Here is a 57,671-nt window from a genome sequence, read left to right on the forward strand (position 1 = left end):
CTAGCTTCTAGCTTCTAGCTTCTAGCTTCTAGCTTCTAGCTTCTAGCTTCTAGCTTCTAGCTTCTAGCTTCTAGCTTCTAGCTTAACTTAAGCAAGAGCGCCAAGTTCAAGCAGTACTTCTTCAGCCCATACAATCCATGCTTCACGGATAAGTAGGTTGCGACGAAGAGTAAGACGCTCAAGGCGCGCTTGCTTGTCTAGTGTTGATGGCGTTGCGTAGTAAGCCGCTTCGATTTCACGGTAGTGAGAAACCAGTTTGCGAGACTCTTCTACTAGCTCAGCAAGTTGTACACGGTAAGCGTCAGAAGGTTGTACAGCACAAGCCATTAGCTTAGCTGAGAACTCGTCACGAACGGTTGGGTGTGCAGTTGGTTGTTCAAACCATTCACCTAGCGCGCCACGGCCAGCATCAGTGATAGAGTAAACTTTACGATCAGGTTTGCCTTCTTGAGGCTCAAGCACGCAAGTTACCTGGTCGTTCTGAGCCATTTTATTTAGCTCGCGGTAAACTTGTTGGTGGCTAGCTTTCCAGAAGTAACCAATGCTTGCGGAGAATTCTTTTGTGATATCGTAACCAGTAGCATCGCGTGTACTTAAAACGGTTAGAATTACGTGTGGTAATGACATGTCTGAAATCCAAATGGTAAACAGTAAACAAATACTTAAACAACAAGTGTGCTTCTAATGGCACGTTATATTGGTTATGTCTAAGTAGCACCAACTCATCGGTTGGTTATGTCACCTTACAAAGCCGTTTATCACCTAGGTTGACCAGTTTATTGGTCAAGATGCTGCAGATTATTTTTTTGGAGTGTTTCCGCAGCGGAGCAGTAGTATATCTAAATAATAAGCATAAAGTAGAATACATGGACAAAATAACCCAAAAAACTGACAAAAAACTCAGTATTGCTTATTTTATGAAATAAAAAGGTCGCACTAGGCGACCTTTTGTCTATTGTATAGTAGGAATCACTAATTAACCAGTGTTTCGCATGCCTGCTGCAATTCCTGCAATCGTCACCATTAGCGCTTCTTCAAGCTCTGCTGGTGGTGTTTCACACTTACGAGTACGGTAAAGCAGCTCAGCTTGAAGCATGTTTAGTGGCTCAACGTAGATGTTACGTAGGCGGATTGACTCAAGTCCCCAAGGGTCGCTCTGCATTAGGTTCTCGTTGTTCTCAACATTCAGCACTGCTTTGATGTCTTTTTGCAACTGTTCACGCAGCAATTCACCTAACGGTAATAGCTCTTCGTCAACAAGACGTTGGTCGTAGTACTTAGCGATTTCCATGTTGCACTTCGAGTACACCATTTCCAACATGCCCAGACGAGTCGAGAAGAACGGCCACTCGCGACACATCTCTTCCAGTAGGGCTTGATGGCCTTGGTCTACTGAGTATTGAATCGCTTCACCAGCGCCTAGCCATGCAGGCAGTACCAAACGGTTTTGGCTCCAAGAGAAGATCCATGGAATCGCACGTAGGCTTTCTACGCCGCCGTTCGGGTTACGCTTAGCAGGGCGAGAACCAAGAGGCAGTTTGCCTAGCTCCAGTTCAGGTGTCGCTTGACGGAAGTAAGGTACGAATTTCTCTTCGCCACGAACCACGTTGCGGTAAGCCTCACAAGAGACTTGAGACAGCACTTCCATTAGGTCGCGCCACTCTTGTTTTGGCTCTGGTGGTGGTAGAAGGTTCGCTTCTAGAATCGCACTTGCGTAAAGGTTGAAGCTGTTTACCGCAACGTCTGGCAAGCCAAGCTTAAAGCGGATCATTTCGCCTTGCTCAGTTACACGTAAGCCGCCTTTCAAGCTCTTAGGTGGCTGAGAAAGTAGGGCTGCGTGCGCCGGAGCACCACCACGACCAACCGTACCGCCACGACCGTGGAATAGAGTCAGTTCAATGCCTTCTTCGTCGCAAACTTTAACCAGCTTGTCCATCGCATCGTATTGAGCCCAACCTGCAGACATTACGCCAGCATCTTTTGCTGAGTCAGAGTATCCGATCATTACCATTTGATGGTTTTGGATAAAGCCACGGTACAAGTCGATGCTCATTAGCTGCTTCATTACCGCTTCTGAGTTGTTCAAGTCGTCTAGCGTTTCGAACAGCGGACATACGTCCATGCGGTACGGGCAACCACATTCTTGCAGCAGCAAGTGAACAGCCAGTACATCCGATGCAGTACGAGCCATAGAAATTACGTAAGCACCGAAGGCTTCACGCGGTTGAGCAGCAATGACCTTACAGGTGTCCAAAACCTCTTTAACCTGTTCAGATGGCTCCCAATCACGAGGAAGTAGTGGGCGTTTTGAGCTTAATTCATTGGTTAAGAAAGCAATCTTGTCTTGCTCGCTCCACTGGTCGTAGTCGCCAATGCCTAGGTAGCGAGTCAGTTCAGACAGCACATCTGAGTGACGTGTACTTTCTTGACGAACATCGAGACGCACTAGGTGTACACCGAATGCTTTTAGGCGACGCAAGGTATCAAGTAGAGAACCGTCTGCGATTACGCCCATGCCACATTCGTGCAGTGATTGGTAACACGCGTACAGCGGTGTCCAAAGTTGGTCGATGTTCTGTAGTGTTTCTTTCTTCGGTACTTCAGCATCATGCAGTTTTGCATCAAGCACTTCTAACGTGTTGTTCAGCAGAGTACGTAGGCTCTTTAGGATTGCACGGTAAGCTTCGTGCTCATCACCCGCTAGTTCACGAACGGCATCATTACACTTAGTCATCGACAGTTCGGTAATCAGCTCGTTTACGTCACCTAGGTAAAGGTCAGCGGCTTTCCAGCGAGATAGGCGCAGCACTTCTTTGGTGATGGTGTGCGTTACGAATGGGTTACCATCGCGGTCGCCGCCCATCCAAGATGAGAAGTGTACCGGGCGCGCATCAATTGGCAGGCCTTCACCAAGGTAGCCTTTTAGTCGGCCGTCCATTTCACGTAGGAAATCTGGTACAGCTTCCCACAGTGAGTTTTCAACAACCGCAAAGCCCCATTTTGCTTCATCAAGTGGCGTAGGGCGTTGCTGACGAATCACATCTGAGTGCCAACCTTGAGCGATAAGTTGCTCTAGGCGACGTTCTGTTTTCACGCGCTCTTTGTGTGATAGGTCGCTTAATTCTAATTTAGACAGACACTCGTTGATCTTAACTAGCTTGTTGATCATGGTGCGACGAGTGATTTCTGTTGGGTGTGCAGTCAGAACGAGTTCAATGTTCAGATCGCGAACGGCTTGAGCCGCATCTAGCTTGCTGATGTCATTCTGGTTTAATTTGGAAAATAGAGATTGCAGCACGTCTGGTTCGCAAACATGCTCCTCACAGTGGCGAGAGATGGTGTGGTATTGCTCTGCCATGTTGGTGAGGTTGAGAAATTGGTTAAATGCACGAGCAACAGGAGTGAGTTGTTCGTTCGGCAGGTTTTTGATTTCTTCAACTAGGCTGTCACGGTCAGCTTTGTTGCCTGCGCGGGCGGATTTGGAAAGTTTACGGATAGTCTCCACTTTCTCTAAGATAACGTCACCATGTGCATCTTGGATTGTGTTACCTAGCAAGCGTCCCAGCATGCTTACGTTACTCTTGAGAGCGGCGTATTTCTCGTTCATTGTCATCCTGCCTCGTAAAAAAATTACATCCATTGTTCCTTGTTAAGTACACAATCTAGCGAAAAGTGCTGTATCTAGTCAAATAAAGCATTCTAAGTTTGCAATTATTAGTTTTCGAAATGCGGGAGAAGTAAATTTTCCAATAGTTCGGAATTAAAGTGAAATTTAATTACAAGATCAGGCTGTGTCAGGGATGGCAGAATAAAAGCCACCTTTTCGGGTGGCTTTTATACGAAAATATTGGAAGAAAAGTAATAACTAGAAACAATATTTACGGATCGATTTACTCAGAACATCAATCGTTGGATCGATAAAATCGAAGCTTAGGAACTCATCTGGTTGGTGAGCTTGGTCGATTGAGCCCGGACCCAGAACTAAGGTTGGGCAAAGTTCTTGAAGGAAAGGTGCCTCAGTACAGTAGTTCACGGTTTGTGATTCAATCTCACAAACGGATTCCATGCCACCGATAAATGGATGGTCGTGTTGGCACTCGTAACCAGGGATAGGTTCGTGCAGTGGCGTAATCTCGATTCTGCCCGGCCATTTTGCTTCCACTTCCTTAAGTGCGCTGCGCAGCATGTTATCCAAGCCATCTAGGCTAATACCTGGCAAAGGACGCACATCATAGTGCAGCTCACAGCAACCACAGATACGGTTGGCACTGTCGCCACCGTGAATATGGCCAAGGTTTAGCGTTGGGCTTGGAATTGCGAAACCCGGGTGGTGATACTCTTTGACTAGCTTGTCACGCAGTTGCATTAAAGCGAACAACACTTCATGCATGATCTCGATGGCGTTGACACCTAATGCAGGATCAGAAGAGTGACCTGATTTACCCGTTACTCGCACAGCGTTAGCAACATGGCCTTTATGACCACGAATCGGAACAAGGCTGGTTGGCTCACCAATGATGCAGTAATCCGGTTTAAACGGTGCATTTTCAGTGAAATGACGCGCCCCTAACATGGTGGTCTCTTCGTCACAGGTTGCCAATACGTATAGCGGCTTGGTCTGTTTGCTCCAATCCATCTTCTTTGCCGCTTCATAAACGAAAGCGAAAAAGCCTTTCATATCGGCCGTGCCTAACCCATAGAAGCGATTGTTGTGTTCTGTTAGTGCGTGAGGGTCGAAGTTCCAACGTCCTTCATCGAATGGCACTGTGTCGCTGTGTCCTGCGAGTAGCAAGCCACCTTCGCCCGATCCCATCTTAGCGACCATATTATGCTTGCCGGGTTCGACCTCCACGACTTCAACGCTAAAGCCTACGTCTTTAAACCATTGAGCCATTTTTTCGATCACTTTTTCGTTGCCATGATCCCAGCTTGGATCGGTCGAGCTAATAGAGTCTGTGGAAATTAGGCCTTTGTAGACCTCAAGAAAACTCGGTAATTGCATAATAACTTCACTTCTACTATTGACAGGAAAACCATAAGTCGGTAAAACACATATTAAATCATATTTAATGCATAAGAAATCAAATAAAGCTAAAAATTAAGTATGAATAGTCAAATTTGAAATGTAACTTACCTCAGGAATGGATGTGTTGAGATGTTGAAAACCACGATCATTGGCGCAAGCGGCTACACAGGAGCAGAACTGGCTCTAATGATAAATAGACACCCTGAGCTCACGCTATCAGGTTTATATGTCTCAGCCAATAGTGTAGACGCAGGTAAACCTATTGCAGCACTGCACGGTAAGTTAGCTGGCTTGATTGATATGCCAGTACAACCTTTAACAAATCCGGAAGAAGTGGCTAAACAGTCTGATGTGATTTTCTTAGCAACGGCACACGAAGTCAGTCACGACCTAGCGCCAATCTTTCTAGAGAACGATTGCCAAGTCTTCGACCTATCGGGTGCATTCAGAGTTAAAGGCGAAAACTTCTACCAAGACTTTTACGGTTTTGAACATCAACACGAACAATGGCTAGACAAAGCGGCTTACGGTTTAGCGGAATGGAACGAACAAGAAATTAAAGAAGCTCAGCTTGTCGCTGTCGCGGGTTGTTACCCAACGGCATCACAACTGGCGATTAAACCTTTGGTTGAGGCCAAGTTACTTGATGAAAACCAATGGCCAGTGATTAACGCGACTAGCGGTGTTACTGGTGCAGGCCGCAAGGCGACGATGGTTAACAGCTTCTGCGAAGTGAGCCTGCAAGCTTATGGCGTATTCAATCACCGTCATCAACCTGAAATGGCCGCACATTTAGGATGCGATGTAATTTTCACTCCGCACCTCGGCAACTTTAAGCGCGGTATTTTAGCGACCATCACCATGAAGTTAGCTGAAGGCGTGACAGAACAGCAGATACAAGATGCCTTCGAGCAAGCTTACCAAGGTAAACCTGCAGTGAGACTACTCGAAGAGACATTGCCAAGAATTCAAGATGTAGAACAGACGCCTTTCTGCGACTTAGGTTGGAAGGTTCAAGGTCAACACATCATCGTTGTTTCAGCGATTGATAACTTATTAAAGGGTGCATCTAGCCAAGCGATGCAGTGTTTAAATTTACGTTATGGTTTTGCGCCATTAACTGCGTTAGTGTAAGGGAATCTAGATATGAGCCTTAATAATCAACCATTAATCATAAAGTTAGGTGGCGCTGCGCTATCTTGTGGTGAAACACTTAGCAAGTTATTTGGTGCTATCTCTGCTTACCAACAACAGGCACAACGACCAATCGTGATTGTTCACGGTGGCGGTTACCTTGTTGATGATTTGATGAATAAGTTGAACCTCGAAACCGTTAAGAAAGAAGGGCTACGTGTTACTCCTTATGATCAGATCCCAGTGATCGCTGGTGCACTAGCGGGCACGGCCAATAAACTACTTCAAGGTCAGGCAATTAAAGACGGAATCAATGCCGTTGGTTTGAGCCTTGCTGACGGTGGTTTATGCAAAGTCAGCGAGCTGAACCCCGAACTGGGCGCGGTAGGAAAAGCGGAGCCGGGCGACTCAACCGTTCTGCAAGCGATTCTTAATGCGGGCGCACTGCCAATCATCAGCTCAATTGGTCTAACTGAACAAGGCCAACTGATGAACGTCAATGCCGACCAAGCTGCGGTTGCCGTTGCTGGCGCACTTGATGCTGAACTGGTTCTTCTTTCTGATGTAAGTGGTGTGTTGGATGGCAAAGGCCACCTCATTCCAAGCCTTAACCAACAACAAGCCGATGACCTTATTGCCGGCAAAGTGATTACCGACGGCATGATCGTTAAGGTTCAAGCTGCACTAGAAGCCGCTAACGACCTTGGACGACCAATCGAAGTTGCCACTTGGCGATACCCAGAAAAGCTAACACAACTGTTTTCAGGTAAAAGCATAGGAACACAGTTTTTACCTCAGTAGGTCTCACAACGAGTCACTACTTAAAGAATTTAGACAAATTAAATAAACATATAATTATGAAGTCATTTCCAACGCTGACCGCCATGTGCAGTATGGAAACTAGGAGAAAGAAAATGAGCAAAGTTAACGTAAAGAAAGTTGTAGTAGCCTACTCTGGCGGTCTAGACACATCAGTAATCATTCCATGGTTGAAAGAGAACTATGACTGTGAAGTGGTTGCGTTTGTTGCGGATGTTGGTCAAGGCGACGAAGAGTTGATTGGTATCGAAGAGAAAGCAAAAGCTTCTGGTGCATCTGAGTGTTACATCGCAGACCTTAAAGAAGAGATGGTTGCTGACTACATCTACCCAACGCTGAAAACGGGCGCTTACTACGAAGGTAAATACCTACTAGGTACGTCGATGGCGCGTCCAATCATCGCGAAAGCACAGGTTGAAGTCGCACGTAAAGTAGGTGCAGACGCACTGTGTCACGGCTGTACTGGTAAAGGTAATGACCAAGTTCGTTTTGAAGGCGCATTTGCTGCACTAGCACCTGATCTACACGTAATCGCACCATGGCGTGAATGGGATCTAGTGAGTCGTGAAGAGTGTCTAGATTACCTAGCTGAGCGTAACATCCCTTGTACGGCTTCTCTTACTAAGATTTACTCGCGTGATGCAAACGCATGGCACATCTCAACAGAAGGCGGCGTTCTAGAAAACACATGGAATGCACCTAACGAAGACTGCTGGGCTTGGACTGTAGACCCTGAGCAAGCGCCAAACGAATCTGAAACAGTGACGCTTAAAGTTGAAAAAGGCGAAGTGGTTGCGGTTGATGGTGAAACAATGACGCCATACAACGCATTGGTTTACCTAAACGAGAAGGGTGCTAAGCACGGTGTTGGTCGTATCGATATCGTAGAGAACCGTCTTGTTGGCATGAAGTCACGTGGTTGTTACGAAACTCCGGGTGGCACAATCATGATGGAAGCACTGCGTGCAGTAGAGCAACTGGTTCTTGATAAAGCGGCATTCGAATTCCGTGAAGAGCTAGGTGTTAAGGCTTCTCACCTTGTATACGATGGTCGTTGGTTCACTCCGCTATGTAAGTCAATTCTTGCTGCGACAGAAGAGTTAGCACAAGACGTGAATGGTGAAGTGGTTATCAAACTTTACAAAGGCCATGCAACGGTGACTCAGAAGCGTTCTGACAACAGCCTGTACTCAGAAGAGTTTGCAACCTTTGGTGAAGATGAAGTTTACGACCAAAGTCATGCTGAAGGCTTCATTCGTCTTTACTCGCTATCAAGCCGTATCCGTGCTCTGAATAGCCAAAAGTAATCCTAACAATGAGTTAGTGAACTAGCCTTTAGCGAAAGGTTGAAGGTCAGTAAACAGACATTATTATGCAAAGCCCATTCACTATTGATTAGTGAGTGGGCTTTTTACTTTCTATTTGCCTAATAAATCAGCTTCGGTTTTTCCTATCGGATGGCATATAATTCGCGCTCCACGCTAAAAATAATCAATGGATTGAACTGTTGGTGAATAAATATGTGAAAATAATGAATTAATACTTTATTTTCATTTTGAATTGCCGTAAGTTTAAACCATCAGAAAAATACTGAATCTTAATCAGAATTATCATTTGCAAAAACAGTGAGCACTGTGCAATTAGGAGATACACAATGGCATTATGGGGCGGTAGATTTACCCAAGCAGCAGACACCCGGTTCAAAGATTTTAACGATTCTCTTCGTTTTGATTACCGATTGGCTGAGCAAGACATTGTGGGCTCAATTGCCTGGTCTAAAGCTCTACTGTCGGTCAACGTATTAACAGAAGAAGAGCAACAGAAGCTTGAGTTAGCGCTGAATGAGCTAAAACTTGAGGTGATGGAAGATCCTGAACAGATTCTACGTTCTGATGCAGAAGATATTCACAGCTGGGTTGAGCAGCAACTTATCGGCAAAGTCGGTGACTTGGGCAAAAAACTTCACACTGGCCGTTCTCGTAACGACCAAGTGGCGACCGACCTGAAACTATGGTGTCGTCAGCAAGGTAACCAACTGCTACTGGCATTGGATCGCCTACAAAGCCAAATGGTGAACGTTGCTTCTCAGCATCAAGAAACCGTGCTGCCTGGCTACACTCACTTACAACGTGCTCAGCCGGTAACTTTTGCTCACTGGTGCTTGGCTTACGTTGAAATGCTTGAGCGTGACTATTCACGTTTGAATGATGCGATTAAGCGTCTAGATACATGTCCGCTGGGTTCTGGTGCCCTTGCAGGAACTGCTTACCCGATGGACCGTGAAGAGTTAGCTCACAACTTAGGTTTCCGTCGTGCAACGCGCAACTCTCTAGATTCAGTTTCTGACCGTGATCATGTGATGGAGCTGATGTCGATCGCTTCTATTTCAATGCTTCACCTTTCACGTCTTGCAGAAGATATGATTTTCTACAACTCAGGTGAATCGAATTTCATCGAGTTAGCGGATACCGTGACGTCAGGTTCATCTCTGATGCCACAGAAGAAAAACCCTGATGCGCTCGAACTTATCCGTGGCAAAACTGGCCGTGTTTATGGTTCATTAGCCGCAATGATGATGACAGTGAAAGCCCTGCCTTTGGCGTACAACAAAGATATGCAAGAAGATAAAGAAGGTCTGTTCGATGCTTTAGACACTTGGAATGATTGTATGGAAATGGCTGCTCTTTGTTTTGACGGCATTAAAGTGAACGGCGAACGTACACTTGAAGCAGCGAAACAAGGCTACGCGAACTCAACTGAACTGGCTGATTACCTAGTAGCGAAAGGGATTCCTTTCCGTGAAGCTCACCATATTGTTGGTGTGACGGTAGTGGCGGCGATTGCTAAAGGCTGTGCATTAGAAGAATTAACCATCGCAGAGATGAAAGAATTCTCTGAGGTAATTGAAGAGGATGTGTATGACATCCTGACCATTGAATCGTGTCTTGAAAAACGTAGCGCGCTAGGCGGTGTATCTCCACAACAAGTGGCTTACGCGGTTGACCAAGCTGAGAAACGTTTATCACAGCGTGACACTTCCATCGTCAAGGTTCGTCCTGCTCGTCTGACTGATATTGAAGCGTTGGAAGGCATGGTCGCTTACTGGGCGAATATGGGTGAAAACTTACCTCGTTCTCGTAATGAACTGGTGCGTGATATTGGCTCGTTTGCGGTCGCAGAGCATCATGGTGAGGTGACAGGTTGTGCATCACTCTATGTGTATGACTCGGGCTTAGCAGAAATACGTTCACTGGGCGTTGAAGCTGGCTGGCAAGGTCAAGGGCAGGGTACCGCAATTGTGCAGCACTTGGTTGAGAAAGCGCGACAAATGGCCATTAAGAAGGTGTTTGTGCTGACTCGTACTCCAGAGTTCTTCATGAAGCATGATTTCTTACCAACATCTAAATCTCTGCTGCCTGAGAAGGTACTGAAAGATTGTGACCAGTGTCCTCGTCAACATGCATGTGATGAAGTGGCGTTGGAAGTGAACTTGGTAGAGCAGATTATTGCTAAGGTTAATGTTGCATAAGGTATTGATTTTATAGTCCCTAAAAAAAAGATCAAAAATATGATCTTTTTTGGGAACAAACTAAGAAAAGCCCGGTCTATTAAAGTACCACTGCTTTTTCTTAGAATTTTCTAAGAAAGCCCTAGAATCGATTGGTTCTGGGGCTTTTTTCTATCTGCTGTTTGGGAAATGATGATGGCTTGCTAAGATGGGTCATTTAATTGGGCATCTAGCCTTTATCACTTATCTAGCAACGTCTCTCTGTTAACGCTTTTTGTTCCTTAAAGGCAGCACGACAAACTTCATTATCCAATGCAACGACAACAAGCCACTGAATGCGAAAGCGGCCATCATCAAAGCGATGGCATTGATGGTTTTTGGGTCTTCTCTGAAAAACAGCCACCACACCCCCCAACTCAAAATCGACAACACCATCAGCTGATTCATGCAACGCTGGCAGCGACCGAGTTTGTTACGGATTTTTTCACTTTTATTGCAATGAATGCATGTCATCTTGGGTTTAATTCGCGTTATGCTTGTTGCCCTGATAATAACACGTCACAAGATATTGGATCACGGTGACACAGAGAGAGAAAGTCGATGATTGAGCGCCAAGAAACCAAACAACGCATGAGCCGTATTGTGAAACACAACGGCACTATCTACCTATGTGGCCAAGTGTGTGCTGATGCAACCAAAGACATCACTGAGCAAACACAGACGATGCTGGATAAAGTGGAAGCTCTACTTGAGCAAGCAGGCAGCGACAAGGAGCACATGCTGTCAGCAACGATTTACTTGAAAGACATGAAAGACTTCCAAGAAATGAACGCAGTTTGGGATGCATGGGTTCCTGAAGGTCACGCTCCAGCTCGCGCATGTGTGACTGGCGACATGGCTCGTGAAGCGCTACTTGTTGAGATCTCTGTGATTGCTGCTGAGAAGTAATCGCTAAGTATTTAGCGACCGGTAATTGCTTCAAGAGATTCCAGATACCTCGTCCCTCGGTTCTGGAATGACTAGCTAAAGCTTGGTTTAGTTGATGCGTTGTTCTTATTGGGCTTCGGATTTGCTCTGTATTCAAAGTAGCGTAATTCCCGAAAGCGATGAAGGAGCGTAGTCTGGAATCCCCGTTTGTGTGCTGAGATTCCAGATACTTCGTCCCTCAGTTCTGGAATGACGAGTTAAAGCTTGGATTAGTTTATGCGTTGTTCTTATTGGGCTTCGGATTTGCTCAGTATTAAAAGCAGCGTCATTCCCGAAAGCGACGAAGGAGCGTAATCGGGAATCTGTTATTTGCTCGTTGCAAAAAACAAAAAGGAAAGCCAATGGCTTTCCTTTTTTAGTATCTAGCGTTTGCTAACTGCCTAACGATAGCCTGAGATTAACAGCCCGGACCACAATCCAGACAGTGTTTCACCATCTCTGGGCCTAGGTGCAGTTTCGCATTTAGGTCACGTAGTGCAGTTCGTACACCTTCTTCAATTACTGGATGGTAGAACGGCATGTCTAGCATTTCAGAAACCGTCATCTTGTTCTGGTGTGCCCATGCTAACAAGTGAGCCAAGTGCTCTGCGTTTGGTCCCATCATTTCAGCACCAAGGAAGCGGCCTGTACCTTGTTCGCCGTAAACGTGCAGAATACCTTTGTTGCGTAGCATCACTCGTGAACGACCTTGGTTCTCGAAAGACACTTCACCCGTTGCGAAACAGCCACATGTGCCTAAGCGGGTGGTGATCTCTTTGTAGGTTTCACCAACCATCGCGATTTGCGGGTCAGAGAATACTGCCGAGATTTTAGAGCGGCGTAAGCCTGCACGAATCTCTGGGAAGCGACCTGCATTGTCACCCGCAATACGAGCTTGGTCTGCTGCTTCATGCAGTAGAGGCAGTTGGTTACTCGCATCACCAGCGATAAATACTGATGGTAGCGATGTTTGTAGCGTGTAGTGGTCTGCGATTGGCACACCACGTTCATCAAGTTCTAGAGAGGTATTCTCTAAGCCAAGCTTGTCAGTGTTAGGGCGACGACCTGTTGCTGCCAGTACGTATTCAACGATGTTAGTTTCTAGCTCACCTTGTTTATTGATGAACTTGATTTCGACGCGAGCCTCACCCGATTCAGTGGTAATGCGCTTCATGCTTTCGATTTTCACGTCGGCATCGAGATAGAACTCTTCATTGAAGGCTTTATCTGCGTAAGCCATGATCTCAGGGTCAGTTACTGGGCCAACTTGACCACCCAAACCGAACAGTTTTGTCTTCACACCTAAGCGGTGTAGCGACTGACCAAGCTCTAGACCAATTACACCAGGGCCAAATACGGCAACTGATTCTGGTAAATCATCCCAGCTGAACACGTCATCGTTGATGATTAGGCGGTCGCCAAGTTCATTCCAAACAGCAGGGTATGCAGGGCGAGAGCCGGTTGCGATAACAATACGCTTAGCAGTCACAACCGTGTGGTCATCAACTTGAAGTGTGTTGTCGTCTAAGAATTTTGCGTAGCCAGAGATTTTATCTTGCTCTGGGATTTCATCGACGCCCTCTAAAACAAAACCAACAAAACGGTCACGTTCAAACTTCACTCGGTCCATTACTTCACGACCGTTAATTACGATATCGCCTTGTGGGTGAACGCCAAAAGCCGGAGCTTTCTCGATTTGGTGTACGCTTTCCGCAGCTGCAATAAGCAGTTTAGATGGCATACAACCAACACGAGCACAGGTTGTACCGTAAGGGCCGCCTTCAATCATCACGACACTGTCAGTGTGTGCTTTTGCAGCGCGGTATGATCCTAGACCTGCCGTACCGCCCCCGATAACTGCTACATCTACATTGACTTGTTTCATAATAATTTTCTCGCAATGGCTAAATTTAGTGTGAACGAACCCCTCCAACTCATGCGATGTTTTTAGTGAGTCAGGATAGTGGGTCAGTTTTGTGGTTCTGTTTTATTAGGTTTAGCTTGTGACTGTGGTTAATGCGAGCCACAAGCTTGATTCAACCCGATAGGGTTAGCTAACCCACAAGTGAGTGGGTTAGCCTTTTGGCAGTGATTAGCCTAGGAAAGCTTCTAGTTCTTCGCTACCACCGATGTGTTTACCACCGATGAATACTTGAGGAACCGTTGTGCGACCAGAGATTGCACGTAGGCTTACTGTTGTAGCGTCTTTACCTAATACTACTTCTTCGTAGTTTAGACCTTTGTCGATTAGGTTCTGTTTCGCTTTCATACAGAAAGGACAGCCTGGCTTAGTGAATACTGTGATTGACTCTTGCTCTTTGTGCTCTGGAGCAATGTAGTTCAGCATAGTGTCTGCATCAGAAACCTTGAACGGGTCGCCTGGTACGTCTTCTTCGATGAACATTTTTTCTACCACGCCGTTCTTAACCAGCATGCTGTAGCGCCATGAGCGTTTGCCGAAGCCGATGTCGTTTTTCTCAACTAGCATACCCATGCCGTCTGTGAAATCACCGTTACCATCTGGGATGAATGTGATGTTTTCTGCTTCTTGGTCTGCTTTCCATGCGTTCATTACGAACGTATCGTTTACAGAAACACAAAGGATGTCATCAACACCGTTCTCTTTGAACACAGAATGTAGTTCGTTGTAACGAGGAAGGTGGCTTGACGAACAAGTTGGAGTAAACGCGCCTGGTAGGCTGAATACGATAACTGTTTTGTCTTTGAATAGCTCTTCAGTCGTTACGTTAACCCATGCATCACCTTGGCGAGTCGGGAATGTTACTTGAGGGATTGATTGACCTTCTTTAGATGCAAACATATTGATTTCCTTAAATGATATTTTAATTTTGTTCTATTAGAGCTTAACGTTTTTCGTTGCTCTGTTTCGTTTTGTTGAGCCCATTATTAGATAAATTCTTTGATAGCTCTAATCGTTTGATGTTATGGTTTTGATAGGTAAATTCTATCAAGAGCATTTTTCTTTTAAATGTTGCTATGAAAACCCTTGTTCTTATTAAACCTGAGGTAAGAGACTGATCATGAACATTCGTGACTTTGAATACTTGGTGGCGCTCGCAGAGCACAAACACTTCCGAAAAGCGGCAGAAGCGTGCTTTGTCAGTCAGCCAACACTAAGCGGTCAAATACGCAAACTAGAAGATGAAATCGGACTTCAGTTAACCGAGCGTAGTCCAAGGAAGGTCATATTTACAGAATCAGGGTTACAACTTGTTGAACAAGCCAAGCGTATTCTCAACGAAGTGAAAACTTTTAAGGATATGGCGAGTGGACACGGTGAAGCGATGACCGGACCAATGCATATTGGTTTCATTCCAACCGTGGGTCCTTACATCCTGCCTAAGATTGTTCCTCACCTGAAAGAGAGCTTTCCAGAACTAGAGCTGTACCTGCATGAGGCGCAAACTCATCAATTAGTGAGTCAATTGGAAGATGGCAAGCTTGACTGCTTGGTACTGGCTGCGGTTGATGAAACGGCGGTGTTCAAAGAGATTGATGTGTATGACGAGCCATTAAGTGTCGCGGTTCCGTGTGACCATGAGTGGGCTCAGCAGGACACGGTAGATATGCTTCAACTCAATGGACAGACAGTCTTAGCACTTGGTGACGGTCACTGTTTAAGAGACCAAGCCCTAGGGTTCTGTTTTGCTGCGGGAGCAAAAGATGATGAGCGCTTTAAGGCGACCAGCTTAGAGACGCTGCGTAACATGGTCGCGGCAGGCGCGGGGATTACCTTGCTGCCTCAATTATCAGTACCAAAAGAAAAGCAGAAAGATGGTGTGTGCTACGTGCCTGCGGTCAACCCAACGCCTTCACGTCGTATCGTGGTTGCGTACCGTCCGGGCTCTCCATTGAAAGGGCGCTTTGAGCAACTGGCGGAGACGATTCGCACTCAGTTGGAAAAGGTCGTTTAGCTTCATCTCTGCATAGCAGACACAAAAAAGGGTTGATATGAATTCATATCAACCCTTTTTATTTTTCATGTTACTAGGTTCAAAAAACTACCTAGAACAGTTCTTCTACCGTTTCACCTGAAGAGGTGGAGTAGATATCATCATTGAAACGCTCAGTGATGTACTCAGTTGGCTCTGTACCTTTCTCGAAGTACTCAAACATTGATGAGCTATCGTACTTGTTGGTCAGTAAGCCGGTATCACGGTCAATACGAACGCGAACGATATTTTCTGGAATCTCTTTGCGTTGCGCTGGAACACCTGCCAATGCCGTACCCATGAAGTCTACCCATGCTGGTTCTGCTGTCTTAGCACCGGCTTCCGCACCAGTAATCTGGTTCTTACCAAGGTTAGAGTTCGCTTTAGTACGACCTAGGTTACGGTTGTGGTTATCAAAGCCAACCCATACCGTTGCAACCATGCCTGGGCCGTAGCCGCTGTACCAAGTATCTTTCGAGTCGTTAGTTGTACCTGTTTTGCCGCCAATATCACGACGTTTCAGTGGTTGAGCTCGCCAACCTGTGCCGTTCCAACCTGTACCAGCACTCCAATCACCGCCGCCCCAGATGTTGCTGTACATCATTTCACGAACTAGGAATGCGTTCTGCTCAGAGATAACTTGAGGAGCGTATTGAACTTTCGCATCCACATCTTGCTCGGCAAACTCATCCGCCATTGGATCGGTGGTGATGGTTTGTTTGCAATCTTCTTTACAGACAACTTTTGGTGTTGCTTCAAACTCAGTCTCGCCAAATGGAGTCTCAACGCGGCTGATGTAGAAAGGTTCAACGTAGTAACCACCGTTAGCGAATACTGAGTAACCTTGCGCTACTTTCATTGGCGTTAAGCTACCAGCACCTAGCGCAATAGTTTCAGAACGAGGCACTTCATCGATATCAAAACCAAAGCGAGTTAGGTAGTTACGAGTGTCATCTAAGCCTACTTCACGCAGTACACGTACCGCCATTACGTTTTTCGATTGAGCTAAGCCAATACGTAGACGAGTAGGGCCGACGTAAGTTGGTGGCGAGTTCTTTGGTCGCCATGCCGTACCTTGACTCTTATCCCATTGGTTGATTGGCGCATCGTTGATAAGAGAAGCCAGTGTTAAACCTTTCTCAATAGCTGCTGAGTAAATGAAAGGCTTGATACCAGAACCCACTTGACGAATAGATTGCGTCGCACGGTTGAATTTGTTGTGTACGAAGTTAAAGCCACCGACCATCGACAACACAGCGCCGTTGTTCGGATTCATTGCTACGAATGCAGTGTTGGCATTCGGCACTTGGCTTAGGCGCCAAACTACCGGAGTATCAGATTCTGCAGTTGCTGACTCTTCTGTTGCTTCCTCAGAGACTTCGTCACCTGTGATCGCTTCATGACGAACCCAAACTTGTTCGCCAACCGCAAGAATCTCTTTTGCTTGAGATGGAGCAGGGCCTTGACGGTCGTCTGTTAGGAACTTACGAGCCCAGTTCATACCTTGCCATTCGATCGTGCCTTCGCCTTGATTCTTCACCCATACTTGAGCGCTTTTCGAATCAACAGCAGTCACTACTGCAGGAACTAGGTCACCGTAGGTTGGTTGAGATTTAAGGTGTTTCACGATCTTGTCGTGGTCCCAAGCCGATTGAGCGGTTTGCCATAAGACTTTTTCAGCACCGCGGTAGCCGTGACGCTCATCGTAGCCAAGCAGGTTCTTAATCGCGGCTTGGTTTGCCGCTTTTTGCAGCTTCGAATCAACGGTTGTGTAGACTTTCATACCAGAGGTGTAAGCGTCTTCACCGTAGCGTTCAACCATCCAAGCACGTGCCACTTCTGCCACGTATGGTGCGCTCAGTTCGATCTCTGCACCGTGGTACTTTGATACAAGCTGTTCATTGCTTGCTTCATCAAACTCGGCTTGAGTGATGTATTTCTCGTCGAGCATACGACGTAATACAACGTTACGACGGTTGGTCGCGCGTTCAATAGAGTAGATAGGGTTCATGGTTGAAGGTGCTTTTGGCATACCTGCTAGGGTCGCTAGTTCACTCAGGGTTAGATCCGGAAGATCTTTACCAAAGTAAACGCGTGCAGCAGCGCCGAAACCATACGAACGGTGACCAAGGAAGATCTTGTTGACGTAAAGCTCCATGATCTCTTCTTTGCTAAGCAGTTGCTCAATATGGATCGCAATGAAGATCTCTTTAATCTTACGCATGATCTTTTTCTCATTAGATAAGAAGAAGTTACGCGCAAGCTGCTGAGTAATGGTACTCGCACCTTGTTTTGCCGAACCTGACATCGCTACTACGATAGCTGCACGAGTAATGCCGATTGGGTCAATACCAGGGTGTTCGTAGAAACGGCTATCCTCGGTAGCAATCAAAGCCTCAACTAAGTGGCGAGGTATCTCGTCATAAGTCACTGGAATACGACGTTTTTCACCAAATTGGGAGATCAACTTACCGTCTTGGCTGAAGACCTGCATTGGAGTTTGGAGTTCTACGTCGCGCAAAGTGGCAACATCAGGCAACTCTGGTTTTACGTAGTAATAAAACCCAAAAATTGTACTGACTCCAAGAATCATGCAAATCAATGTAAATATGAATAATCGCTTTATGAACTTCACCGGATAATCCCTGATTAGTTAAGGCTGATAAGCAGCAAACCCTTGTACTCTAGGCTAAAAACTTAGCTTTCGTTTATTAACGCTTATTTAACTAATAATCACAACCCCTAGATAATCAACGAAATGCTTGGCACTTCAGGAGCTAGGTCACATGGGTTCATCATTAATTACAGGTATAGATATAAATCATCACAGCATCAAAGCCGTGGTACTAAAACCCGTGGGGGAGTTGTATGCCCTAGTGGGATACAAAGAGCTGCCGATTTCGGACGACATTTTTACAGCTAACCATACTTTGGAGTATCAGAAAACTGTTAAGAAACTTAAAGAACTTAGGAAAGGACTGCCTTTTGGCTGTCGCAACGTCGCCATTTCGGTACCTGATAACACAGTGATCAGCAAAGTACTGCAAATAGAGAGTGAGTTAGAAGACCGAGAAAAAGAGTTTTCTATCTATCAAACCTTCGCCCATCAATCTCCCTTTCCTATCGAGGAGCTGAGTTTAGATTTTGTAAAGCTGGAAGACAAACGATTTGGTAAAGGTTCGACAAGCAGTTATCAGGTATACGCTACTCGTAAGAAAGTGGTGGATAGCCGAGCGGATGCATTAACTAAGGCTGGTTTTAAACCTGTGTTGGTGGATACACAGGCGCATGGGCTACTTAATATCTGGCAATTGGCCTCGCGTCTCTATCCCGATAAGAAAAACTGGTTGCTAGTGGATGTTGGAATCGACCAAACCTCGCTAGGGGTTATCCCACAGAATTCGTCGCCTTTCTATAAAGACATCGCCTTTGGCACTCAAGATCTTCGCAGCTCAGATGACCCGAGTGATATCGAGAGCGTGTTCGGTACGATGGAAGAGACTCATCAATTCATTGTTAACCTGATTGAGAAGCTCAAGCGTCAATTGCAGCTCTATTCTTCGGGAAATGCGCGGCAACCTATCTCAGGGATCTGGCTGATGGGCGAGGGCGCCAGCATTCCTATGGTAACCGAAGAGCTAGAACGTCATTTTCAGATGAGCTGCGAGTCATTGAACCCTTTGTCTCTGTTTGAGAATAAGGTCGCCAAGAGACGCCGACTGCCGATGGACTGGCAACACTTTGGTATCGCGGCGGGTATGGCGATGAATGGACTCAAGTGGCAGGGAGAGAAGCATGTTGCATCAAATTAACCTGCTGCCGTGGCGTGATGAGATTCGTGCTCAGCACAAGAAGCGTTTTATCCATCTGGTCATTCTTGGCGTCATCATTGCGCTTATAGGGCAATGGGCGGTTGGTCACTATTTTCACGACCAACAAGCCAAGCAGCAAGCTCGCCTCAATTACCTCAATCAGTACATTGCTGAGCTCGACCGACAAATTCAGTCGTTAAAAGTCGCAGAGCAAGAACACAAAGCCATTCTGACTCGTCTTGATGTAGTGGAGTCGCTGCAGCTTGGCCGCAATAAGACCACCGACTTTATGAACCTGATGCCGGAGCTGATTCCTGAGGGCGTATATGTCGACAAGATAAAGATGAATGGTCAGGAGATTGAAATGTCGGGCATCAGCGACAGTACTGCTCGTCTCGCCACCATGTTGGACAACCTCGAGCGTTCAGATTCTCTGAAAGGGGTCGAGATGCACTCTATCGTTCATAACCGCAAGCGCTTTAATAAAGAGTTCCAGACCTTCAAGGTCTCTTTTGTGTTTAGCCCTGTGTCTTTAGACAACACAACCGCGAGCAGAAAAGAGAAGGGGGCGCATCATGGCTAACCTTCAAAATAGGATTAGTAGGCAAAACAGGATGAGTTTGCAAGATCTCGATGTTGATGAGATCACTGAATGGCCATTGTTGCCTCAGCTTCTCGTGATTCTGGTGTTGATAGTGTTAATCCAAGGTGTTGGCACTTGGCTGTATGTGCTGCCGCTCGACGAGGAACTGCAACAGATGAAGCAACAGGAGCAGACCTTAAAAACGACATTGAGAATAAAGGCTAATAAGGTTGCAGCCTTGCCTAAGTTGAAGAGCCAGTTGGATGAGTTAACCAGCCGTTACGATTACTTGTTAGAGCAACTGCCCGTTCAAAAGGAGTTGGCGAGCATGTTGGCCTCAGTGAATGAGCTCGGCTTGGATAACTCGCTGACCTTCACGCGAATTGATTGGGGGCAAAAGCAGAACAAGGAGTTCCTCTATCGATTACCTCTCAATATTGAGCTGACAGGTGACTATCACGAGATTGGTGACTTCTCTGCTGCCATCGCCAAGCTGCCGCGCATTATTAGCTTTGATGATGTGAATTGGCAGCGAGTCAGCCAAGAAAGCAGCACGCTGCACTTTAGGGTTCGAGCTTATACCTACCAGTTTAAATCGGAGGTCAATGATGAAACCCAATAGCGCGTTTTACTCAATCGTGTTGCTGCTTGCGTTGTCAGGCTGCAAAGCTAATCAAGACTCACTGCAAGACTTTGTGGCGCAGGTTGAAGCCAAGGCGAGAAAAGACGTCGAGCAACTTGTCCCAGCAACTGAATTCACGGCGGCGACTTATCAGCGCCGATCTTTGCGTCCTCCCTTTGAACTGCCTAAAGAAGCCATTGTGCAAAACCAACCCTTTGTGAAGAAAGATTGTTGGCAACCCAGCGCCCGTTCTCGTAATGGCAAGTTAGAGAAGTACCCGCTGAGTAAGCTTCGTTTAAGAGGCGTGATGGGCAGTGGCTCAAGCGTGTTTGGCTTAGTGCAAACACCCAAAGGCAACGTGGTAAACGTCAAGAAAGGCCAGTTTATCGGCTTAAACAATGGCCGAGTTACCAAGGTGACGAGCCAATACGTTCAGATTAATGAAACTCTTCCAGATGGCTTAGGTTGTTGGCATAAGCGCAACGTTAGGCTGGCTCTGAAGTAAACCAATGTCACATGATGTGGATATGAGATGTAAATATGATTAAAGGAATAAGTGGATTAGTGAGCAAGGCTCTACAAGGTTTTGCTGTGTCTGTGATGTTGGTTGTTAGCGTGCTCAGCCATGCCGAGAGCTTACCGAACAAATTAGAGAATATTGATTTTAGGGTCAATAAGGATAAAGACGCCGTCATCATTATTGAGCTGGCGACCAGCACCGCTGTGGTGGATGTTCAACGTGCTCAGGAAGGGTTAAGTATCAAGTTAATCAATACTCAGGTTGATGATGACAAGCTCTACCTGTTGGATGTGAAGGATTTCGCTACCTTGGTTGAAGGCATTGAAGTCTACAAAGAGACACCAAGCACTCGGCTTCTAGCGACGATTAGCAATGACTATCAGTATGAATACAACCTAAAGGGGCGCTTTATTGAGGTGGTGATCAGCAAACCGATTATCGATGACGCGACCAAAGAAAAAAGCGTTCTAGAGAAAGAGGGCAAGCTGATATCGATTAACTTCCAGGATATTCCGGTACGAAATGTCCTACAGCTGATTGCCGACTACAACTACTTCAATCTCGTGGTGTCTGATTCGGTAGCCGGAAACCTGACGTTACGCTTAGATGGCGTACCTTGGCAGCAAGTTCTCGACATTATCTTGCAAGTTAAAGGCTTGGATAAGCGTGTTGATGGCAATGTTATCTTGGTCGCACCGAAAGCGGAGCTCGACCTTCGAGAGCAACAAGCGTTAGAGAAATCGCGCTTAGAAGAAGAGTTAGGGGAGCTTAAATCGGAAATCATCAAGATTAACTTTGCTAAGGCCACCGACATTGCTGACATGATTGGCGGTGAAGGTGCGGTCAGCATGTTGTCCGATCGTGGTTCAATTACCATTGATGAGCGCACCAACTCACTGCTCATTCGTGAATTGGAAGAAAATATTGCCGTGATCCGAGGCATTATTGAATCGCTAGATATTCCAGTGAAGCAGGTACAGATAGAGGCACGTATTGTCACTGTCACCGAGGGTAATCTGGATGAGCTTGGTGTGCGCTGGGGCGTTTCATCAACCAACGGAAGCTTCACCGTTGGCGGTTCAATCGAAGGCAATCACCCATCAGCGATTACGCCGTATGACGACGATAGCGGCAGCAGCGTGATTGATGACTATCTCAACGTCAATTTAGGAGCAACATCGCCGAACGCCTCGAGTATTGCGTTTCAGGTGGCTAAGCTGGGCTCAGATACCTTACTCGATCTTGAACTGTCAGCACTGCAACAAGAGTCAAAAGCTGAAATCATTTCCAGCCCACGCTTAATCACCACCAATAAAAAGCCCGCTTATATTGAGCAAGGTACTGAAATTCCTTACTTAGAGTCATCTTCAAGTGGCGCTACGTCGGTCGCATTTAAGAAAGCGGTATTGAGTCTTAAGGTGACACCGCAGATCACACCCGACAATCGCTTGGTCTTGGATTTGAGCGTGACTCAAGATAGGCCAGGGCAAGTGGTAAAAACCGGAACTGGTGAAGCGGTCGCCATTGATACGCAAAGAATAGGTACGCAAGTGCTTGTTAATAATGGTGAAACTGTCGTGCTTGGCGGGATATTTCAGCACAGCGTGAGCAGTACAGTGGATAAAGTTCCTCTGTTGGGAGACCTGCCAGTTTTGGGTGCATTGTTCCGTCGCAGCTATGAAAATGTGGGTAAAAGTGAACTACTTATTTTTGTCACACCCAAAGTTGTGATTCAGTAATGAACAATTAGATTAAAAATAAAGTTGCATTAGTGGCACCTAACCTTGATAATTTCGGGTCTTATCACGAATTATCTGTGAGGAATCGGTGCCACGGGCCTTTTAATTTCAGTACTTGTACTGACCTACCTTGTGGCGATGTCATTGAATTAACGTTGTAAATTACTGCTAAAAACATGGCTGAGAAACGCAATATTTTTCTTGTTGGCCCAATGGGCGCCGGCAAAAGTACAATTGGTAGACACCTAGCTTCCCAACTTCATATGGAGTTTCTAGACTCTGACACTGTGATCGAAGAGCGCACTGGCGCAGACATCGCATGGGTTTTTGATGTTGAGGGCGAAGAAGGTTTCCGTAAGCGCGAAGAATCTGTAATCAATGATCTGACAGAAGAACAAGGTATTGTTCTTGCGACAGGTGGTGGTTCAGTGTTGAGCAAAGAAAACCGTAACCGTCTATCTGCACGAGGCATTGTTGTATACCTAGAGACAACAATTGAAAAGCAACTTGCTCGCACTAACCGCGACAAGAAACGCCCTCTACTTCAAACAGACAACCCGCGTGATGTGCTAGAAGATCTAGCTGTATCTCGCAACGCACTATACGAAGAAGTGGCGGACTACACAGTTCGTACTGACGACCAAAGTGCAAAAGTGGTAGCCAACCAGATCGTAAAAATGCTAGAAGAACGTTAAGTTCATTTTTTCGGAGAGCAAACCCATGGAACGGATTACGGTCAATCTAGCTGAGCGTAGCTACCCTATCTCTATTGGCGCCGGGTTATTTGAAGACCCGGCGTACCTTTCTTTTTTATCAGGTAAGCAGAAAGTTGTTGTTATCAGTAATGTGACAGTAGCGCCTCTTTATGCTGATAAAATTTTATCGCTATTGGATCAAGTCGGCTGTCAGACATCTCTTCTCGAGCTGCCGGACGGTGAACAGTACAAAACCCTTGAAACGTTCAATTCAGTGATGAGCTACATGCTTGAAGGAAATTACAGCCGCGATGTGGTGGTGATTGCTTTAGGTGGTGGTGTCATCGGTGACTTGGTCGGTTTTGCTGCCTCTTGTTATCAGCGCGGTATTGATTTCATTCAAATCCCGACGACCCTTCTTTCTCAAGTGGACTCTTCTGTTGGTGGTAAAACCGCAGTAAACCATCCTCTTGGTAAGAATATGATCGGCGCTTTTTACCAACCGAAATCTGTGATCATCGATACCAACTGTTTATCAACGCTTCCAGAGCGTGAGTTTGCAGCGGGCATTGCTGAGGTGATCAAATACGGCATCATTTACGATGAAGCCTTCTTTGATTGGTTGGAGCAGAATCTAGAGAAACTTTATCAACTTGATGAAGAAGCACTGATTACCGCGATTGCTCGTTGTTGTGCAATTAAGGCTGAAGTGGTGGCTCTAGATGAAAAAGAGTCAGGAATCAGAGCGTTATTGAACCTAGGTCATACATTTGGTCATGCGATTGAAGCAGAACTAGGCTATGGTAATTGGCTACATGGTGAAGCTGTGTCGTCAGGCACTGTAATGGCAGCTAAAACAGCTCAATTACAGGGACTGATCTCTCAGCAGCAACTTGAGCGAATTATTTCTATACTCAAGAATGCGAAACTACCAATCCATACGCCAGAAAGCATGTCTTTTGAAGACTTTATGAAGCACATGATACGTGATAAAAAAGTGCTGTCTGGTCAGTTGCGTTTGGTATTACCAACAAGTATTGGTACTGCTGAAGTGGTTGCTGATGTGCCTCAAGACATCATTAAACAAGCGATCGATTTCTGCCGTACTCTTTAAATTTGGTTGTGAGGTTGCCTAGCTAAACTCTAGGCAACTGAAGCGTTTTACTGATCGATCTTATCAGTAGGGATTCCCAATGAGTTTGGCTCATGAATTAAGAGTATTAGAGTTAGAATCTCAAGTTGAGCTGCTAGAGCGCTTACAGCTTTTGACTAACTTTGGTTCAAACCTTGTGACGGTGGCTGGCAAAGCTGGCTCTGGCCGATCTTGGTTGGCTCAGCGTTATCTTGAAGCATGGTCGACAGAAAAAAATCAGTGTTTACTGCTTTGTCACCCAAGCCAAGACGATCAACAACGCCGCGAGCTTATTCTTAGCCAAATTGTTTCTGATCCCCTGTTTAATCAACATGATTCTTTATCAGATAGCCTAACAAGGTTACTGGATGGAGAGCCGTGTAATGTGGTTATCGTCGTTGATGATGCCCAACGACTTTCTGAGCTATTGGTATCCGAATTATGGATGTTGGTACTGGAAGCTCAATCAAACCCTCAATGGACGATCAATATCGTTCTCTTCTCGGAACCTGGCCACTTAGATACGTTATTAACGCGTTTGAGTTACGGTCAACAACACAAGCCTATCGATCTTGAGATCGATGACCTTTCGCAACCAGAAGCTGAACATTTCTTTGAATCACTGGTGATTCGATATGTTGATGATGAGTCTGAAACTCGCGTGCGACGTGCGTTTAATAAAGCGCAACCTCTGCCCGGTGAGTTAATGGCTTTAGGAGAATTGAAAGTGGAAAAAAGGATTATTATTCGCTCAATTATTGGCTCACCCATCAATATCGCGATTGTGGTGGCCTTGCTGTTGATTTTAATTGGTGGTGGTTATTGGTGGATGTTCAGTCAACCAACCCCTGACGATAAAGCGCAATCTCTTATCGCTCCGATTGAACAGACAGCTATCCCAACTTTTGAAGTGGAAAGTGGTACCGAGCAAGCTGGAATCGACGGAATGGACGATTCTGAAGCCGAAGCTGACATGAGTTACCAGGGTGCTGATGACGACAGCTCTTCTTTGCCACCGGTTGTGGTTGAAGAGACAGCCAGTGTTGGTGAGGCAACACAAGATCAGCAGCGTGTCGTAATCACCTCTGATGTGGTTGATGCCTTGCTTGATGATAAACCTGAAAGTGCCGATACCAGTGCGATTGATGCTGCTGTTGAAGAAAACACAGGTGCCGCGGTGAGTTCGCAGTCAGATGCAGACAAAGTGGAGTCACAACCTTCAGCCGATGAAGCAGCAGACCTAACCCAGTCCACGCCACCGACTAAGAAAATCACATTCTCATTTTCTCGCGAAGAGTTACAAGCTATCTCCCCGCGAGCTTATACCTTGCAGTTGAGTGCGATGACCTCATTGGAAGACGTACAATCTTTCATTGAAGAGTATGACCTTGAGAACAAGGTTCGTATTTACCCAACACTTCGCAACGACACCAAGTGGTTTATTATCACTTATCAAGATTACCCAACGATTCAAGTGGCGAGAGACGCGGTAAGTGCGTTATCAAAACCACTTCAACAGTTGGAACCTTGGGCAAAATCGATGAATCAAGTGCATCGAGAGATAGAACGTGCGAAATAACCCTGAGCTTAGCCTCAAAATATGTTACATTCCGCAGCCTTATTTTTGAGTTGATAGATAGAGCAGTAAATGAAAAAGCAGCGTGCCTTTCTAAAATGGGCTGGTGGTAAATATGGCCTAGTTGAAGACATCCAACGTCACCTGCCACCTGCTCGTAAATTGGTAGAACCGTTTGTCGGTGCCGGCTCAGTATTTCTGAATACTGACTTTGAACAGTACCTGCTTGCAGATATCAATCCCGATCTTATCAACCTGTACAACCTACTTAAAACCGATCCTGAAACTTATATCACGGAAGCGAAGCGCTGGTTCTGTCCTGAGAACAACCGCAAAGAAGCCTTCTTAGATATTCGCGCTGAGTTCAATGGTACAGATAACGTCATGTATCGTTCGTTGGCTTTCTTGTATATGAACCGATTTGGCTTCAATGGCCTGTGTCGTTACAACAAGAAGGGCGGTTTTAACGTTCCATTTGGTTCTTATAAAAAACCTTACTTCCCAGAAGCTGAGCTGGAGTTTTTTGCCGAGAAAGCGAAAAAGGCCACCTTCGTCTGTGAGGGATACCATGAAACCTTTAGTCGCGCGCGCAAAGGCTGTGTGGTTTACTGCGATCCTCCATACGCACCACTGTCGAACACGGCTAACTTTACCTCTTACGCAGGTAATGGCTTTAGCTTAGATGACCAAGCTGCACTGGCGGATGTTGCTGAAAAAGCAGCGATGGAACGCGGTATTCCTGTTTTGATTTCAAACCACGATACGACATTAACTCGTCGCTTATATCATGGCGCGGAGTTGAACGTGGTTAAGGTGAAACGCACCATCAGCCGCAATGGCGCTGGCCGTAATAAAGTTGATGAGCTATTGGCGCTTTTCCATAAAGAGAAAAACCAGCAGCACGCATCAGCGGAACAGTAATGGTCAGAATATCCGCCAAACTCATTAAATTGAGTGACCAACGGATACTTTCTTAAACTAATCTTTCGAACTGCTAGGATCTGCTTAGGTGCTTAGGTAGAATTGCACACCAAATAGTCTTGGGATTGAGTCTTGTATTTGTGTATGAGATGTCACCAAGGCGGTGATATTCGCAATTTACTCACTCTTAAGAGGTTTGGTATGAAAGATTTTCTAATCGCTCCATCGATTTTGTCTGCAGATTTTGCTCGTCTTGGTGAAGACGTAGAAAAAGTACTCGCAGCTGGTGCTGATGTTGTGCACTTCGATGTGATGGACAACCACTACGTACCTAACCTGACTTTTGGCGCGCCTATCTGTAAAGCTCTGCGCGACTACGGTATTACTGCTCCTATCGATGTTCACCTGATGGTTAAGCCAGTAGACAGCATCGTGCCTGAGTTTGCTAAAGCCGGCGCATCAATGATTACCTTCCACGTTGAAGCGTCAGAGCACATCGATCGCACTCTACAGCTAATCAAAGAGCACGGCTGTAAAGCGGGCGTGGTTCTTAACCCTGCAACGCCGCTTTCTTGCCTAGATTACATCATGGATAAAGTAGATATGATTCTACTGATGTCTGTGAACCCAGGCTTCGGTGGTCAATCTTTCATTCCTCACACGTTAGATAAACTGCGTGCTGTTCGTAAGCTGATTGATGAATCAGGTCGTGACATTCGCCTTGAGATTGATGGCGGCGTGAAGGTTGATAACATCCGTGAAATCGCAGAAGCGGGTGCAGATATGTTCGTTGCGGGTTCAGCTATCTTCAATCAACCGGATTACAAAGAAGTGATTGATGAGATGCGTGCAGAGCTTGCAAAAGTAAACGCAGAATCGTAATACTACAGATAGATTGAATATTAAGGGGCTAATTTGCCCCTTTTTTACGTCTTATAGCTCAACTCATAAGACGAACATAATAAATAGGAAAGTAAGATGTCATTAAGCTCAATAAAACTGATCGCCTTTGATTTGGATGGAACCTTGTTAGATAGCGTGCCTGATTTGGCCGTTGCTGCTGACCAAGCTTGTCAGGAGTTGGGCTTCCCTTCAGTGAGTGAAGAACAAGTTCGCGACTACGTAGGTAATGGTGCTGATGTTCTTATCGGACGTTCACTCAGCCGTAACCTGACGGTTGACCCAAGCCTAGAGCCAGAGCTACTGAAAAAAGCGCGCATCCTGTTTGATGATTTCTACGAGCAGGGCGGTCACAAGCTAAGTCACCTTTACCCATCGGTTAAAGAGACGTTGGCTGAGCTGGATAAGGCGGGTTTCACCATGGCGCTGGTTACCAACAAGCCTTCGAAGTTTGTACCAGACGTTCTGGCGCAACACGGTATTGATAAGTACTTTGTTGATGTCTTGGGCGGCGACTCTTTCCCAGAGAAAAAGCCGAACCCAGTCGCGTTGAACTGGTTGCTAGAAAAGCACAATGTTAAAGCGGAAGAGATGCTGATGGTTGGTGACTCAAGCAATGACATTAAAGCGGCTAAGAATGCAGGCTGTCACTCGTTTGGTCTGACTTACGGTTATAACCACGGCGAGCCTATTTCAGCATCAAACCCTGACTATGTCGCGGATAACGTCGCGCAATTACTAGATGTCGTTCTAGTTTCAGCATAAAGCGTACAAAAGTTAGCTAACCTACTAGCAAAATACTTATCAATGAGTACACTGGATGAGCCGTACAGAAGAGCTGTGCGGCTTTTCTATATTTAAGTTAAGAAGCTAAGCGTTCAATAAACTTAGCGAATAAGCAAAGGAATTAAAACCATGAGCAAGCCCATCGTATTGAGTGGTGTTCAACCATCTGGTGAACTAAGTATCGGTAACTACTTGGGTGCTCTACGTCAATGGCAACAGATGCAAGATGATTACGATTGCCAATACTGTGTTGTAGACCTTCACGCAATTACGGTTCGCCAAGATCCGAAAGCACTGCATGAAGCGACTCTAGACGCACTAGCAATCTGTCTTGCTGTCGGTGTTGATCCAAAGAAGAGCACGCTATTTGTTCAGTCACACGTACCAGAGCATGCTCAACTTGGTTGGCTTCTTAACTGTTACACGCAAATGGGTGAACTGAGCCGTATGACTCAGTTTAAAGATAAGTCTGCACGTCACTCAAACGACGTAAACGTAGGCCTATACGACTACCCAGTGTTGATGGCTGCAGACATCCTGCTTTACGGTGCTCACCAAGTGCCTGTAGGTAGCGACCAGAAACAACACTTAGAGCTAGCGCGTGATATCGCAACTCGTTTTAACAACATCTACGGTCCTGAAACGCCAATCTTCCAAGTACCAGAACCTTACATTCCAACAGTGAATGCACGTGTAATGAGCCTGCAAGATGCGACGAAGAAGATGTCTAAGTCGGACGACAACCGTAAGAACGTGATTACTCTGCTAGAAGAGCCTAAGTCGATCATCAAGAAGATCAACAAAGCGCAAACCGATGCAGAAACACCACCACGCATTGCTCACGATTGGGAAAACAAAGCGGGTATCTCTAACCTAATGGGTCTGTACTCTGCAGCGACGGGTAAAACGTTCGAAGAGATCGAAGCGCAGTACCAAGGCGTTGAAATGTACGGTCCGTTTAAGAAAGACGTAGGCGCAGCATTGGTTGAGATGCTTGAGCCGATTCAAGCTGAATACCACCGTATCCGTGCTGACCGTGCTTACATGGACGCAGTAATGAAAGCCGGTGCTGAAAAAGCCTCTGAGCGTGCTGCAGTGACACTGAAAAAAGCATACGAAGCAGTAGGTTTTGTTACTCGCCCATAGGGTGAACTAACACAACTCGCTTGAGAATTTGAGCCCAAAGTAGCTGTTGTTTACTTTGGGCTTTTTCATGCCCATTCCATTTGCCTTCCTCGAAAACCCCTTGTTTGAATTGATAATTTACGCAGTATTTAGCTAGCATATCCATCGCTGTAATGCTGTGCAGATGATCTTATTTGGTACCCTCAAGCTTTATAAAATCACACTCGTTTCTATATATGTTGGAAATATATAACGTGCCAAACAATTGATGATTCCAAAGTGATAAGTTCCTCATTTTCTTGCCAACTGACTTATTCCTTTCATAAATAAACCTGATAGTTACCACAAAATACATGACTGCCCATAGATGGCAGTGACTATAACTCGATGAACTCAGGTGAAACGGATGGCTCTTTTACACAAACCTTCATTGCTAGCAGTGGCAATTGGTAGCTTGTTAACTACAAGCGCACACGCTGATTTGTTTATTTCACAATATGTGGAAGGCGGCAGCTATAACAAAGCGGTTGAGATTGCCAATAGCGGCGATAGCAGCATTAATTTAGATGGTTACTCATTGGCGAAATCTGCCAATGGCAACGGATCATGGGGTGCCACTTTACCTTTAGGTGGCCACGTTTTAGCACCCGGTGAAGTACTCGTGGTCGCACATTCTAGTGCGAGTGATGAGATTAAAGCTCAAGCTGACATCATTAATGCCTCTATCGCTAATCATAACGGTGACGACCCGCTGGCTATCTTGAATTCAGATGGATCTGTACATGATGTTGTTGGTTTGATGGGCGATGTGGACTGGGGCAAAGATGTTACTTTGGTTCGTGCGACACAAACACCTTCTGCGACGTTTGATGCTTCACAATGGGTATCGCTACCAAAAGACAGCATTGAAGGCCTAGGTTCACTAGACAGTGTTGAACTGCCAGAAGCGTTTACTTGTACACAAGATGGCTCTGACCCAGTATTCACCACCATTCAAGAAATCCAAGGTGAGGGCGCTACATCGCCATTCATCGATGGCTACCCGTACATCACTGACGATGAGTACTTCGTCAAAGGTGTGGTAAGTGCGGTAACAACAGGCCTAACCAAAGGCTTCTACTTGCAAGCACTTGAGGATGATTTCAACTCAAGCACTTCTGAAGGCCTATTTATTCATACCAACCAGTCGAGCTCAGAACTGGCTGCGGGCGACGTTGTGTGTGTGAAAGGCAAGGTTCAAGAATACTACAGCCACACTCAGCTAAAAGTTGAAAACAACCAATGGCTAAAACAGGGCGAGCAGCAGGCACCTGAAGCAACGGCGATAGAAGCGCTAGACAGTGATGAGAACTTCGCTGCAACGCTAGAACGTTACGAAGGCATGTTGGTGAAAACAACCGAAGCACTAGACATGCGTGTGACACGTACCTTTGGTTATGACTACGCCGGTCGTCGTAACAACATGGTACTGGCGCATGAGCGTATTAACATGCAGCCAAACCAGCTTTTCGCCGCGGGATCTGACGAAGCGAAGCAGCAAACTGAAGACAATGCTGATCGTCGTCTTTTCGTTGAAACCGATCAAAAAGCGGCTGATGGACAAGTTCCTTTCTACCCAGATTTTGGCCGCACTGATATCGACCAAGACGGTTCAACAGAAGATTACATCCGCATTGATGACACCATTGTTGGTCTAGAAGGTGTTCTGACCTACAGCTACGGTGAGTACCGTTTAATTGCGACCAACCAGATCTCGGCTGAAAACTTTGTGCGTAACGATCCGCGTACCGACAAACCAGACATGGATGAAGGCGACCTACGTATCGCGACCTTCAACGTATTGAACTACTTTAACTCTCCATTTGGTGGCGACGCGAATCAGCACGGTAATAACCGTGGCGCGAACACCATCACTGAGTTTGAAATGCAGCAAGAGAAGATTGTGAACGCGATTCTTCGTCTAGACGCTGACATCATTGGTTTGATGGAAATTGAGAACAACGGCTTTGGTGAAGGTTCAGCGATTCAACAGCTTGTTAACCAACTGAATGATCGTATTGAACGTAAGAAAGACCGTTATACCTTTGTGGCTGTCGACTCGAACGAAGATGGCGTAACCGATGAGATGGACTCGATTGGTACCGATGTAATCACAACCGGTGTTATTTACCGTAAGAAGGTAGTGAAGCTTAAAGACAGCCGTGTTATCGCGATGCCAAGCCAACAAGCACCTGAGGTGTTAGACGATTCAGGCAAGGTGATTGAAGACGGTAAGAACTACCAACGTGACTCATTGGCGCCAACCTTTAAAGTTAAAGGCACCAAAGAGAAACTCACCGTAGCGATCAACCACTTTAAATCAAAAGGCTCTAAGTGTTGGGAAGATGCTGCTCCGGTTGAGCAGGGCGGCCAAGGTGGCGTTGATGCCGATAAGCAAGGTTCATGTGAGAACTTCCGTGTTGCTGCGGCGGTTGCATTAGGTGAAGCGCTAGACGGCATCAAAGGCCATAAAGTGATTCTGGGTGATATGAACTCGTACGGCATGGAAGATCCAATGCTGGTGCTAACCGATTACTCGGAAGAGAAATACGGCAAGCAGATCAAAGCAGCTCGTAATACCTACATTGATGGTGTTGAGCAGTTTGGTGATAGCGGTGCGGTGATTACGAAGAACTACGGTTATATCAATGCTGTGGCTCAAAAGCACCCAGACAGCTGGAGCTACTCATACAATGATGAAGTGGGCGCTTTGGACCACCTGCTGATCAGCGACAGCCTGAAAGATAGGGTTGTCGATGCTACCGATTGGCACATTAACGGTGGCGAATCGACGTTGTTTGACTACAACGAAGAGTACAAAGGCGACCTACCTAAGTACCAAGATCACTTCCGTTCATCGGATCATGATCCTGCAGTTCTTGAGCTGCGAGTAGGTGGCTCATTTGGCTTCGGTGCTCTGATGTCACTATTTGGCTTAGCAATGTGGCGTCGTCGCAAGTAGCTCAATCACAAATAGATTGGCTTGCCATACAAGCAAGCCAATTCAGATAACTTAACGCTATCTGTAAACAATTAAGGTCAACTTAGGTTGGCCTTAATTATTGGCTAAATGCAGTTTCCACTTGCCTTTCGCTATGGGTATTGCACAATACCGCCCCTATATCTCCCAATCCTTTAGTATTTAGCAAACGATTTCGACCCATGTTACTTATCATTGATAACTACGACTCTTTTACCTATAACTTGTATCAGTATTTCTGTGAGTTAGGGGTAACTGTAAAAGTTGTTCGCAACGATGAGATTGATATTGCGGGCATCGAAGCGCTAAATCCTAGCCATCTTGTTATCTCGCCGGGCCCATGTACGCCCGATGATGCGGGAATTTCGCTACAGGTGATTGAACACTTCGTTGGTAAGCTGCCGATCTTAGGTGTGTGTCTTGGTCATCAAGCCATTGCTCAAGTCTTTGGTGGTGAAGTGGTGAGAGCCAGACAAGTGATGCATGGTAAAACCTCTCCGATCCGTCATAACGGTAAGAGCGTTTTTCAAGGTCTCAATAACCCTCTGACTGTGACTCGTTACCACTCTTTAGTGGTGAAAAACGGCACATTACCAGACTGTTTTGAGCTGACCTCTTGGACAGAATTTGAAGATGGCAGCATGGATGAGATCATGGGTTATCAACATAAAACCTTGCCGATTGATGCCGTCCAATTTCACCCTGAATCGATTAAAACAGAGCAAGGACACCAGCTTCTTGCTAACTTCCTAGCACGCTGAGTGTTTAAATTTGACCCTTTCTCTGTCTAAATAAGCCAGTTAAACGTATTCCATTACCCGTTAAGCGTTTAAATTCGGGCGTTACGCGTCTTCATCCCTCTGACGCCGATCACTTTTTATAACATTTCTCCCTCCTCAGGCTAAGTTTTTAGCCTATGCAAAATTATTCGCGTTATTTCGTCTCGAACCCAATATACCGCAATGCCAGTAAGGCTTTGCTGTTGCTGGTTATACGTTTAGGTAAAAAAAGCTTCATAAAACAGATTAATTGATGCATAAATAGTCATAGGTAGTGACGTTTAGCTGGTTGTAAGGGATGGCTAAAGAATAATCTACTATTGAAAAGGTTAATTAAATGTAAATATAATGCTGCAGCGGGATTATGGCGAGACAAAATATCTTTGTCTCACTTATGAACCATTACGCTTATTTGCGAAGCTTGCGGTATCGAGAAGGAATGTACGATGACAGTGGAAAATAAAGTAGAACGTAGTCTGTTTAATGAGGTGATGGTGCCTTGTTATAACCCAATGGAAATGATCCCAGTAAAAGGGGAAGGCGCACGCGTTTGGGACCAACAAGGCCGAGAGTATATCGACTTTGCTGGTGGTATCGCTGTGAGCTGTTTGGGTCACTGTCACCCAGCAATGGTTAATGCTGTTACCGAGCAAGCAAACAAGATTTGGCATCTAAGTAACGTGATGACCAACGAACCTGCACTGCGTCTAGCGAAGAAGCTAACCGACGTATGTTTTGCAGAAAAAGTATTCTTTGCCAACTCTGGCGCAGAAGCGAATGAAGCAGCTTTGAAGCTAGCTCGTCGTTGGGCGGCGGACGTTCACGGTCCTGAGAAATCTGAAATCATTGCATTCAAACAAGGTTTCCACGGTCGTACTTTCTTTACCGTAACTGTAGGTGGTCAAGAAGCTTACTCTGATGGTTTCGGTCCTAAACCGGGCGATGTGACTCACCTGCCTTACAACGATATTGCAGCACTAGAAGCACACATCTCTGATCGCACTTGTGCAATCATGATGGAACCTCTGCAAGGCGAGGGCGGTATCATCTCGCCAACCTCTGAATTTGTGAACACAGTTCGTGAGCTGTGTGATAAGCACAATGCACTGCTTATCTTTGATGAAGTGCAAACAGGTAACGGCCGTACTGGTAACTTTTACGCTTACCAAGGTCTAGGTGTAACACCAGACATCTTGAGCACAGCAAAATCTCTAGGTGGTGGTTTCCCTATCGGCGCAATGCTGACGACTTCTGAACTGGCGACACACCTAAAAGTCGGTACGCACGGTTCTACATACGGTGGTAATCCACTGGCGTGTGCTGTTGCAGAAGCGGTTGTTGATGTGGTTAGCCAACCTGAAACATTAGCTGGCGTGAAAGAGCGTGAAGCATTGTTCCGTGATGGTCTTACTAAGATTAACGACAAGTACCAAATCTTCAGTGAAGTTCGTGGTAAAGGCCTACTACTAGGTGCTGCGCTTAACGAAGAATGGCAAGGCCGTGCACGTGACGTATTAGTAGCAGCAGGCGAACAAGGCTTGATGGTACTGGTTGCGGGTGCAAACGTGGTTCGTTTCACGCCATCACTGGTTATTACTACACAAGAAATTGAAGAAGGCTTATCGAAACTAGACAAAGCAATCGCTACGCTAGTTTAGCCTGAGCGGCGTCATAGGAATGATCGCCAATAGAGCGATCCCATGACGTTCTGCTAAAGGCCCAAGCTTCTGGTTTTGGGCCTATTTTGCATCTGGAGGGAATATTGATGCTAGTTGTTCGCCCAATAAAATTATCTGATTACGATGCGCTGCATACCTGCGCGGTTGAATCTGGTCACGGATTCACATCTCTTCCGGTTAACGAAGAACTGTTAACTAACCGTATTACTCACTCTGAATACAGCTTTGCCAAACAAGACGTGACAGAACCCGGTGATGAAGGCTACCTAATGGTTGGCTTTGATACTGAAACTGGTGAGGTTGCAGGTACGACAGGTATCGAAGCTTCAATCGGCTGGGATGTCCCGTTCTACTCTTACCACATCAGCAAGGTGGTTCACTCGTCGCAGAAGCTTGGCGTAAATAACGTCGTGAAGCTGCTGACTTTCGGTAATAACTACACCGGATGCAGTGAGATCTGCACACTGTTCTTGCGCCCGGCTTTCCGTGGTGGATTGAATGGTCGTTTGATGTCTAAGTGTCGCTTCTTGATTATGTCTGAGCACCCAGAGCGTTTCTCGAAAACGATTTTTGCTGAGATGCGTGGCGTATCAGATGCAGAAGGTAACTCTCCTTTCTGGCAATGGTTGCAAGAGCACTTCTTCTCGATTGATTTTACGCTTGCCGATTACCTAACCGGTATTGGTAAGAAAGGCTTTATTGCAGACCTAATGCCTAAGCTACCTATCTACGTGAATCTACTGAGCAAAGAAGCTCAGGCGGTGATCGGAGAGGTACATGACAATACGCGTCCTGCACTTAAGTTGCTGGAACGCGAAGGTTTTACCAACCGTGGTTATGTCGACATCTTTGATGCAGGCCCAACGGTTGAGTGTGACCTAAGAAACATCGAATCGGTGCGTCACTCAATTAGAGCACAGGTTCAAATTGCAGAGCATTCTAGCTCTAAAGACTTCCTAATTGGTAATACCTCGTTTGAGAACTTCCGCGCAGTAGCCGCGAAAGGTGCGTATGACCAAGCAAGCGACACAGTGATTTTATCATCTGAAGTAGCAAGCGCTCTTGAAGTAAAAGAAGGCGAATTCGTTCGCATGTTGGCTCAATAAGAGCGGCGATTATCTGTCGAAGATTTTAAGGATAGAAGTATGACTCAGTGGATAGCAGGACAGTGGGTGGCAGGTCAAGGTGACGCCATGACATCAGTAAGCCCATACAACAATGAAGTAGTGTGGCAGGGTGATAGCGCGACACCAGCGCAGGTTGAATCTGCAGTAGCAGCAGCTCGTGAAGCCTTCTTGGTTTGGAAAAAATTGAGCTTTGCAGAGCGCGAAGCGATTGTGTTGAAGTTCGCGGAAAAAGTGAAAGAGAACAGCGAAGAAATCGCGCAAATTATCGCAAAAGAGACGGGTAAACCGATTTGGGAAACTCGCACGGAAGCGGGTGCGATGGCGGGCAAGATCGCCATCTCTATCCGTGCTTACCACGAGCGTACCGGTGAAGCTTCACGTGAAGCGGCAGGCAACCAAATCGTACTTCGTCACCGTCCATTGGGCGTGATGGCGGTATTTGGCCCTTACAACTTCCCAGGTCACCTACCAAATGGTCATATTGTTCCTGCATTGCTATCGGGAAATACCGTGGTATTCAAACCTTCAGAGCAGACACCTTGGACGGGTGAGTTCGCAATGAAGCTATGGCAAGAAGCGGGTCTTCCTGCTGGCGTAATCAACCTAGTGCAAGGCGCTAAAGAGACAGGTATCGCACTGGCTGATGCTAAAGGTCTTGATGGCGTGTTATTCACGGGTAGCGCGAATACGGGTCATATCCTGCACCGCCAATTCGCGGGTCAACCGGGCAAGATGCTGGCGCTAGAGATGGGCGGCAACAACCCTATGGTGATCAGTGACCAGTTTGGTGATGCTGACGCGACGGTTTATACCATTATCCAATCGGCTTTCATCAGTGCGGGTCAACGCTGTACATGTGCACGTCGCTTGTATGTGCCTGTTGGCGAGAAGGGCGATCAACTGCTGGATAAGCTCGTTGCTGCGACCTTGAAGATTCGTGTCGATCAGCCATTCGCTGAACCAGCACCTTTCATGGGTCCTCAGATCTCTGAAGCTGCGGCTAAGTTCATTCTGGACGCGCAAGCGAATCTGCAATCGTTAGGCGGTATCAGCCTAGTAGAAGCAAAAGCGGGTCAAGCGGCGTTTGTTTCTCCGGGTATTATTGATGCAACCAACATTGCTGAACTGCCGGATGAAGAGTACTTCGGTCCATTGCTACAAGTGGTTCGTTACCAGTCACTAGAGCAAGCGGTTGAGCTAGCTAACGATACTCGTTTTGGTTTGTCTGCTGGCTTAGTATCAACAGATGATTCTGAATGGGAATACTTCGTTGACCATATCCGTGCGGGTATTGTTAACCGTAACCGTCAGCTAACAGGCGCAAGTGGTGATGCACCATTTGGTGGTCCAGGTGCTTCGGGCAACCTACGCCCAAGTGCTTACTATGCAGCTGACTACTGTGCTTATCCTATGGCTTCAATGGAAGGTGGCGAAACTCAACTTCCAGCAACGTTTAGCCCGGGTATTGAGCTTTAATTTAGGCTAATGAGTCTTAGGCTCATGCGTTAAGCTTGAAAGAGGGAGGTGGTGTTATCACTTCCCTTTTCCATCACGTCCGACACCTAGATTGGGCGGTAGATAATAATAGAAAAAGTATGTCACAGGCTGATGGCTGCTGACTCTGTGTCTCAGCCTCTCCCTTTCTAATCCAAACTACTAGCTTGCTAGAACCTCTGACAAGGAGTCACCATGACGCCCGATCTACTCTTTAAATCACTTTGGGACGATTATATTCACAGGCTTTGTCCATCGGCTGAGAAAGTGCATCACTTGCTGAAAGAAGACGAAGCGCTGATTAACGATCACATTGCACTGCGTACTTTCAATGTTGCTCCTTTAGGTATTGAAACATTAGCGAAGCCTTTCCTTGAATTGGGCTACAAGGCGTGTGGCGACTACTTGTTTGAGAGCAAGAAGTTGGTGGCTAAGCATTACGAGCACCCAGATCCAAAACAACCAAAAGTGTTCATTAGTGAGTTGAAGGTAGAAGAGTGCTCAAGTGACTTGCAACAGATCGTTGCTAAGTTGGTTGAGCAAGTGGATGCAAGCAAGCTTCAAGGCCATGAGTTCTTGTTTGGGGGGCGTCTTTGGGATTTGAGCTTCGCTGATTTCCAAGTGCTCGCAAAAGAGAGTGAATATGCGTCTTGGCTAGCAGCTCATGGATACGGTGCAAACCACTTTACGGTGAGTGTGAATCAGCTAAATAACTTCGATGAAGTGCAGGCGGTGAATGACTACCTGAGCGAGTCGGGCTTCACGATCAATGCATCTGGCGGTCAGGTTAAAGGCTCTCCAGAGGTCTTATTAGAGCAATCATCAACCATGGCAGACAAAGTCCCAGTTTCATTTGTTGAAGGCAATGAGATGATTCCTGGCGGCTTCTATGAGTTCGCTAAGCGTTATGCGATGGCCAACGGTGAGCTTTACACAGGTTTTGTTGCAGCATCAGCTGACAAAATCTTTGAGAGCACCAACGGTTAAAGAAAGATACAAGAACGGGCTTTACCCTTGAGATATGGTGAGGCTTCGTTTCGAGACAGTTTGCGCTTGGAAGCTGTAGGTGTTTTATTCGCATCTCGCATCTCGCATCTCGCATCTCGCATCTCGCATCTCGCATCTCGCATCCGCTCTATAGATCTTCAGAAAACAAAAAAGCCACCAAATTCGCATTTGGTGGCTTTCAAATTTTTGGCTCAGTTAATCGAGATTAACGAGTGCCGTATACCACGATAGTTTTACCGTGTGCAGAAATTAGGTTCTGCTCTTCTAGCATCTTCAAGATACGACCTACTGTCTCACGAGAACAACCAACAATCTGGCCAATCTCTTGACGAGTGATCTTGATTTGCATGCCGTCAGGGTGAGTCATTGCATCTGGCTGTTTCGCTAGGTTTAGTAGCGTTTGAGCGATACGACCTGTTACGTCAAGGAACGCTAAGTCACCAACCTTTTGGCTAGTTACTTGTAGACGGTTTGCCATTTGCGCTGAAAGGCGCATTAGGATATCTGGGTTCACTTGGATAAGTTGACGGAATTTCTTGAAAGAAATCTCAGCTACTTCACAAGGAGATTTAGCACGAACCCAAGCTGTACGCTCTTGGTCTTCTTCGAACAAGCCAAGCTCACCGATGAAGTCGCCTTGGTTTAGGTAAGAAAGAATCATTTCCTTACCTTCTTCGTCTTTGATAAGAACTGCCACAGAACCTTTAACGATGTAGTACAAGGTTTCTGCCTTTTCACCAGCATGAATCAAAGTACTTTTTGAAGGGTACTTATGAATATGACAGTGTGAAAGGAACCACTCTAATGTTGGATCGGTTTGAGGTTTACCTAGAACCATAATATCTCACTTCCTCTGCAGGGTATGCTTGCCGCTTTCCGTATTTTAGCTAAGCCTGGATTGACTTGTAGGATAAGAGCACTCGTTGAGTGCTGCAAGCTATCTTGTGTTTCGTTTAAGAATAGTATCCTTTTTCAGGTACTATTTCTTGATTTTAATCGTGACCAAGCTACGATTTTTTACGCAAAATTGTGCACATGATCACGGTATGAAAAGTAATCAACCAGAATGTCGTTTTGTTAACCTATTTTTCCGGTTTCGATGAGTTGTTGCAGGATTGGCCTCACTATGAGCTCCATAGCAAAACTCATCTTGCCGCCTGGCACCACTAGCGTGTTATGACGAGACATAAACGAGCCATCAATCATAGCCAGAAGGTAGGGGAAATCGACGTTTTTGATGCCACGCAAACGTATAACTACGAAGCTTTCGTCTAAACTTGGAATCCCTTTGGCGTTGAGTGGGTTCGATGTATCAACGGTTGGAACACGCTGAAAGTTGATGTGAGTACGCGAAAATTGCGGGGTAATGTAGTTAAGGTAATCATCCATCGAACGAACAATGGAGTCCATTACGGCTTCGCGTGAGTGGCCACGATCGCGGGTGTCACGAACGAATTTTTGAATCCACTCTAGGTTTACGATAGGTACCATGCCGATCAGCAAATCGACGTGTTGAGAAACGTTAATATCGCCATCAACCACACCACCGTGCAGGCCTTCGTAAAACATCACATCGGAGTTTTCAGGGATCTCTTGCCATGGCGTAAAGGTGCCCGGCATTTGATTGTAAGGCACGGCTTCATCGAAGGTGTGCAGGTAGCTTCGTACTTTACCTGTACCTTCGTTACCGTATTTACGGAAGAACTCTTCTAACGCACCAAAGTCGTTGGCTTGTGGACCAAAGTAGCTGATGTGCTTACCTTGCTCGCGCGCTTTACGGATCTCGACATCCATCTCTGGGCGAGTGAAGCGATGGAAACTATCCCCTTCAACCCAAGCTGCCTTCACGTCCATCATATTGAACATTTTACGGAAGGCTTCTGAGGTGGTGGTGGTGCCGGCTCCAGATGAACCCGTCACCGCAATAATTGGATGTTTAGCGGACATGACAACCCTTGTCTTTTGAGTAACTTACTTGTTAGCAATCGTTTACCACTATAACACGGCTCCTTTATGAGCGCAGCTTAGAAGCGTTTTGTGACTTGAATATCAACGGTTTCATGGAGCTCAGAAAACACGATGCTGACTTCTCCTGAAGCTAATTGATGTTTCACTTGGTCAATCTTGTTTTGCAGTGAAACCTCTACGTCACCGTAGTCTGTGCCTTCACGAAGCACGAACTCTTTGATGAGGTTTTCCAGTGTCTCTGGCGCAATGTCTTGCCATGGGATGATCATAAATACTTCTCTCTTTTATGTTCATAGATATGTTTATTCATGTAGAAATGCGTGTGCTTAGTAATGTTTTGCTTCTATTTACTAAGGTTCGGTCATTATGCCGAATCTTGGATACTTTCATAGTAGGCAGGCAAGGCTTCTTCTAACCAAAACCTTGGCTTGAGTGTGCTGCCAGTAATAAACCCCACATGACCGCCTTTTTGAAACAGTCGATAATCGATGTTATCGGGCAGTACAAACTTTGGGATCACATCATCGGTCATGAAAGGGTCGTCTTTGGCATGAATGATCTGAGTCGGCAGTTTAATCTTATTGAGCTTAGGCAGCGCAGAACATTGCGCATAATAATCTTGGGCATTTTTGAAGCCGTGCAGAGGCGCAGTGATTCGCTCATCAAACTCATACAGTTTGGTGATGTTCTTGATGGCTTCAGCGGTGATGCCAAGTTTATCCTGTAGTAGGTTAACCTTTTTTAGCGCATTCGATTTTAGAGAGTTGAGCAGGTACTTCTTATAGAGCTTGGAGAAACCACGCTCAATGCGACTAGAGCAACACGCTAAGTCAAAAGGAGCAGATACGATGGTCGCCGCCGACAGCAATGGGTCGTCTGCGTACTCAGCCAAATAGTTCGCCAGCATGTTCCCACCTAAAGATATGCCAACCGCAACCTTAGGGTTATTCGGAAACTGGGCGTGCAGGTGTCTTAGAAAAAAGCGCGCATCTTCGACTTCACCTGAATGGTAAGCGCGAGCCAGGCGATTGGGTTTTCCGCTGCAGCCTCTGAAGTGCATCATCACGGACAACCAACCATCTTTAGCAAATGCATTCATTAATCCATTGGCATAAGGGCTCTCAAAGCTACCTTCTAAACCGTGGAATAGAACGAATATCGGCTTGCTACTGCGATCATCCTTATTTGAGGTGTCACCGTCTGGTGATTCGCTCCAAGCAAGATCAAGAAAGTCACCATCGGGTGTTTCTAAGGTTTGCCAGTGAGGATGAAACAGCGCCTGCTTTCGAATAAACCGTGGCACTAAGGTTTGTAAGTGCGGATTAGAGAGACCAGCAGCTGCGGTAAATATTGTCATAAAAACGATCCATGCTTCTTTTACGGGTTTTGATAACGTGTTGAGCTTGTAACGAAACGCCCACGTTTTTATTTGAGCTTGGTTGATTCTCGGCATAAGCGCAAGGCTTTCACTTATACGAGATTCAAAAACAGGCTGTAGGTAACCGGTTGAATAATATCAAGGTTAGGAGTGTTAAACACTTCATGGTGCGTATTAGTTAGCAAATGTACATGAAGAGCGAGCGCGCAGTTAAGCTTGGATCTTGATTGAATAAAAAGGAAAGAGAACTAGCTAGGGCTGTGGTGCTGGTTCAGAAAAAGCGTCGTAGAGGTTTTCTGCCCCTAATAAACGACAGTACTGAAAAGCGAGCGGTGATTGCTGATTAGCGTACAGTTGTAGGGAGTTAATACAGTCGACTAGATCGGACTGTTGTTGCTTTTCAAGCTGTAACTCAAACTGCAAGGCTTCACGGTATAGCGAGTCGACAACGTGTGCTTTGAGGTGTTTACGTAGCTCTCGATAGCTATGAAGCAAGGTTTCAGAGCGGCTTAAGCACTGTTGAACCTTGTGCCACTCTTCTTCAGCGAAAGACAATTGCTGCTCATCAAGCCATTTGAGAAGCAGGAGTAGATTGACGTTGCCGTGGAACTGGTTTTGCAAAGCTAGGCACGCATCCTTTACACCGCGCACACTGTAATACTGAAGGCTAAATTGCCATAGTCGTTCCAGTGTTAGTGATATTGGGGCGTGCTCTGGGCTCATAAGCTATCCATATCCTGTTCCATCTGCTCAAGCTCTTCTTGAGTGGACATCCAATCCATTTCAACTTCTTCTAGCTGTGACTTACTGCTCGCTTGGAGAGCGAGTACTTTATTCAGTTTAGCCTTATTTTCAGCTTCATACAGTGAAGTGTCGGATAATTCTTGCTCAGCTTCCTCAAGAGCCTGCGTTAATTTATCCATCTGCTTTTCAAATTGAGTGAGCTTTTTACGAAGTGGTGCCGTCAGTTTACGGAACTCGGCTTCTTTACGTTTCTGCTCTTTTTTCGCCGCTGCACTGTTGGCGCCGTCTTTGGCTGGTGCCAATGCTTGTGCTTCTTTGCGCTCAACTTTCTGCTGTTCGGTTAGCCACTTGTAGTAATCGCTTAAGTCACCATCAAACGGTGCTACTTGGCGGTCGTGTACAAGGTATAAATCATCGGTAGTCGCACGCAGTAGGTAACGGTCGTGCGATACGATAACCATTGCGCCTTCAAACGTCTGCAGGGCAAAAGTCAGCGCCTGACGCATGTCGAGATCCAAGTGGTTGGTTGGTTCATCGAGTAGCAACAGGTTTGGTTTTTGCCATACCAGTAGCGCTAATACTAAACGCGCTTTCTCACCACCAGAGAAGGGTGCCACTTTATCGAGCGCTTTTTCACCTTGGAAACCGAAGCTACCTAGGTAATCACGCAGTTGTTGTTCGGTGTGCTTAGGGGCAATCTGCATCATGTGCTGCAGCGGTGTTTCTTCTGGGTGCAGAGTCTCTAATTGGTGCTGTGCAAAGTAACCAATCTTAACGCCTTGCGAATAGCTAAGCTCACCGCCTTGCTGTTTCAGTTCGCCAGAAAGCAGCTTAATCAGCGTTGATTTACCAGCACCGTTTCGACCAAGCAAACCAATACGACTGCCCGGAACTAGGTTCAGGCGAATTTTCTCTAGAATCAGATTGTCATCATAGCCCGCTGATACTTCGTCCATCATCATGATTGGGTTTGGTAGTGCGTCTGGCTCTCTAAACTCAAAGCTGAATGGGTTATCAAACTGAGCAGGCAGTACTTGTTCCATTTTCTCTAACGCTTTAATACGGCTTTGGGCTTGGCGAGCTTTTGACGCTTTGTAACGGAAACGGTCAATGTAGCTCTGCATGTGAGACATCTGTTTCTGCTGCTTTTGGTACATCGCTTGTTGCAGAATCAGTTTTTGTGCTCGTTGGGTTTCGAACGATGAGTAGTTACCCGTGTACTCATTGAGCTGTTGATTTTCAACGTGCACGATGCGGTTGACGATAGGGTCTAAGAAGTCTCTATCGTGCGAGATAAGTACTAGTGTGCCGGGGTAGCTTTGTAACCAACGCTCTAGCCACATTACTGCGTCTAAATCTAAGTGGTTGGTAGGTTCATCGAGTAGCAGCAGGTCACTGCGACACAGTAGAGCTTGCGCTAGGTTCAAACGCATACGCCAACCACCTGAGAATTGAGTCAGGTTCCATGTCATTTGTTCTTGGCTAAAGCCTAGGCCGTCCAGTAACTCGGCAGCACGTGCCTTGATGCTGTAACCACCAATGGTTTCAATCTTGCCGTGGATCTCTGCTACCAATGTGCCGTTGTCGGCTTGTTCAGCTTTCTCTAGTTGATCTTCAAGGCCGCGGTATTCACGGTCGCCATCAATCACGTATTCAATTGCTGTTCTTTCTAATGCAGGTGTTTCTTGAGCAACCCAAGCCATTTCCCAATGGGCTGGTTTACTGAATGAACCTGCATCAATAGACAGTTCGTCCTTAATTAAGGCGAATAGCGTAGATTTACCACAGCCGTTTTTACCAACCAAACCGATCTTGTCGCCAGGGTGAAAAGTCGCAGATGCTTGGTCGAGGAGTGGCTTACCGCCGCGTAGCAATTGAATATCAGAGAAAGTAATCATAATTGAAATAGCATAGAAATTAGAGGTGAACAGACGCCTGCATAGTAGGCTGAAACCAGATAAAAGTCGATCACAATGCAATTTGCGTTATGATGCCAATAACATATTAATAACTTTTGCTTAAATTCTTGTGGCCTTGCCACCGTTTAGCCCTCAAAGGAATGTTTCAAAGGAATGAGTAATACTCCCTCGACAGACAAAGTCGTGCCAAAGGTGTTGATCATCTACGCGCACCCAGAGCCGCAAACCTCTATTGCTAATCAGATGATGGTTAAGAAGGTAGAGTCGCTCGGTCATGTCAAAGTTCATGATCTCTACGCCATCTACCCTGACTTCTTTATCGATGTGCCTTATGAGCATGAATTGCTCCTTCAGTACGATGTGATCGTGTTTCAGCATCCTCTGTTCATGTATTCCTGCCCTTCATTGTTAAAAGAGTGGTTTGATCGCGTGTTAGGCAAGGGCTTTGCTTTTGGTGAGCAAAGTGCGCTTAAAGGCAAACACTGGCGCAGTGTGATTACTACCGGTGGTAAAGAAGAGGCGTTTGGTGCCGCAGGCTATAATAAATATCCATTACAAGAGATCTTGCAACCATTCGAGCTCACCGCTGCTTTGTGTCAAATGAACTGGATATCCCCTTTGGTTTTACACTGGGCACGAAATGTCACCGATATGACGCGTTACCAACACGCCGAAGCGTATCGAAACTGGTTGCGAGACCCGCTACAAGATATAGGAGCAGATGATGGCTCTGACTAATGATTTTCTACAAAGTAGCGTTATATTTTTAGCGGCTGCTGTGGTTGCGGTTCCTATCGCACAGCGCGCCGGTTTGGGTTCGGTACTCGGTTACTTATTAGCGGGGGTGGCAATTGGCCCATGGGGACTTGGCCTAATCAGTGATGTAGAGGCGATTCTGCACTTCTCCGAATTCGGGGTGGTACTACTGCTCTTCCTGATTGGTCTCGAACTTAACCCGAAAAAATTGTGGCAGATGCGAGCCCCCATTCTCGGGTTGGGTGGTGCGCAAGTGCTGATCACCACTCTAATTATTACCGCCATCGCCTGTCTATTTGGATTAACCTGGCAAACCAGCCTCGTGATAGGTATGGGCTTGGCGCTGTCTTCCACCGCGATTGCCTTGCGTGTTATTGAAGAGCGAGAGCTCGGTGGCAAAGAAGCAGGGCAGTCGGGCTTTGCAGTACTGCTTTTCCAAGATATCGCCGTTATTCCAATGCTAGCAATGTTGCCTCTACTTGCGGGTAATACCGGCGGTAGCTGGGCTGACATGTTATGGATGTTGGGTGGCGTGATTGGTCTGCTGGTCGGTGGCCACTTCTTGTTGAGACCACTGTTCCGATATGTAGTCATGAGTGGAGTACGCGAGTTGTTCACCGTCGCGGCGCTGTTACTTGTGATTGGTATTGCTGTGATCATGCAACAGATTGGCTTGTCGATGGCATTAGGTACCTTCCTAGCGGGCGTACTTCTGGCTGAAAGTGAATATCGACACGAGCTTGAAATTGCGATTGACCCATTCAAAGGGTTATTGCTTGGTCTGTTCTTTATCTCGGTTGGTATGGCGGTAAACCTAGGTTTATTGGCAGAAAGCCCATTCGCGATACTGATTGCTGTATTGGCTCTTGTGGTGTTGAAAGGCTTAGTGCTGTACGCGCTAGCTCGTATCTTTGGCACTCAGGCAAAAGCACGTAGCCGCATGGCGATGATTCTCAGCCAAGGTGGTGAGTTCGCTTTCGTTATTTTTACTGCGGCGAGTGCTCAAGGCATCTTAAGTGGCGAACAAGTATCGTTCTTACTGGTAGTAGTGAGCCTGTCTATGGTGACCACGCCATTGATGCTTAAGCTGCAAGACCGATTCTTTGCTCGTCAGCTGAACCAAATCAGCGAAAGTGCGATGTCTTCGGATGTGGTCGATCGTAGCCCTCGAGTGATCATTGCTGGCTTTGGTCGTTTCGGTCAGATCATTGGCCGCTTGATGTACGCCAATAAGATTCGTATTACCGTTCTGGAGAGTGATGCTAGCCAAATCCATATTCTTAGAAAGTTTGGCTACAAAGTATTTTACGGAGACTCGACTCACCTCGAGCTGTTACGCGCAGCCGGTGCTGATAAAGCAGAGGCGATTGTGTTGTGTACTGACTCCCCTGATGAAATCATGAAAACCGTCGATTTATGTAAGCAGCACTTCCCACGCTTAAAGATCTTAGCGCGTGCTCGAAGCCGTGTTGAAGCGTATCAATTACTTAACCACGGTGTGAGTAACTATTCGCGTGAAACTTTCCTTGGAGCATTGGATTTAGGTCGTCAAACATTGACTGAACTTGGCATGCATCCATATAAAGCGAAGCGAGCAGAAGCACACTTTAGAAAGTTGGATAATGGTATGCTGAAAGAGTTACTGCCTCAGCATAACGAAGATGCCGAGTTAGCCCAAAGAGCGAAAGAGGCTCGTAAAGAGCTTGAAGAGATCTTTGGACACGAGATGGAAAACGATCACCAATCTCGAAACTATTGGCAGTAGCTTGAAGTGATAACTCATGCTTGAGCTTAGAAATGAAGCTTGGGCATAGAAATAACAGACTAAAGAACCAATCTAATAATAAACGCGGTCTCTGCTTAACTTCTCAATAAAGTGGGTGGGAAGAACTGCGAATCCAGAGTAGTAAAGGATATGAACGTGAAACAGAAAAAACGCTTTATCGCAGGGGCAAGCTGCCCAAGTTGCAACACTCAAGACACACTCCGTTGGTGGATTGAAAACAATATCGAGCTGGTGGAATGTGTCGATTGTGACTTCACAGAACAGCGTAAACCGAAAACTGTAGAGAAATCTGAACACGCGAATCAAGAAATGATCGGTATTTTTAAGCCAGAATGATTGAGTTTCGTTAATTGATCCCCATAATATCCCGGTACAGAATTTTTCCTAAGCTCAACTGTTCGAGCTTAGTCCAAACCTCCTTGGAGCTCTCATGAAAATTGAAAAGAACGTAGTAGTTAGTGTTGCATATCAAGTGAAACTTGAAGATGGCGTAGTAGTTGACCAATCAACTGCAGAAGCTCCACTAGATTACCTTCACGGTCACAACAACCTAATTACAGGTCTTGAAAAAGAGCTTGAAGGCAAAGTAGCTGGCGACAAGTTCTCTGCAACTGTTACTCCAGAAGACGCATACGGCGAACACAACGACGCACTAGTTCAACGTGTTCCTGCTGACGTATTCCAAGGTGTTGAGCAAATCGAAGTTGGCATGCGTTTCCTAGCGGATACTGACCAAGGTCCAATCCCAGTTGAAGTTACTGAAGTAGATGGCGACGAAGTTGTTGTTGATGGTAACCACATGCTAGCTGGCCAAACTCTAACGTTTGACGTTGAAGTTGTAGCGGTTCGTGAAGCGACTGAAGAAGAAGTTCAACACGGTCACGTACACCAAGAAGGCGGCTGTGGCGGTCACGACCACGATCATGACCACGAAGGCGGTTGTTGTGGTGGCGAAGGCCATGACCACGGTGAAGAGAAAAAAGACGGCTGCTGCGGCGGCGGTAGCTGTGGTTCTCACTAATACCGAATTAACGGTTTAGTTTAAGAATCTTGAAAGCCTCCCTTGTGGAGGCTTTTTGCGTTTAGGAGTCTCGCTTTTTGACCTCGCTTTTCTCTACCAAACTAAGTGTCCGCAAATCTAAGCATTCGTAAAAGTTTGGTTTTCGTTATCAGACATCGAACCATGGATGTGGTATTGATAGCACAACATTATAAGACGACGTCAGTGGAGAGTTTGTATGTCACAGCCTTTTTCAATTGCCATTCATGGTGGTGCAGGAACCATCTTGCGCGAGCAAATGAGCGATGAATTAAAAGCGGGTATTACCGAGGCTTTGGAAAAATCGGTTTTGGCTGGTTATCAAATATTGCAATCGGGTGGTGATGCTCTGGACGCGGTAGTGGCATCGGTTAAGGTGATGGAAGACAGCCCGCACTTTAATGCAGGTAAGGGCTCTGTTTTAACGCATGATGAATTTGTTGAGATGGATGCTTCTGTGATGCACGGCCGCGAAATGGATGCGGGTGCTATTGCAGGGGTTCGCCATATCAAAAACCCAATTGAGCTTGCGCGTGATGTGATGCTGAAAAGCGACCATGTGTTGCTGATTGGTGAAGGTGCCGAGAAGTTTGCGTTTGAGCATGATTACACCTTTACCGAGCAAGACTACTTCTTTACTGAGCGCCGCTATGACCAACTTCAGTCGATGAAAGAGAAAGGCATCTTTGCTCTGTCTGAAGCGAAATATGATGAACAGCAAGCTGAGAAATACCCCGATGACAAAAAGTACGGCACGGTCGGTGCAGTCGCATTAGACCAAGCGGGTAACTTAGCAGCAGCAACCAGTACCGGTGGCGTGACCAATAAGAAATACGGTCGCGTGGGTGATTCTCCGATTATTGGGGCGGGAACCATCGCTGAAAATGGCAACGTTGCCGTCTCAACAACCGGGATGGGTGAGTTCTTCCTACGTAAAATGGTTGCAAGTGATGTCGCAGCACGAATGCGTTATCTGAAAGAAGATGTACACACCGCTTGTGAAACGATCATTCAAGGTGAATTGAAAAGCATGGGTGGAGAAGGCGGCTTGATCGCTATCGATGGCCAAGGCGATATTCATTTTGGTATGAACAGCTCAGGAATGTATCGTGCAAGTGTTGATACTCAAGGTCGTGTTGAAGTGAAGATTTATGCCGATGATTAAATTGGTATCGGCTTAATTGGCTTTATTTAGCTTATTCGGTCAGATGAAATAAACAAAAGGGCGACAGATAAGTATCTGTCGCCCTTTTAGTTTTCTATGTCTCGTTCTGAAATGTGTTTACACATTGAGGACGAGAAACTAACGATATGCGTCGCTAGAATTAATTGGTTATTTTGAACCGCACTTAGTAGTGTGGAGGTGGCGTCTCTTCTGATGCGTCAGCTAGATTAGAGCCATCCATATTTTTTACTTTGCCAACCACGAACTTCATCTGGTCTTGCATCCTCGTGATCAACATTTGTTGTTGGCTAAGCGCTTCATTGAGTTCTTCAATGGTCTGTTCTTGGAAAGCTAGCTGACACTCTAGGTCATTTACGCGGCTTTCTAGTTGTTCAACTCGCTTTTCTGTCATCGTTCTTAATCCACATTCCAAGCTTGGGCAATGCCCGCAGAGGTGCCCGATATCACACGGTTCTTATCATCAAAGGCTGCATCATACACTACCGCACGAGGAGGGCGAGCATCTTTTAGTGGCTCAGCATCGTGGCGAGAAATTCGTTTGCCATCCTGAGTATTCCACACACTCACTTGGCTGGATGGTGTGCCCGTCACCAACATACTGCCGTCATCAGAAAAGCGAGCACTCGAGAAAATCAACTGTCGAGACCAGCTTTGCAATTGCGCTTGAGGTTCGCCCGTTTCAAGATCCCAAATCATCGCTTGATTGCCGCCGTCAGAAGTAAAAGCCAGCTCGCCATCGCGTTGTAGCGCGACTCGTACTACTCTTTGTTCATGCTCAAAGGTGCGCAATACCAAGCCCGACTCGGTATCCCAAAGGTAGGCTTTGTAGTCGTTACCACCCGATAAGGCGTAGCGTCCGTTGGATGAAAGGGACACGGAATTCACTTTTTCTCGGTGAGCAAGGAACTCAAGACGGCGTCCGGTGACTAAGTCCACATAGATGGCTTTGCCATTAGACAGACCAAGTAAGACTTTTTCACCATTGCTGGATATGTCGACATCGCGAATCAAGCCGTCGGAGATAGACCATAGCCCTTGTGCTTGAGTCCAAGATAGGTCCCAAACGGCGAAGTTCATCTGGCTCGCGGTAATGGCAAAACGGCCATTGTCCGAGATACGGATACGCGATACTTGGTTTTCTAACTGGTCTTGTGGGCCAAGCTGAGCCAACTCTTGATCTTCGGCGAGATCCCAAAGGAGCAGTTGCTTTTGCTGAGAGTAGAGCAGGGCGAAGCGTCCATCTCTGCTGAGTGCAAAGCTGGTGGCACCATTGGGCTCAATTTCCCAACGCTGCTCATCATCTTGGAAGAAAAAGCAACCATTTAACAAGGTGATGACAATTGTACATAGCAATGAGTGGAAAAATATTCGCATCACATCTAATAATCCGGTTTGTGTCGAAAGACATATGACTAGTATATTGTTATAACTAACGTATTCACACCAATCTAATCATTAGATTTGTGCACAATAACCAATGGCTTGGCCATTAATTGGAGAATTCAATGAAATCAGTTTTAAAAGTATCACTGCTTGCCGCAACGGTTATGCTAGCAGTTGGTTGTCAGAAAGAAGAACCAAAGGCAGAAGCTCCACAGGTAGAAGAAGTTAAAGTTGAAGCAGTAAACTTTAAAACAGAAGATGACAAAGCGGCTTACGCAATCGGTGTATCTTTCGCTAACTACCTAAGCACAAGCATTGATAAGCCAAGCGAGTTAGGTATCAACCTAGACAAAGATATGGTTCTTCAAGGTATCGAAGACGTATTCGCAGAGAAAACAGCACTTAACGAAGAAGAAACTCGCGCAGCTCTTGAAGCTCTAGACAAGCGTGTTGCTGAAACGATGCAAGCACAAGCGGCAGAAAAATCTGCAGAAGTGAAGAAAGCCGGTGATGACTTCCGCGCTGAGTTCGCTAAAACTGAAGGCGTAAAGCAGACTGAATCTGGTCTACTTTACCAAGTAATGACTGCTGGTGAAGGCGCTTCTCCAAAAGACACTGACACGGTTCAAGTACACTACAAAGGTACGCTAACAGACGGTACTCAGTTCGATAGCTCTTACGATCGTGGCGAACCAGCAACATTCCCACTAAACCGCGTAATCCCAGGCTGGACTGAAGGCGTACAACTAATGCAAGTTGGTTCTAAGTACAAATTCGTTATCCCGCCAGAGCTAGCATACGGTGAGCAAGACACACCGACTATCCCAGCTAACTCAACGCTAGTATTCGAAGTAGAACTACTAAACATCGATAACGCTGAAGCAGCTCCTGCACAGTAATATTGGTTAAAAGCCTCGTACTAAAATACGTTGATTGAATAAAAAGCCTAACTTTGAGTTAGGCTTTTTTTATGATTTGAAGATGAGTATTTGATTTTTAAACTTGTTCTAAATCACTAGTTGCAATGTTAGCTAGGTGTGCAATTAAAATTTTCTGATAAACTTACATAAATTTGTTGATTTTTCACACGAAGGTAAGGAATAAGTGACTACTACAGAAACAGTCAATGCAGATGTGTTACTTGAAATGGAATCAGTCCACGTTATGCCATTCAGTGAACACGATAAAATCATTCTAAGATCTTATGAGGCCGTTGTTGACGGTATTGCGAGCCTTATTGGTCCGTTTTGTGAAATCGTTTTGCACTCTTTAGAAGACCTCAATACTTCTGCGATTAAAATTGCCAACGGCGAAAATACAGGTCGTCAGGTTGGCTCGCCGATCACCGATCTTGCATTGAAGATGCTAAAAGATATTGAAGGTTCTAAGCGTAACTTCTCACGTTCATACTTCACTCGCGCTAAAGGCGGAGTGTTGATGAAGTCGATCACGGTTGCTATCCGCAACGGTGAAGACCGAGTGATTGGTCTACTGTGTATTAACGTCAACCTAGACGCGCCATTCTCACAAGTACTGCAATCGTTCATGCCTACGCAAGACGCAGACGAAGCCGCATCATCGGTTAACTTCGCTAGTGACGTTGAAGAACTTGTCGACCAAACGGTTGAACGCACCATTGAAGAAATTAACGCTGACAAATCGGTATCGAACAATACTAAGAACCGTCAGATCGTGATGGAGCTGTACGACAAAGGTATTTTCGATATTAAAGACGCGATCAACCGCGTTGCTGAGCGACTGAACATCTCTAAGCACACCGTGTACCTATACATCCGCCAACGTAAAACAGAGGATGAAGAGGGTTGCTAAGCTATACACTCTTAGTTAATGGGCCTGTCTATGGCTCACAGTCAGCAAGAAGTGCCTACCAGTTTGCCGTGGCTCTGATTAAACAGGGCCACAAACTTCACAGTGTGTTCTTCTATCAAGATGGTGTCAGTAACGGCTCAGACCTTACCGTACCGGCTAACGATGAATTTGATTTAGCTTCTGCTTGGCAAAAGCTGGCTGATGAACACGATGTTAGCCTTGAAACCTGTGTGGCAGCTGCGCTAAGACGCGGAGTGATTAGCTCTGAAGAAGCAGAGCAACATCAACTAAGTGCCTCTAACCTAGCCACGGGATTTACTCAGGCCGGATTAGGGAGCTTATCCGAAGCGCTACTAACGCAAGATAGGGTTGTGCAGTTTTGAGAAAGTTAGCCTTTATATTTAACAGTTTCCCTCATACGACCGCTGCGGGTAGAGAAGGGTTAGACGCCCTGCTTGCTGCGTCCGCATACAGTGAAGACATTGCCGTGTTCTTTGTTGGCGATGGCGTGACACAGCTTCTCAAAGCGCAGCAGCCCGACGAAACACTATCGCGTGACTACATCTCTGCATTCAAACTTATGGACCTGTACGACATCGAACAGGTGTATGTATGTCAGCGTAGTCTGAGTCAGTTTGGTCTTTCAGCAGACAACCTGCTGATCGATGTGACCACCGTTGAAGCCGACGAGTTAACGCAGAAGTTAGCTCAGTGCCAACAGATACTGACTTTCTAGGGGACGCTATGCTTCATATCGTAAAATCAGTCGACAAACTGAAACTCGCATTGACTTATTCTCAGCCACAAGATCAGTATCTTTTGGTGGAAGATGCGGTGTACGTTTGCCTTCCAAATCATGAGTTATTCACTCAAATCTGCGCAGTAGAGCAGGTGTCGGTGTTAAAACCAGATCTCGATAGCCGAGGTTTACAACTACTTGTCTCAAGTACCATTGATCAAGTTGACTTCGATGGCTTCGTTAAACTGACGGTTTTGAACGACAAATCAGTGACTTGGTAAGCGTGTTCTATCAGTTTGGTTAAAATTAGACCATCCTGAGCTCTAGACGGCTAAAAAAGATCTGTATATTTCTTGACACACCTCCCACTGCTGAATAGAATTTTGCGTCCCTAATTACGACTTGTGATTAGGGGTAGATTTTTCACAAAGCTTACTTTCAAGTAAATTTCAGGAGCTAGTTAATGGCAACTATTAACCAGTTGGTTCGCAAACCTCGTGTAAAGCAAGTTGTTAAAAGCAACGTGCCTGCACTAGAAGCGTGCCCACAAAAACGTGGTGTATGTACTCGTGTTTACACTACTACACCTAAAAAACCTAACTCGGCACTACGTAAAGTATGTCGTGTACGTCTAACTAACGGTTTCGAAGTAACTTCGTACATCGGCGGTGAAGGCCATAACCTACAAGAGCACAGTGTTGTACTAATCCGTGGCGGTCGTGTAAAAGACCTTCCGGGTGTTCGTTACCACACTGTTCGCGGCGCACTTGACTGTGCTGGCGTTAACGACCGTAAACAAGGTCGTTCTAAGTACGGTGTGAAACGTCCTAAGTCTTAATTGATTCTCTTTTTTTTAAAAGAAATCGTTAAGTAAGGCCAAACACTATTTTATTTATTATTCTGAAAAGTTTTGGAAAAAACCTGAAGAAGACAACGGAGAATATCCATGCCACGTCGTCGCGTAATAGGTCAGCGTAAGATCCTTCCAGATCCTAAGTTCAAATCTGAATTGCTGGCAAAATTCGTTAACATCCTTATGGTTGACGGAAAGAAATCTACTGCAGAAAAAATCGTTTACACTGCACTAGATTCAATGGCTGAGAAGTCTGGTAAAGACCACTTAGCTGTATTTGAAGAAGCTCTTGAAAATGTTCGCCCAGCGGTAGAAGTTAAATCTCGCCGTGTAGGTGGTTCAACTTACCAAGTACCTGTAGAAGTTCGTCCGGTTCGCCGTAACGCTCTTGCTATGCGTTGGGTAGTTGAAGCTGCGCGTAAGCGTGGTGAAAAATCTATGGCTCAACGCCTAGCTGCTGAAATGCTAGACGCGTCTGAGAACAAAGGTACTGCGGTTAAGAAACGTGAAGACGTTCACCGCATGGCTGACGCAAACAAAGCGTTCGCACATTACCGTTGGTAATACCTTTTTAGTGCTGCAAGGTTCCTTGCAGCACTTCTTTAGTTCCTATGCTTATGCTAGGAACTATTGCTATTTCTAGGGCAAGCAATTTTTAGCGAAGCATCGCTTTTAACGCATAATCTAGACATAGCAATAGTCCCTAAGTCTCTAATAAGAGGATTCAACCGTGGCTCGTAAAACTCCTATAGAGCAATACCGTAATATCGGTATCGTTGCTCACGTAGATGCAGGTAAAACAACCACAAGTGAACGTATTCTGTTCTATACCGGTCTTTCTCACAAAATCGGCGAAGTTCACGATGGTGCAGCAACCATGGACTGGATGGAGCAAGAGCAAGAGCGCGGTATTACGATCACTTCAGCAGCAACCACTACGTTTTGGCGTGGTATGGAAGCTCAGTTCTCGGACCACCGTATCAACATCATCGACACTCCTGGACACGTTGACTTCACTATCGAAGTAGAACGTTCTCTGCGTGTACTTGATGGTGCAGTTGTTGTGTTCTGTGGCTCATCTGGTGTTGAACCTCAGTCAGAGACAGTATGGCGTCAAGCTGATAAGTACCAAGTTCCACGTATGGTTTTCGTTAATAAAATGGACCGTACCGGCGCAGACTTCTTGCGCGTAGTTGAACAGATCAAGGACCGCTTAGGCGCAACTCCTGTTCCAATTCAACTGAACATTGGTGCTGAAGAAAACTTCCAAGGCGTTGTCGATCTTATCAAGATGAAGGCAATTAACTGGAACGAAGCTGACCAAGGCATGACTTTCACGTACGAAGATATTCCTGCAGACATGCAAGAAATGGCTGAAGAATATCGTACAGAACTTGTTGAAGCTGCTGCAGAAGCAAATGAAGAGCTGATGGATAAGTACCTTGAAGAAGGTGAACTAACAGAAGCAGAAATCAAACAAGGTCTTCGTACTCGTACCCTTAATAATGAAATCGTACTTGCTACTTGTGGTAGTGCATTCAAAAACAAAGGTGTACAAGCTGTTCTAGATGCAGTTGTTGATTTCCTTCCTTCTCCAGTCGATGTACCTGCAATTAAAGGTATCGATGAAGATGAGAACGAAGCAGAGCGTCACGCAGACGACAAAGAACCGTTCTCAGCGCTAGCATTCAAGATTGCAACAGACCCATTCGTTGGTACTTTAACTTTCATCCGTGTTTACTCTGGTGTTGTTGAAAGCGGTAAAACAGCTTACAACTCTGTGAAGAAACAACGTGAACGCTTAGGTCGCATTGTTCAAATGCACTCAAACAAGCGTGAAGAAGTAAAAGAAGTACGAGCAGGTGACATCGCAGCCATCATTGGCCTGAAAGATGTGACTACTGGTGAAACCCTTTGTGACCAGAACCATAAGATTGTTCTTGAGCGCATGGAATTCCCAGATCCAGTTATTCAGATCGTTGTAGAGCCAAGCTCTCAAGCTGATCAAGATAAAATGACTATCGCTCTAGGTAAACTAGCAGCGGAAGACCCATCGTTCCGCGTTGATATGGATGCGGAAACTGGCCAGACTCTGATTTCTGGTATGGGTGAACTACACTTAGATATCATCGTTGACCGTATGAAGCGCGAATTTAGCGTGAACTGCAACGTTGGTAACCCGCAAGTGGCTTACCGTGAGACTATTCGTGGTACAGCGAAAGCGGAAGGTAAATTTATCCGTGAACATGGTGGTAAAGGTCAGTACGGTCACGTATGGCTGAAACTGGAACCATCAGAAGCTGGCGAAGGCTTTGTCTTTGTGGATGAAATTGCCAATGGTATCGTACCGAAAGAGTTTATCGCTTCAGTGGCTAAAGGCGTTGAAGAGCAGATGAACAATGGTGTGCTTGCTGGCTATCCAGTTTTGGATATCAAAGCTACACTATATGATGGTTCTTACCATGAAACAGATTCAAGTGAGATGGCGTTTACAATCGCTGCCTCTATGGCTTTCAGAACGGGTGCACTTGAAGCGCAACCGGTTCTGCTTGAGCCTATGATGAAAGTTGAAGTAACTACTCCAGAAGACTGGATGGGTGACGTTGTTGGCGATATTAACCGTCGTCGCGGCATCATCGAAGGTATGGACGAGGGGACAGCTGGCCTGAAGATAATTCGTGCACAAGTTCCGTTGTCTGTCATGTTCGGTTACGCAACTGATTTACGTTCTGCGACACAAGGTCGTGCTTCTTACTCTATGGAGTTTAGTGAGTACGCTGAAGTGCCTAACAATGTTGCAAAAGCAATCATTGCAGAGCGTGGTTAAACAAAAGGAAGGCATTTTTTTTCATTTTTTGAAAGAACAATGCGTCCAAATATTGCGCTAACGAGAGTTGGCGCATAAAATAGCAATTTCTGGCGCGTCTCGCTCAATAATGAACGTGGCGAATCATAACTAGGAAGGAACACGATTGTGTCTAAAGAAAAATTTGAACGTACGAAACCGCACGTAAACGTTGGTACTATCGGCCACGTTGACCACGGTAAAACAACTCTAACTGCTGCTATCTGTACTACTCTTGCAAAAGTATACGGCGGTGTTGCTAAAGATTTCGCATCTATCGATAACGCTCCAGAAGAGCGTGAGCGCGGTATCACAATCGCAA

General features: G+C 46.0%; 53 protein-coding genes (1 of these 53 only partly in view). 38 read left to right on the forward strand and 15 right to left on the reverse strand.

What is annotated here, in order from left to right; genetic code table 11:
- Positions 1 to 87 precede the first annotated feature (87 nt).
- The 3 genes from MSG34_RS19780 to argE form a co-directional block, all read right to left on the reverse strand.
- Positions 88 to 627 carry a PadR family transcriptional regulator gene (locus tag MSG34_RS19780; RefSeq protein ID WP_017061141.1) on the reverse strand — a complete coding sequence of 180 codons (540 nt, stop codon included), beginning with the start codon at positions 625 to 627 and terminating at the stop codon, positions 88 to 90.
- A gap of 349 nt (positions 628 to 976) precedes the next feature.
- On the reverse strand, positions 977 to 3,613 hold the full coding sequence (gene ppc / locus MSG34_RS19785) for a phosphoenolpyruvate carboxylase (RefSeq protein ID WP_017063683.1): 2,637 nt from the start codon (positions 3,611 to 3,613) through the stop codon (positions 977 to 979).
- Between the two features lie 252 nt (positions 3,614 to 3,865).
- On the reverse strand, positions 3,866 to 5,002 hold the full coding sequence (argE, locus tag MSG34_RS19790) for an acetylornithine deacetylase (RefSeq protein WP_004729680.1): 1,137 nt from the start codon (positions 5,000 to 5,002) through the stop codon (positions 3,866 to 3,868).
- A gap of 153 nt (positions 5,003 to 5,155) precedes the next feature.
- Here argE and argC point away from each other — a divergent pair, with 153 nt between their 5' ends.
- The 4 genes from argC to argH all read left to right on the forward strand — a co-directional run bounded on the left by argC (position 5,156) and on the right by argH (position 10,508).
- A complete protein-coding gene (gene argC / locus MSG34_RS19795; RefSeq protein ID WP_048614952.1) occupies positions 5,156 to 6,160 on the forward strand; it encodes an N-acetyl-gamma-glutamyl-phosphate reductase in 1,005 nt (334 codons plus the stop codon).
- Between the two features lie 12 nt (positions 6,161 to 6,172).
- Positions 6,173 to 6,961 (forward strand): acetylglutamate kinase, encoded by a 789-nt coding sequence (gene argB, locus MSG34_RS19800; RefSeq protein ID WP_017063686.1) that lies wholly within the window; start codon positions 6,173 to 6,175, stop codon positions 6,959 to 6,961.
- 113 nt (positions 6,962 to 7,074) lie between these two features.
- On the forward strand, positions 7,075 to 8,286 hold the full coding sequence (locus tag MSG34_RS19805; protein ID WP_017061137.1) for an argininosuccinate synthase: 1,212 nt from the start codon (positions 7,075 to 7,077) through the stop codon (positions 8,284 to 8,286).
- Between the two features lie 347 nt (positions 8,287 to 8,633).
- The gene (gene argH, locus MSG34_RS19810; protein WP_017061136.1) at positions 8,634 to 10,508 is read left to right on the forward strand and encodes an argininosuccinate lyase; all 1,875 of its coding nucleotides are present in this window, start codon (positions 8,634 to 8,636) and stop codon (positions 10,506 to 10,508) included.
- Positions 10,509 to 10,751: 243 nt separating this feature from the next.
- Here argH and MSG34_RS19815 read toward each other — a convergent pair whose 3' ends face one another.
- Positions 10,752 to 11,000 carry a DUF3624 domain-containing protein gene (locus tag MSG34_RS19815; protein WP_050642919.1) on the reverse strand — a complete coding sequence of 83 codons (249 nt, stop codon included), beginning with the start codon at positions 10,998 to 11,000 and terminating at the stop codon, positions 10,752 to 10,754.
- Positions 11,001 to 11,087: 87 nt separating this feature from the next.
- Between MSG34_RS19815 and MSG34_RS19820 the strand changes: the two genes are divergently transcribed.
- Positions 11,088 to 11,435: a RidA family protein gene (locus MSG34_RS19820; RefSeq protein WP_004729674.1), complete on the forward strand. Its 348-nt coding sequence runs from the start codon at positions 11,088 to 11,090 to the stop codon at positions 11,433 to 11,435.
- Positions 11,436 to 11,871: 436 nt separating this feature from the next.
- Here the strand turns inward: MSG34_RS19820 and MSG34_RS19825 are convergent, their stop codons facing one another.
- Both MSG34_RS19825 and MSG34_RS19830 read right to left on the reverse strand, forming a co-directional pair.
- A complete protein-coding gene (locus MSG34_RS19825) occupies positions 11,872 to 13,338 on the reverse strand; it encodes a dihydrolipoyl dehydrogenase (RefSeq protein ID WP_248339157.1) in 1,467 nt (488 codons plus the stop codon).
- 207 nt (positions 13,339 to 13,545) lie between these two features.
- Entirely contained in the window at positions 13,546 to 14,274 is a 729-nt protein-coding gene (locus tag MSG34_RS19830; RefSeq protein ID WP_004737157.1) for a glutathione peroxidase, read from the reverse strand.
- 220 nt (positions 14,275 to 14,494) lie between these two features.
- Here MSG34_RS19830 and oxyR point away from each other — a divergent pair, with 220 nt between their 5' ends.
- Positions 14,495 to 15,388, forward strand: coding sequence for a DNA-binding transcriptional regulator OxyR (gene oxyR / locus MSG34_RS19835; protein WP_004737158.1), 894 nt, complete (start codon positions 14,495 to 14,497; stop codon positions 15,386 to 15,388).
- A gap of 91 nt (positions 15,389 to 15,479) precedes the next feature.
- Here the strand turns inward: oxyR and MSG34_RS19840 are convergent, their stop codons facing one another.
- Positions 15,480 to 18,041, reverse strand: coding sequence for a PBP1A family penicillin-binding protein (locus MSG34_RS19840; protein WP_061033618.1), 2,562 nt, complete (start codon positions 18,039 to 18,041; stop codon positions 15,480 to 15,482).
- Positions 18,042 to 18,192: 151 nt separating this feature from the next.
- On the opposite strand from MSG34_RS19840, the gene pilM reads away from it, so the two are divergent.
- The 18 genes from pilM to MSG34_RS19930 all read left to right on the forward strand — a co-directional run bounded on the left by pilM (position 18,193) and on the right by MSG34_RS19930 (position 38,902).
- Positions 18,193 to 19,218 carry a type IV pilus assembly protein PilM gene (gene pilM, locus MSG34_RS19845; RefSeq protein WP_248339158.1) on the forward strand — a complete coding sequence of 342 codons (1,026 nt, stop codon included), beginning with the start codon at positions 18,193 to 18,195 and terminating at the stop codon, positions 19,216 to 19,218.
- A complete protein-coding gene (locus MSG34_RS19850; RefSeq protein ID WP_050647103.1) occupies positions 19,202 to 19,801 on the forward strand; it encodes a PilN domain-containing protein in 600 nt (199 codons plus the stop codon). The genes pilM and MSG34_RS19850 overlap by 17 nt, the downstream gene beginning before the upstream one ends.
- Positions 19,794 to 20,423 (forward strand): type 4a pilus biogenesis protein PilO, encoded by a 630-nt coding sequence (gene pilO / locus MSG34_RS19855; RefSeq protein ID WP_248339159.1) that lies wholly within the window; start codon positions 19,794 to 19,796, stop codon positions 20,421 to 20,423. The genes MSG34_RS19850 and pilO overlap by 8 nt, the downstream gene beginning before the upstream one ends.
- Positions 20,410 to 20,928 carry a pilus assembly protein PilP gene (locus tag MSG34_RS19860; RefSeq protein WP_248339211.1) on the forward strand — a complete coding sequence of 173 codons (519 nt, stop codon included), beginning with the start codon at positions 20,410 to 20,412 and terminating at the stop codon, positions 20,926 to 20,928. The genes pilO and MSG34_RS19860 overlap by 14 nt, the downstream gene beginning before the upstream one ends.
- Before the next feature lie 35 nt (positions 20,929 to 20,963).
- A complete protein-coding gene (locus MSG34_RS19865; RefSeq protein ID WP_248339160.1) occupies positions 20,964 to 22,682 on the forward strand; it encodes a type IV pilus secretin PilQ family protein in 1,719 nt (572 codons plus the stop codon).
- A 176-nt stretch (positions 22,683 to 22,858) separates the two neighbouring features.
- Positions 22,859 to 23,377, forward strand: a complete 519-nt coding sequence (gene aroK, locus MSG34_RS19870) for a shikimate kinase AroK (RefSeq protein WP_017061125.1) — start codon at positions 22,859 to 22,861, stop codon at positions 23,375 to 23,377.
- Positions 23,378 to 23,402: 25 nt separating this feature from the next.
- Positions 23,403 to 24,491: a 3-dehydroquinate synthase gene (aroB, locus tag MSG34_RS19875; protein WP_248339161.1), complete on the forward strand. Its 1,089-nt coding sequence runs from the start codon at positions 23,403 to 23,405 to the stop codon at positions 24,489 to 24,491.
- Between the two features lie 79 nt (positions 24,492 to 24,570).
- A complete protein-coding gene (locus MSG34_RS19880; RefSeq protein WP_248339162.1) occupies positions 24,571 to 26,088 on the forward strand; it encodes an AAA family ATPase in 1,518 nt (505 codons plus the stop codon).
- 69 nt (positions 26,089 to 26,157) lie between these two features.
- A complete protein-coding gene (locus MSG34_RS19885) occupies positions 26,158 to 27,006 on the forward strand; it encodes a Dam family site-specific DNA-(adenine-N6)-methyltransferase (RefSeq protein ID WP_048605377.1) in 849 nt (282 codons plus the stop codon).
- Positions 27,007 to 27,207: 201 nt separating this feature from the next.
- The gene (gene rpe / locus MSG34_RS19890; protein ID WP_248339164.1) at positions 27,208 to 27,888 is read left to right on the forward strand and encodes a ribulose-phosphate 3-epimerase; all 681 of its coding nucleotides are present in this window, start codon (positions 27,208 to 27,210) and stop codon (positions 27,886 to 27,888) included.
- 96 nt (positions 27,889 to 27,984) lie between these two features.
- Positions 27,985 to 28,671, forward strand: coding sequence for a phosphoglycolate phosphatase (locus tag MSG34_RS19895; RefSeq protein WP_017061120.1), 687 nt, complete (start codon positions 27,985 to 27,987; stop codon positions 28,669 to 28,671).
- A 150-nt stretch (positions 28,672 to 28,821) separates the two neighbouring features.
- Positions 28,822 to 29,838 carry a tryptophan--tRNA ligase gene (gene trpS / locus MSG34_RS19900; protein WP_016796005.1) on the forward strand — a complete coding sequence of 339 codons (1,017 nt, stop codon included), beginning with the start codon at positions 28,822 to 28,824 and terminating at the stop codon, positions 29,836 to 29,838.
- A 385-nt stretch (positions 29,839 to 30,223) separates the two neighbouring features.
- Positions 30,224 to 32,818, forward strand: coding sequence for an ExeM/NucH family extracellular endonuclease (locus tag MSG34_RS19905; protein ID WP_248339165.1), 2,595 nt, complete (start codon positions 30,224 to 30,226; stop codon positions 32,816 to 32,818).
- A gap of 200 nt (positions 32,819 to 33,018) precedes the next feature.
- Positions 33,019 to 33,597 carry an aminodeoxychorismate/anthranilate synthase component II gene (locus MSG34_RS19910; RefSeq protein WP_009848915.1) on the forward strand — a complete coding sequence of 193 codons (579 nt, stop codon included), beginning with the start codon at positions 33,019 to 33,021 and terminating at the stop codon, positions 33,595 to 33,597.
- Positions 33,598 to 34,061: 464 nt separating this feature from the next.
- The gene (locus MSG34_RS19915; protein ID WP_048612356.1) at positions 34,062 to 35,273 is read left to right on the forward strand and encodes an aspartate aminotransferase family protein; all 1,212 of its coding nucleotides are present in this window, start codon (positions 34,062 to 34,064) and stop codon (positions 35,271 to 35,273) included.
- A 107-nt stretch (positions 35,274 to 35,380) separates the two neighbouring features.
- Positions 35,381 to 36,400, forward strand: coding sequence for an arginine N-succinyltransferase (astA, locus tag MSG34_RS19920; protein WP_048605373.1), 1,020 nt, complete (start codon positions 35,381 to 35,383; stop codon positions 36,398 to 36,400).
- 39 nt (positions 36,401 to 36,439) lie between these two features.
- A complete protein-coding gene (gene astD / locus MSG34_RS19925) occupies positions 36,440 to 37,897 on the forward strand; it encodes a succinylglutamate-semialdehyde dehydrogenase (protein ID WP_248339170.1) in 1,458 nt (485 codons plus the stop codon).
- A 213-nt stretch (positions 37,898 to 38,110) separates the two neighbouring features.
- The gene (locus tag MSG34_RS19930; protein ID WP_050619815.1) at positions 38,111 to 38,902 is read left to right on the forward strand and encodes a DUF1338 domain-containing protein; all 792 of its coding nucleotides are present in this window, start codon (positions 38,111 to 38,113) and stop codon (positions 38,900 to 38,902) included.
- A 226-nt stretch (positions 38,903 to 39,128) separates the two neighbouring features.
- On the opposite strand, the gene crp is transcribed toward MSG34_RS19930, so the two are convergent.
- The 6 genes from crp to MSG34_RS19960 all read right to left on the reverse strand — a co-directional run bounded on the left by crp (position 39,129) and on the right by MSG34_RS19960 (position 44,911).
- A complete protein-coding gene (gene crp / locus MSG34_RS19935) occupies positions 39,129 to 39,761 on the reverse strand; it encodes a cAMP-activated global transcriptional regulator CRP (RefSeq protein ID WP_004729651.1) in 633 nt (210 codons plus the stop codon).
- A 239-nt stretch (positions 39,762 to 40,000) separates the two neighbouring features.
- Positions 40,001 to 40,870 carry a phosphoribulokinase gene (locus MSG34_RS19940; protein WP_010435210.1) on the reverse strand — a complete coding sequence of 290 codons (870 nt, stop codon included), beginning with the start codon at positions 40,868 to 40,870 and terminating at the stop codon, positions 40,001 to 40,003.
- A 77-nt stretch (positions 40,871 to 40,947) separates the two neighbouring features.
- Entirely contained in the window at positions 40,948 to 41,160 is a 213-nt protein-coding gene (locus tag MSG34_RS19945) for a YheU family protein (RefSeq protein ID WP_010435208.1), read from the reverse strand.
- 95 nt (positions 41,161 to 41,255) lie between these two features.
- Positions 41,256 to 42,248: a hydrolase gene (locus MSG34_RS19950; RefSeq protein ID WP_248339172.1), complete on the reverse strand. Its 993-nt coding sequence runs from the start codon at positions 42,246 to 42,248 to the stop codon at positions 41,256 to 41,258.
- A gap of 273 nt (positions 42,249 to 42,521) precedes the next feature.
- Positions 42,522 to 42,992, reverse strand: a complete 471-nt coding sequence (locus tag MSG34_RS19955; RefSeq protein ID WP_048605369.1) for a TIGR02444 family protein — start codon at positions 42,990 to 42,992, stop codon at positions 42,522 to 42,524.
- A complete protein-coding gene (locus MSG34_RS19960) occupies positions 42,989 to 44,911 on the reverse strand; it encodes an ABC transporter ATP-binding protein (RefSeq protein WP_017061112.1) in 1,923 nt (640 codons plus the stop codon). Before MSG34_RS19960 ends, MSG34_RS19955 begins: the two co-directional genes overlap by 4 nt.
- Before the next feature lie 174 nt (positions 44,912 to 45,085).
- Between MSG34_RS19960 and kefG the strand changes: the two genes are divergently transcribed.
- From kefG to MSG34_RS19985, 5 genes are all read left to right on the forward strand, one after another.
- On the forward strand, positions 45,086 to 45,670 hold the full coding sequence (kefG, locus tag MSG34_RS19965; RefSeq protein WP_017061111.1) for a glutathione-regulated potassium-efflux system ancillary protein KefG: 585 nt from the start codon (positions 45,086 to 45,088) through the stop codon (positions 45,668 to 45,670).
- Positions 45,657 to 47,453 (forward strand): glutathione-regulated potassium-efflux system protein KefB, encoded by a 1,797-nt coding sequence (gene kefB, locus MSG34_RS19970; RefSeq protein WP_048605367.1) that lies wholly within the window; start codon positions 45,657 to 45,659, stop codon positions 47,451 to 47,453. Before kefG ends, kefB begins: the two co-directional genes overlap by 14 nt.
- Positions 47,454 to 47,609: 156 nt before the next feature.
- Entirely contained in the window at positions 47,610 to 47,810 is a 201-nt protein-coding gene (locus tag MSG34_RS19975) for a YheV family putative zinc ribbon protein (protein ID WP_029235422.1), read from the forward strand.
- 94 nt (positions 47,811 to 47,904) lie between these two features.
- On the forward strand, positions 47,905 to 48,495 hold the full coding sequence (gene slyD / locus MSG34_RS19980; protein WP_017061108.1) for a peptidylprolyl isomerase: 591 nt from the start codon (positions 47,905 to 47,907) through the stop codon (positions 48,493 to 48,495).
- A 217-nt stretch (positions 48,496 to 48,712) separates the two neighbouring features.
- Positions 48,713 to 49,678 carry an isoaspartyl peptidase/L-asparaginase gene (locus MSG34_RS19985; RefSeq protein WP_060983378.1) on the forward strand — a complete coding sequence of 322 codons (966 nt, stop codon included), beginning with the start codon at positions 48,713 to 48,715 and terminating at the stop codon, positions 49,676 to 49,678.
- Positions 49,679 to 49,862: 184 nt separating this feature from the next.
- Here the strand turns inward: MSG34_RS19985 and MSG34_RS19990 are convergent, their stop codons facing one another.
- Positions 49,863 to 50,090: a SlyX family protein gene (locus tag MSG34_RS19990; protein ID WP_009848930.1), complete on the reverse strand. Its 228-nt coding sequence runs from the start codon at positions 50,088 to 50,090 to the stop codon at positions 49,863 to 49,865.
- A 5-nt stretch (positions 50,091 to 50,095) separates the two neighbouring features.
- Positions 50,096 to 51,073, reverse strand: a complete 978-nt coding sequence (locus MSG34_RS19995) for a PQQ-binding-like beta-propeller repeat protein (RefSeq protein ID WP_017063707.1) — start codon at positions 51,071 to 51,073, stop codon at positions 50,096 to 50,098.
- Between the two features lie 131 nt (positions 51,074 to 51,204).
- Here MSG34_RS19995 and fkpA point away from each other — a divergent pair, with 131 nt between their 5' ends.
- The 9 genes from fkpA to tuf form a co-directional block, all read left to right on the forward strand.
- Positions 51,205 to 51,981: an FKBP-type peptidyl-prolyl cis-trans isomerase gene (fkpA, locus tag MSG34_RS20000; protein ID WP_017061105.1), complete on the forward strand. Its 777-nt coding sequence runs from the start codon at positions 51,205 to 51,207 to the stop codon at positions 51,979 to 51,981.
- Between the two features lie 205 nt (positions 51,982 to 52,186).
- The gene (locus tag MSG34_RS20005; RefSeq protein ID WP_004729851.1) at positions 52,187 to 52,912 is read left to right on the forward strand and encodes a transcriptional regulator; all 726 of its coding nucleotides are present in this window, start codon (positions 52,187 to 52,189) and stop codon (positions 52,910 to 52,912) included.
- On the forward strand, positions 52,906 to 53,295 hold the full coding sequence (gene tusD / locus MSG34_RS20010; protein WP_017063709.1) for a sulfurtransferase complex subunit TusD: 390 nt from the start codon (positions 52,906 to 52,908) through the stop codon (positions 53,293 to 53,295). Before MSG34_RS20005 ends, tusD begins: the two co-directional genes overlap by 7 nt.
- Positions 53,292 to 53,648 carry a sulfurtransferase complex subunit TusC gene (gene tusC / locus MSG34_RS20015; RefSeq protein WP_017063710.1) on the forward strand — a complete coding sequence of 119 codons (357 nt, stop codon included), beginning with the start codon at positions 53,292 to 53,294 and terminating at the stop codon, positions 53,646 to 53,648. The genes tusD and tusC overlap by 4 nt, the downstream gene beginning before the upstream one ends.
- A gap of 8 nt (positions 53,649 to 53,656) precedes the next feature.
- Positions 53,657 to 53,932: a sulfurtransferase complex subunit TusB gene (tusB, locus tag MSG34_RS20020; RefSeq protein WP_017063711.1), complete on the forward strand. Its 276-nt coding sequence runs from the start codon at positions 53,657 to 53,659 to the stop codon at positions 53,930 to 53,932.
- 182 nt (positions 53,933 to 54,114) lie between these two features.
- Complete coding sequence (gene rpsL, locus MSG34_RS20025) at positions 54,115 to 54,489, forward strand: 30S ribosomal protein S12 (RefSeq protein ID WP_004737194.1); 375 nt, start codon at positions 54,115 to 54,117, stop codon at positions 54,487 to 54,489.
- Between the two features lie 108 nt (positions 54,490 to 54,597).
- On the forward strand, positions 54,598 to 55,068 hold the full coding sequence (gene rpsG, locus MSG34_RS20030; RefSeq protein ID WP_010435163.1) for a 30S ribosomal protein S7: 471 nt from the start codon (positions 54,598 to 54,600) through the stop codon (positions 55,066 to 55,068).
- A 166-nt stretch (positions 55,069 to 55,234) separates the two neighbouring features.
- A complete protein-coding gene (fusA, locus tag MSG34_RS20035; protein WP_017061101.1) occupies positions 55,235 to 57,331 on the forward strand; it encodes an elongation factor G in 2,097 nt (698 codons plus the stop codon).
- A gap of 147 nt (positions 57,332 to 57,478) precedes the next feature.
- Positions 57,479 to 57,671 carry the 5' portion of an elongation factor Tu gene (gene tuf / locus MSG34_RS20040; protein ID WP_010435158.1) on the forward strand. Its footprint extends 992 nt past the window's final position, so only the first 193 of its 1,185 coding nucleotides appear in the window; it begins with the start codon at positions 57,479 to 57,481; its stop codon lies off the right edge, out of view.

Origin of the sequence: Vibrio sp. 1CM2L, from assembly GCF_023161695.1 — a bacterium.
Lineage (GTDB): Bacteria > Pseudomonadota > Gammaproteobacteria > Enterobacterales > Vibrionaceae > Vibrio > Vibrio coralliirubri.

Excerpts from the sequence above, each read along its gene's own strand:
- rpsL (WP_004737194.1), top strand. The coding sequence starts at position 54,115 with ATGGCAACTATTAACCAGTTGGTTCGCAAACCTCGTGTAAAGCAAGTT.
- kefG (WP_017061111.1), top strand. The coding sequence starts at position 45,086 with ATGAGTAATACTCCCTCGACAGACAAAGTCGTGCCAAAGGTGTTGATC.
- MSG34_RS19865 (WP_248339160.1), top strand. The coding sequence starts at position 20,964 with ATGATTAAAGGAATAAGTGGATTAGTGAGCAAGGCTCTACAAGGTTTT.
- fkpA (WP_017061105.1), top strand. The coding sequence starts at position 51,205 with ATGAAATCAGTTTTAAAAGTATCACTGCTTGCCGCAACGGTTATGCTA.
- MSG34_RS19885 (WP_048605377.1), top strand. The coding sequence starts at position 26,158 with ATGAAAAAGCAGCGTGCCTTTCTAAAATGGGCTGGTGGTAAATATGGC.
- MSG34_RS19985 (WP_060983378.1), top strand. The coding sequence starts at position 48,713 with ATGTCACAGCCTTTTTCAATTGCCATTCATGGTGGTGCAGGAACCATC.
- argE (WP_004729680.1), bottom strand. The coding sequence starts at position 5,002 with ATGCAATTACCGAGTTTTCTTGAGGTCTACAAAGGCCTAATTTCCACA.
- oxyR (WP_004737158.1), top strand. The coding sequence starts at position 14,495 with ATGAACATTCGTGACTTTGAATACTTGGTGGCGCTCGCAGAGCACAAA.
- MSG34_RS19805 (WP_017061137.1), top strand. The coding sequence starts at position 7,075 with ATGAGCAAAGTTAACGTAAAGAAAGTTGTAGTAGCCTACTCTGGCGGT.
- MSG34_RS19990 (WP_009848930.1), bottom strand. The coding sequence starts at position 50,090 with ATGACAGAAAAGCGAGTTGAACAACTAGAAAGCCGCGTAAATGACCTA.
- MSG34_RS19880 (WP_248339162.1), top strand. The coding sequence starts at position 24,571 with ATGAGTTTGGCTCATGAATTAAGAGTATTAGAGTTAGAATCTCAAGTT.
- crp (WP_004729651.1), bottom strand. The coding sequence starts at position 39,761 with ATGGTTCTAGGTAAACCTCAAACCGATCCAACATTAGAGTGGTTCCTT.
- slyD (WP_017061108.1), top strand. The coding sequence starts at position 47,905 with ATGAAAATTGAAAAGAACGTAGTAGTTAGTGTTGCATATCAAGTGAAA.
- MSG34_RS19955 (WP_048605369.1), bottom strand. The coding sequence starts at position 42,992 with ATGAGCCCAGAGCACGCCCCAATATCACTAACACTGGAACGACTATGG.
- pilM (WP_248339158.1), top strand. The coding sequence starts at position 18,193 with ATGGGTTCATCATTAATTACAGGTATAGATATAAATCATCACAGCATC.
- MSG34_RS19860 (WP_248339211.1), top strand. The coding sequence starts at position 20,410 with ATGAAACCCAATAGCGCGTTTTACTCAATCGTGTTGCTGCTTGCGTTG.
- rpsG (WP_010435163.1), top strand. The coding sequence starts at position 54,598 with ATGCCACGTCGTCGCGTAATAGGTCAGCGTAAGATCCTTCCAGATCCT.
- MSG34_RS19960 (WP_017061112.1), bottom strand. The coding sequence starts at position 44,911 with ATGATTACTTTCTCTGATATTCAATTGCTACGCGGCGGTAAGCCACTC.
- aroK (WP_017061125.1), top strand. The coding sequence starts at position 22,859 with ATGGCTGAGAAACGCAATATTTTTCTTGTTGGCCCAATGGGCGCCGGC.
- aroB (WP_248339161.1), top strand. The coding sequence starts at position 23,403 with ATGGAACGGATTACGGTCAATCTAGCTGAGCGTAGCTACCCTATCTCT.
- trpS (WP_016796005.1), top strand. The coding sequence starts at position 28,822 with ATGAGCAAGCCCATCGTATTGAGTGGTGTTCAACCATCTGGTGAACTA.
- MSG34_RS19830 (WP_004737157.1), bottom strand. The coding sequence starts at position 14,274 with ATGTTTGCATCTAAAGAAGGTCAATCAATCCCTCAAGTAACATTCCCG.
- MSG34_RS19915 (WP_048612356.1), top strand. The coding sequence starts at position 34,062 with ATGACAGTGGAAAATAAAGTAGAACGTAGTCTGTTTAATGAGGTGATG.
- astD (WP_248339170.1), top strand. The coding sequence starts at position 36,440 with ATGACTCAGTGGATAGCAGGACAGTGGGTGGCAGGTCAAGGTGACGCC.
- argB (WP_017063686.1), top strand. The coding sequence starts at position 6,173 with ATGAGCCTTAATAATCAACCATTAATCATAAAGTTAGGTGGCGCTGCG.
- argH (WP_017061136.1), top strand. The coding sequence starts at position 8,634 with ATGGCATTATGGGGCGGTAGATTTACCCAAGCAGCAGACACCCGGTTC.
- MSG34_RS19910 (WP_009848915.1), top strand. The coding sequence starts at position 33,019 with ATGTTACTTATCATTGATAACTACGACTCTTTTACCTATAACTTGTAT.
- MSG34_RS19950 (WP_248339172.1), bottom strand. The coding sequence starts at position 42,248 with ATGACAATATTTACCGCAGCTGCTGGTCTCTCTAATCCGCACTTACAA.
- astA (WP_048605373.1), top strand. The coding sequence starts at position 35,381 with ATGCTAGTTGTTCGCCCAATAAAATTATCTGATTACGATGCGCTGCAT.
- MSG34_RS19850 (WP_050647103.1), top strand. The coding sequence starts at position 19,202 with ATGTTGCATCAAATTAACCTGCTGCCGTGGCGTGATGAGATTCGTGCT.
- MSG34_RS19905 (WP_248339165.1), top strand. The coding sequence starts at position 30,224 with ATGGCTCTTTTACACAAACCTTCATTGCTAGCAGTGGCAATTGGTAGC.
- MSG34_RS19780 (WP_017061141.1), bottom strand. The coding sequence starts at position 627 with ATGTCATTACCACACGTAATTCTAACCGTTTTAAGTACACGCGATGCT.
- MSG34_RS19940 (WP_010435210.1), bottom strand. The coding sequence starts at position 40,870 with ATGTCCGCTAAACATCCAATTATTGCGGTGACGGGTTCATCTGGAGCC.
- MSG34_RS19895 (WP_017061120.1), top strand. The coding sequence starts at position 27,985 with ATGTCATTAAGCTCAATAAAACTGATCGCCTTTGATTTGGATGGAACC.
- kefB (WP_048605367.1), top strand. The coding sequence starts at position 45,657 with ATGGCTCTGACTAATGATTTTCTACAAAGTAGCGTTATATTTTTAGCG.
- MSG34_RS19815 (WP_050642919.1), bottom strand. The coding sequence starts at position 11,000 with ATGACATGCATTCATTGCAATAAAAGTGAAAAAATCCGTAACAAACTC.
- argC (WP_048614952.1), top strand. The coding sequence starts at position 5,156 with ATGTTGAAAACCACGATCATTGGCGCAAGCGGCTACACAGGAGCAGAA.
- MSG34_RS19930 (WP_050619815.1), top strand. The coding sequence starts at position 38,111 with ATGACGCCCGATCTACTCTTTAAATCACTTTGGGACGATTATATTCAC.
- MSG34_RS19825 (WP_248339157.1), bottom strand. The coding sequence starts at position 13,338 with ATGAAACAAGTCAATGTAGATGTAGCAGTTATCGGGGGCGGTACGGCA.
- MSG34_RS19945 (WP_010435208.1), bottom strand. The coding sequence starts at position 41,160 with ATGATCATCCCATGGCAAGACATTGCGCCAGAGACACTGGAAAACCTC.
- pilO (WP_248339159.1), top strand. The coding sequence starts at position 19,794 with ATGGCTAACCTTCAAAATAGGATTAGTAGGCAAAACAGGATGAGTTTG.
- ppc (WP_017063683.1), bottom strand. The coding sequence starts at position 3,613 with ATGACAATGAACGAGAAATACGCCGCTCTCAAGAGTAACGTAAGCATG.
- MSG34_RS19820 (WP_004729674.1), top strand. The coding sequence starts at position 11,088 with ATGATTGAGCGCCAAGAAACCAAACAACGCATGAGCCGTATTGTGAAA.
- MSG34_RS19995 (WP_017063707.1), bottom strand. The coding sequence starts at position 51,073 with ATGCGAATATTTTTCCACTCATTGCTATGTACAATTGTCATCACCTTG.
- tusB (WP_017063711.1), top strand. The coding sequence starts at position 53,657 with ATGCTTCATATCGTAAAATCAGTCGACAAACTGAAACTCGCATTGACT.
- rpe (WP_248339164.1), top strand. The coding sequence starts at position 27,208 with ATGAAAGATTTTCTAATCGCTCCATCGATTTTGTCTGCAGATTTTGCT.